This window comes from Novosphingobium aeonii (genome assembly GCF_052279045.1).
Lineage (GTDB): Bacteria > Pseudomonadota > Alphaproteobacteria > Sphingomonadales > Sphingomonadaceae > Novosphingobium.
Map to the genome: position 1 here is coordinate 295,857 of NZ_CP176833.1, position 57,671 is coordinate 353,527.

General features: G+C 66.5%; 43 protein-coding genes (2 of these 43 cut by a window edge). 25 read left to right on the plus strand and 18 right to left on the minus strand.

The features are described from left to right. Positions 1–291: the beginning of a TetR/AcrR family transcriptional regulator gene (locus tag ACLIMP_RS17090; RefSeq protein ID WP_185999093.1), read on the minus strand. 426 nt of this gene lie to the left of the window's left edge; the window shows 291 of its 717 coding nt (coding positions 1–291); it begins with the start codon at positions 289–291; the stop codon falls past the left edge of the window. A 92-nt stretch (positions 292–383) separates the two neighbouring features. After that, entirely contained in the window at positions 384–917 is a 534-nt protein-coding gene (locus ACLIMP_RS17095) for a hypothetical protein (protein WP_443478628.1), read from the minus strand. Positions 918–1,089: 172 nt separating this feature from the next. On the opposite strand from ACLIMP_RS17095, the gene ACLIMP_RS17100 reads away from it, so the two are divergent. From ACLIMP_RS17100 to ACLIMP_RS17125, 6 genes are read left to right on the plus strand one after another with little or no spacing between them, the layout of a single operon-like run. Continuing rightward, positions 1,090–2,262 (plus strand): hypothetical protein, encoded by a 1,173-nt coding sequence (locus ACLIMP_RS17100; protein WP_054438624.1) that lies wholly within the window; start codon positions 1,090–1,092, stop codon positions 2,260–2,262. A gap of 30 nt (positions 2,263–2,292) precedes the next feature. Then, positions 2,293–3,483 (plus strand): sulfotransferase family protein, encoded by a 1,191-nt coding sequence (locus tag ACLIMP_RS17105; RefSeq protein ID WP_443478629.1) that lies wholly within the window; start codon positions 2,293–2,295, stop codon positions 3,481–3,483. Next, the gene (locus ACLIMP_RS17110) at positions 3,480–4,499 is read left to right on the plus strand and encodes an alcohol dehydrogenase catalytic domain-containing protein (RefSeq protein WP_132469669.1); all 1,020 of its coding nucleotides are present in this window, start codon (positions 3,480–3,482) and stop codon (positions 4,497–4,499) included. The genes ACLIMP_RS17105 and ACLIMP_RS17110 overlap by 4 nt, the downstream gene beginning before the upstream one ends. A gap of 11 nt (positions 4,500–4,510) precedes the next feature. Continuing rightward, the gene (locus ACLIMP_RS17115) at positions 4,511–5,590 is read left to right on the plus strand and encodes a Gfo/Idh/MocA family protein (protein ID WP_443478630.1); all 1,080 of its coding nucleotides are present in this window, start codon (positions 4,511–4,513) and stop codon (positions 5,588–5,590) included. Between the two features lie 50 nt (positions 5,591–5,640). Then, positions 5,641–7,263, plus strand: coding sequence for an inorganic phosphate transporter (locus ACLIMP_RS17120; RefSeq protein WP_443478631.1), 1,623 nt, complete (start codon positions 5,641–5,643; stop codon positions 7,261–7,263). A gap of 25 nt (positions 7,264–7,288) precedes the next feature. Next, a complete protein-coding gene (locus tag ACLIMP_RS17125; RefSeq protein ID WP_443478632.1) occupies positions 7,289–8,317 on the plus strand; it encodes a transporter in 1,029 nt (342 codons plus the stop codon). Here the strand turns inward: ACLIMP_RS17125 and ACLIMP_RS17130 are convergent. The 3 genes from ACLIMP_RS17130 to ACLIMP_RS17140 all read right to left on the minus strand — a co-directional run bounded on the left by ACLIMP_RS17130 (position 8,304) and on the right by ACLIMP_RS17140 (position 12,744). Then, on the minus strand, positions 8,304–9,659 hold the full coding sequence (locus tag ACLIMP_RS17130; RefSeq protein WP_054438622.1) for a dicarboxylate/amino acid:cation symporter: 1,356 nt from the start codon (positions 9,657–9,659) through the stop codon (positions 8,304–8,306). The genes ACLIMP_RS17125 and ACLIMP_RS17130 overlap by 14 nt on opposite strands. A gap of 115 nt (positions 9,660–9,774) precedes the next feature. Continuing rightward, positions 9,775–11,298, minus strand: coding sequence for an alginate export family protein (locus ACLIMP_RS17135; RefSeq protein ID WP_443478633.1), 1,524 nt, complete (start codon positions 11,296–11,298; stop codon positions 9,775–9,777). Positions 11,299–11,430: 132 nt separating this feature from the next. Then, a complete protein-coding gene (locus ACLIMP_RS17140; RefSeq protein WP_443478634.1) occupies positions 11,431–12,744 on the minus strand; it encodes an MFS transporter in 1,314 nt (437 codons plus the stop codon). Positions 12,745–13,091: 347 nt separating this feature from the next. Between ACLIMP_RS17140 and ACLIMP_RS17145 the strand changes: the two genes are divergently transcribed. Both ACLIMP_RS17145 and ACLIMP_RS17150 read left to right on the plus strand, forming a co-directional pair. After that, positions 13,092–14,015, plus strand: coding sequence for a helix-turn-helix domain-containing protein (locus tag ACLIMP_RS17145; RefSeq protein WP_185999085.1), 924 nt, complete (start codon positions 13,092–13,094; stop codon positions 14,013–14,015). A 193-nt stretch (positions 14,016–14,208) separates the two neighbouring features. Beyond that, positions 14,209–15,549: an MFS transporter gene (locus tag ACLIMP_RS17150; RefSeq protein WP_054438680.1), complete on the plus strand. Its 1,341-nt coding sequence runs from the start codon at positions 14,209–14,211 to the stop codon at positions 15,547–15,549. A gap of 7 nt (positions 15,550–15,556) precedes the next feature. Here the strand turns inward: ACLIMP_RS17150 and ACLIMP_RS17155 are convergent, their stop codons facing one another. After that, positions 15,557–16,480: a LysR family transcriptional regulator gene (locus ACLIMP_RS17155; protein ID WP_443478635.1), complete on the minus strand. Its 924-nt coding sequence runs from the start codon at positions 16,478–16,480 to the stop codon at positions 15,557–15,559. A gap of 26 nt (positions 16,481–16,506) precedes the next feature. After that, complete coding sequence (kdgD, locus tag ACLIMP_RS17160) at positions 16,507–17,436, minus strand: 5-dehydro-4-deoxyglucarate dehydratase (protein WP_185999084.1); 930 nt, start codon at positions 17,434–17,436, stop codon at positions 16,507–16,509. A gap of 344 nt (positions 17,437–17,780) precedes the next feature. Here kdgD and ACLIMP_RS17165 point away from each other — a divergent pair, with 344 nt between their 5' ends. The 6 genes from ACLIMP_RS17165 to ACLIMP_RS17190 all read left to right on the plus strand — a co-directional run bounded on the left by ACLIMP_RS17165 (position 17,781) and on the right by ACLIMP_RS17190 (position 28,590). Continuing rightward, positions 17,781–18,929, plus strand: coding sequence for a mannonate dehydratase (locus tag ACLIMP_RS17165; RefSeq protein ID WP_324699864.1), 1,149 nt, complete (start codon positions 17,781–17,783; stop codon positions 18,927–18,929). 63 nt (positions 18,930–18,992) lie between these two features. Continuing rightward, entirely contained in the window at positions 18,993–21,755 is a 2,763-nt protein-coding gene (locus ACLIMP_RS17170) for a TonB-dependent receptor plug domain-containing protein (RefSeq protein ID WP_443478636.1), read from the plus strand. Between the two features lie 21 nt (positions 21,756–21,776). Continuing rightward, positions 21,777–23,084, plus strand: a complete 1,308-nt coding sequence (locus tag ACLIMP_RS17175; RefSeq protein WP_054438612.1) for a sugar porter family MFS transporter — start codon at positions 21,777–21,779, stop codon at positions 23,082–23,084. 3 nt (positions 23,085–23,087) lie between these two features. Beyond that, a complete protein-coding gene (locus tag ACLIMP_RS17180) occupies positions 23,088–24,467 on the plus strand; it encodes a family 43 glycosylhydrolase (RefSeq protein ID WP_443478637.1) in 1,380 nt (459 codons plus the stop codon). Next, on the plus strand, positions 24,464–27,697 hold the full coding sequence (locus ACLIMP_RS17185; protein WP_443478638.1) for a glycoside hydrolase family 2 TIM barrel-domain containing protein: 3,234 nt from the start codon (positions 24,464–24,466) through the stop codon (positions 27,695–27,697). The genes ACLIMP_RS17180 and ACLIMP_RS17185 overlap by 4 nt, the downstream gene beginning before the upstream one ends. A 14-nt stretch (positions 27,698–27,711) precedes the next feature. Continuing rightward, positions 27,712–28,590, plus strand: coding sequence for an ROK family protein (locus ACLIMP_RS17190; protein ID WP_054438608.1), 879 nt, complete (start codon positions 27,712–27,714; stop codon positions 28,588–28,590). 12 nt (positions 28,591–28,602) lie between these two features. Here ACLIMP_RS17190 and ACLIMP_RS17195 read toward each other — a convergent pair whose 3' ends face one another. Together ACLIMP_RS17195 and ACLIMP_RS17200 are read right to left on the minus strand one after the other, a co-directional pair. After that, complete coding sequence (locus tag ACLIMP_RS17195) at positions 28,603–29,643, minus strand: DUF1254 domain-containing protein (RefSeq protein ID WP_443478639.1); 1,041 nt, start codon at positions 29,641–29,643, stop codon at positions 28,603–28,605. Then, positions 29,640–30,818 carry a sulfotransferase family protein gene (locus ACLIMP_RS17200; RefSeq protein ID WP_443478640.1) on the minus strand — a complete coding sequence of 393 codons (1,179 nt, stop codon included), beginning with the start codon at positions 30,816–30,818 and terminating at the stop codon, positions 29,640–29,642. Before ACLIMP_RS17200 ends, ACLIMP_RS17195 begins: the two co-directional genes overlap by 4 nt. 239 nt (positions 30,819–31,057) lie before the next feature. Here ACLIMP_RS17200 and ACLIMP_RS17205 point away from each other — a divergent pair, with 239 nt between their 5' ends. Then, on the plus strand, positions 31,058–31,645 hold the full coding sequence (locus ACLIMP_RS17205) for a hypothetical protein (protein ID WP_185999080.1): 588 nt from the start codon (positions 31,058–31,060) through the stop codon (positions 31,643–31,645). A gap of 51 nt (positions 31,646–31,696) precedes the next feature. Here ACLIMP_RS17205 and ACLIMP_RS17210 read toward each other — a convergent pair whose 3' ends face one another. After that, entirely contained in the window at positions 31,697–33,967 is a 2,271-nt protein-coding gene (locus ACLIMP_RS17210) for a S9 family peptidase (protein WP_443478641.1), read from the minus strand. 104 nt (positions 33,968–34,071) lie between these two features. Next, positions 34,072–34,533 carry a c-type cytochrome gene (locus tag ACLIMP_RS17215; RefSeq protein ID WP_324699852.1) on the minus strand — a complete coding sequence of 154 codons (462 nt, stop codon included), beginning with the start codon at positions 34,531–34,533 and terminating at the stop codon, positions 34,072–34,074. A 291-nt stretch (positions 34,534–34,824) separates the two neighbouring features. Here ACLIMP_RS17215 and ACLIMP_RS17220 point away from each other — a divergent pair, with 291 nt between their 5' ends. The 9 genes from ACLIMP_RS17220 to qhpE all read left to right on the plus strand — a co-directional run bounded on the left by ACLIMP_RS17220 (position 34,825) and on the right by qhpE (position 45,243). Beyond that, the gene (locus ACLIMP_RS17220; RefSeq protein WP_324699850.1) at positions 34,825–35,490 is read left to right on the plus strand and encodes a TetR/AcrR family transcriptional regulator; all 666 of its coding nucleotides are present in this window, start codon (positions 34,825–34,827) and stop codon (positions 35,488–35,490) included. A 72-nt stretch (positions 35,491–35,562) separates the two neighbouring features. Further along, a complete protein-coding gene (locus tag ACLIMP_RS17225) occupies positions 35,563–36,801 on the plus strand; it encodes an MFS transporter (protein ID WP_443478642.1) in 1,239 nt (412 codons plus the stop codon). Between the two features lie 238 nt (positions 36,802–37,039). Continuing rightward, entirely contained in the window at positions 37,040–38,857 is a 1,818-nt protein-coding gene (gene peaA, locus ACLIMP_RS17230) for a quinohemoprotein amine dehydrogenase subunit alpha (RefSeq protein ID WP_443478897.1), read from the plus strand. Further along, positions 38,854–40,320 (plus strand): quinohemoprotein amine dehydrogenase maturation protein, encoded by a 1,467-nt coding sequence (peaB, locus tag ACLIMP_RS17235; protein WP_443478643.1) that lies wholly within the window; start codon positions 38,854–38,856, stop codon positions 40,318–40,320. The genes peaA and peaB overlap by 4 nt, the downstream gene beginning before the upstream one ends. Further along, positions 40,317–40,661 carry a quinohemoprotein amine dehydrogenase subunit gamma gene (qhpC, locus tag ACLIMP_RS17240; protein WP_054438587.1) on the plus strand — a complete coding sequence of 115 codons (345 nt, stop codon included), beginning with the start codon at positions 40,317–40,319 and terminating at the stop codon, positions 40,659–40,661. The genes peaB and qhpC overlap by 4 nt, the downstream gene beginning before the upstream one ends. A 53-nt stretch (positions 40,662–40,714) precedes the next feature. Beyond that, positions 40,715–41,806, plus strand: coding sequence for a YncE family protein (locus tag ACLIMP_RS17245; RefSeq protein WP_132469660.1), 1,092 nt, complete (start codon positions 40,715–40,717; stop codon positions 41,804–41,806). A 16-nt stretch (positions 41,807–41,822) separates the two neighbouring features. Next, the gene (locus ACLIMP_RS17250) at positions 41,823–42,818 is read left to right on the plus strand and encodes a hypothetical protein (protein ID WP_443478644.1); all 996 of its coding nucleotides are present in this window, start codon (positions 41,823–41,825) and stop codon (positions 42,816–42,818) included. After that, the gene (locus ACLIMP_RS17255; protein WP_443478645.1) at positions 42,731–44,521 is read left to right on the plus strand and encodes an ABC transporter ATP-binding protein; all 1,791 of its coding nucleotides are present in this window, start codon (positions 42,731–42,733) and stop codon (positions 44,519–44,521) included. Before ACLIMP_RS17250 ends, ACLIMP_RS17255 begins: the two co-directional genes overlap by 88 nt. Beyond that, the gene (gene qhpE / locus ACLIMP_RS17260) at positions 44,518–45,243 is read left to right on the plus strand and encodes a subtilisin-like serine protease QhpE (protein WP_443478646.1); all 726 of its coding nucleotides are present in this window, start codon (positions 44,518–44,520) and stop codon (positions 45,241–45,243) included. Before ACLIMP_RS17255 ends, qhpE begins: the two co-directional genes overlap by 4 nt. 108 nt (positions 45,244–45,351) lie before the next feature. Here qhpE and ACLIMP_RS17265 read toward each other — a convergent pair whose 3' ends face one another. Further along, a complete protein-coding gene (locus ACLIMP_RS17265) occupies positions 45,352–47,814 on the minus strand; it encodes a TonB-dependent receptor (RefSeq protein ID WP_443478647.1) in 2,463 nt (820 codons plus the stop codon). A gap of 385 nt (positions 47,815–48,199) precedes the next feature. Between ACLIMP_RS17265 and ACLIMP_RS17270 the strand changes: the two genes are divergently transcribed. Continuing rightward, positions 48,200–50,275 (plus strand): tetratricopeptide repeat-containing sulfotransferase family protein, encoded by a 2,076-nt coding sequence (locus tag ACLIMP_RS17270; RefSeq protein ID WP_443478648.1) that lies wholly within the window; start codon positions 48,200–48,202, stop codon positions 50,273–50,275. A 45-nt stretch (positions 50,276–50,320) separates the two neighbouring features. Here the strand turns inward: ACLIMP_RS17270 and ACLIMP_RS17275 are convergent, their stop codons facing one another. The 6 genes from ACLIMP_RS17275 to ureC form a co-directional block, all read right to left on the minus strand. Continuing rightward, a complete protein-coding gene (locus ACLIMP_RS17275; RefSeq protein WP_443478649.1) occupies positions 50,321–51,235 on the minus strand; it encodes a response regulator in 915 nt (304 codons plus the stop codon). Between the two features lie 13 nt (positions 51,236–51,248). Beyond that, the gene (locus tag ACLIMP_RS17280; protein WP_443478650.1) at positions 51,249–54,608 is read right to left on the minus strand and encodes an ATP-binding protein; all 3,360 of its coding nucleotides are present in this window, start codon (positions 54,606–54,608) and stop codon (positions 51,249–51,251) included. After that, on the minus strand, positions 54,608–55,270 hold the full coding sequence (ureG, locus tag ACLIMP_RS17285; RefSeq protein WP_054438575.1) for an urease accessory protein UreG: 663 nt from the start codon (positions 55,268–55,270) through the stop codon (positions 54,608–54,610). The genes ACLIMP_RS17280 and ureG overlap by 1 nt, the downstream gene beginning before the upstream one ends. Next, positions 55,267–56,046, minus strand: coding sequence for an urease accessory protein UreF (locus tag ACLIMP_RS17290; protein ID WP_443478651.1), 780 nt, complete (start codon positions 56,044–56,046; stop codon positions 55,267–55,269). The genes ureG and ACLIMP_RS17290 overlap by 4 nt, the downstream gene beginning before the upstream one ends. Further along, positions 55,937–56,494, minus strand: a complete 558-nt coding sequence (gene ureE / locus ACLIMP_RS17295; RefSeq protein WP_054438570.1) for an urease accessory protein UreE — start codon at positions 56,492–56,494, stop codon at positions 55,937–55,939. The genes ACLIMP_RS17290 and ureE overlap by 110 nt, the downstream gene beginning before the upstream one ends. Before the next feature lie 85 nt (positions 56,495–56,579). Continuing rightward, positions 56,580–57,671, minus strand: the 3' portion of a protein-coding gene (ureC, locus tag ACLIMP_RS17300) for an urease subunit alpha (RefSeq protein ID WP_132469654.1). Its footprint extends 621 nt past the window's final position; only the last 1,092 of its 1,713 coding nucleotides appear in the window; the start codon falls outside the window, past its right edge — the gene reads right to left on this strand; its stop codon occupies positions 56,580–56,582.

Below are 57,671 nucleotides of genomic sequence, written 5' to 3' on the forward strand. Positions count from 1 at the left end.
GCCGGGCCCGCCTGCGTCGGGGCTGGAATCCGTGATCGAATGCTCGGCATTGAAGCGCTCCAGATGGCGGTCCAGCGGGGCGAACACGGCTTCCTGGAACAGCGCGGCCTTCGAGGGGAACGTGCGGAACAGCTGCGCCTCGGTGCTTTCGGCGCGTCGGGCGATCGCCGCCGTCGTCGCCCCGGCATAGCCGCAGCGGCGGAACTCCTCTTCCGCCGCTTCGAGCAGGCGGCGGGTCACTTCCTGCGAACTGCGCCGCTTGCGGCGCGCGGGTTTCGTCGCTTCGTCCACTTCCGCTCCATCGATGGCCGCGATATCCCGGCGCCGGCCCGTTTAGGGGACGGCGCGGGTTTGTCCAAACGGCCGGTAGCGCCGGTATGCTCTCAATTCCTCGGCACCGAGGCGAAAAACGCCAGCCCCGCTTCGCCCGGATAGAGATATTCGAGATAATGCCCCAGTTCCGGCACGTCCACGAAGCAGGCTTGGAGCAGCGGGTTGCGGCTTTCGTAAGGCATGGCCCAGCCATTGCCCTGCGCGCCATGCCGCACGCCCTGCCACTGGGCCTCGTCATGGATCAGGAAGCCGAGGTGGTGGTGCCAGAGGCGGGGGCCTTCGCCCGGCGGCTGGCGGCTCATGTAGATTTCGGAGCCGGGGCCGGAAGCCTCGATCAGTTCGTACATCACCGTCCCGTGCCAGGCGAGTTCGGCCCTGATCCAGCCCCCTGCCGCAAGCTGCCCTTCCAGCACGCAAAACTCCCGGATGCCGAGGCGGCGCGAGAACAGGTCCCGCGCGGCGGCGATGTCGTTGGTGGCATAGGCCATCTGGAAATGCTCGGCGAGGAGCAGCCCCGATCCGGGGGCAAGCGTTCCGGCAGGCCGCGCAAGCGAGAGCGTCATCGTGAACTCCGTGAAGGGCATTCGTGATAGTATCCGCTATCTACGTCGGACAAGTTCGCACTGACGACCCATCGCCCCGGCGTTGGCGGAGGCGTTGCCGCCCCGAATGTCTTGCGAGGCGGTCCTGCACGAATATAGATAGCAATCACTATCTAAATATGCCGGTCGCGAAACCGGCGGAGAGGCCAGCGTCATGGAGATCGAGCCGAGCATCCTTGCCTATCTGACCGGGCTGGAAAGCGCGGTCGCCAATCTCCAGGACACCTGGCGGCCCGACGATCCCGCCTATCGCGCCGACGTCTATCGCCAGACGATGACCAGCCTCTCCTACGCCTATTTCGCCTATTTCCACGCCACGCCGGAACACCCGGACTGGGCTCCGCTGTGGAACCCGGTCTACACGCTCCAGCCCAACCCGGACGACATCTACGTGCAGTCGCCGATCCGGGGCGACCTGACCTACCGCGTCTCGGGCAATCGCGGGACCTGCCGGATCCTCTCTTTCACCAGCCAGAAGGTGCAGTCCGGCTCGGTGGACGTGATGCCGCGCCCCAACGGGCACAACGAGGTGGACGACATCGACCTCGGCCTTGCGCCGGGCGAGGATTTCTCGGTGATCTTCAGCGCCGAACGTCCCGCCGGATATGAAGGCAAGTGGGCGCGGATCGATCCGGAGGCGGGGTATCTCTACTTGCGGTTCCGCAGCTACGACTGGCTGAACGAGATCGACCCGCACCTCTCCATCGAATGTCTCGACCCGGTTCCGCCCAAACCGCGCCTCTCGCCGGAGGAGATCCTGCACCGCATCGGCGAAATGGCGAAGTTTCCCGGCCGCAAGACCCGTCTCTACTATCCCATGCAGAACGGGGTGAAGGAGCGCGTGGGCTTCAACGTGTTCGAGCCGGTGCGCATGGCCGGGGCGCTGGCCAAGCAGGTCTACTGGCCCGCCTGCTTCCGGTTCGACCCGGACGAGGCGCTGGTGATCGAGACGGAGGTTCCCGCGCACGCGCCGTACTGGAACATCCAGCTCAACGATCCCTGCTTCAACGCGCTGGAATATGTCTACCGCATATCCAGTTCCAACGGCCACTACGCCCGCCTTTCCAGCGACGGCCGCTACCGCGCGGTGATCGCGCTGGAGGACCCCGGCGTGCCGAACTGGCTCGATCCGGCAGGCTATACCGAGGGCGGCATCTATGGCCGCTGGTACGACTGCGACAGCGCGCCGGTGCCGACGATCAGGCGGGTCAAGCTGGCAGAGCTGCGCGATCACCTGCCCGCCGATACGCCCGTGGTCACGCCGCAGGAACGGGCCGAGGAACTGCGGCAGCGCGTAAGAGCCTGCCAGCGGCGCCGGCGCTGGTGAACGATAAATCCAACAGGGAGAGTTTAGGCCATGGATCTCGGTTACGATCCGCCAGACCGGTTCCGCACCGCCTTCGACCGCGCGCACGAGATCGTCGCGGGGGAGCTGGGGCATGACGATTTCGGCCCGGACGATTATCTCCCCGGCCTTGGCGTGCTGCTGCATTCGATGGACTACGATCCGCAGTTCACCGAAACGGGGCGGCGCGCGGCCTGGGGGCAGGTGCTGGGCGTGCTGCGCAGCCGGGCGGGCGCGATCCGGGCAATGAAGGACAATCCCGGGTTCGATGCCGTGCCGGTGCCGGCGCCGGTGGTCATCACCGGGGTGCCGCGCACGGGGACCACGGCGCTGCACCGCCTGATGGCGGTGGACCCGCGCTTCCAGGGGCTGGAGACCTGGCTGCTCGACGCGCCGATGCCGCGACCTCCGGTGGATCGCTGGCAGGACTATCCCGAATATCGCAAGGCCATGGCGGTGATCGAGGCGCGCTATGCCGCCGCCCCGCAGCGCCGCGCCGCGCACCATGTGGCGGCCGAGGAAGTTCACGAATGCTGCATGTTGCTGCGCCAGTCGTTCGTCTCGAACCTGTGGACCTGCGGCTGGTCCGCGGCGAGCTACGACGCCTGGTGGCAGTGCCAGCGCGAGGATGCGGCCTATGCGCACTATCGCCGCTGCGTGCAGCTGATCGGCATGAACGATCCGGGCCGCCGCTGGCTGCTCAAGAACCCCGGCCATATCGACAACCTCGACCTGCTCTTCGCGGTGTTTCCCGATGCCAGGGTGATCCAGACGCACCGCGATCCGGCAAAGGCGGTGCCTTCGCTGGTTTCGCTGCTGATGGGTATGCACCCGGTGCTCGAACAGGGCCGCGCGGACCAACGCGGGCCGATCATGCTCGCGCGGGAGGTGGCGAAGTGGGCCGCCGCGCTGCGCAAGGCGGATGCCGTGAAGACGCGCCGTCCGGGGCAGGTGCTCGACATCGCGCATCTCGATTTCCACAATCGGCCGATGGCGGTGATGGAGCGGATCTACGGTTTCATCGGCATGGACATTCCCGATGAAACCCGCGCCGCCTTCGCCCGCCGTATCGCGCAGAAGCCCGAATTGCAGCACGGCGCCCATCGCTACGACATCGCCGACTACGGCATGACCGAGCAGCAGGCGCGCGCGCCTTTCGGCGACTATGTGACGCGTTACGACCTGCTGGAGAAGGCGGCATGAAGGCGGCGGTCTATCCGGGCGGCGGGCAGCCCGTGGTCATCGAGGACGTGCCCGAGCCGCGCCCCGCGCCGGGCGAGGTCTTGATCCGCGTCCACCGCTGCGGCATTTGCGGCACCGACCTGTCGATGACCAGGGGCGGCGCGTGGGACTATGGCCCGAACGCGCGCTTCGGCCACGAATATGCGGGCGAGATCGTCGAGCTGGGCCGCGATGTCGATGGCTGGCGGGTGGGAGACCGGATCGCGGTGCTGCCCTCGGTCGCCTGCGGATCGTGCGAGACCTGCCAGGCCCATGGCAACAATGTGCTGTGCCGGTCGGGCGAGGGCAATGCGATGATGGGCTTCGCGCAGTTCGCCAGCGTGCCCGCCGCCGTGGCGACGCGGTTGCCCGCCACCCTGTCGATGACGGACGGCGCCCTGATCGAGCCGCTGGCGATCAGCCTCTACGGCGCGCGGTTCGCGAATATCGAGCCGGGAGACACGGTGCTGGTGCTGGGTGGCGGCACGGTGGCGCTTTACGCGATCTACTGGGCGCGGCGGCTGGGGGCGGGGCGCATCGTTGCCATGTCGCGTTCGGCGCGGCGCCGGGAGCTTTCGCTGGCGATGGGAGCGGACGCTTTCGTGGCCTATGGCGCGGACGAGGTGGGCGAAGTCATCGAGGCGCTGGGCGGATCGCCGCGCGTGATATTCGAATGCGTGGGCGCGGAAGGAATGCTGGGCCGCGCGATCCGTCATGCAGGGCCGTTCGGGCGGGTGGTCTCGCTGGGGTTCTGCACCGCGCCCGATCCGGTGATTCCCGCCATTGCCGCGTACAAGTGCGTCTCGCTGCGGTTCGCGGTGGGCTATTCGATGAAGGAGTTCCTCTACATCGCCGACCGGATGGACAAGGGCCACGTCGATCCCGCCACGATCGTGACGCGCGATATCGCGCTGGCCGATCTCCCGGCGATGCTGGAGGCGCTGCGCGGGCCGAATGACGAAACCAAGGTCCACGTCCGCTGCAACGACGTCTTTTGAGGAGAAACGACATGGAGAAACCGACCGCGATCGTCGTGGGCACCGGCTTCGGCCGCCGGGTCCATGTTCCGGCTTTGCGCGCCGCCGGGTTCGCGGTGGCCGCGCTTGTCGGCACCCGGCCCGAACGGCTGGAGCGCAAGGCGGCGGAGGCGGGCGTCCCGGCCTTCTTCACCGATCTCGGCGCCGCCATCGAGCGGACCGGCGCGCACCTCGTCACGATCGCCGCGCCGCCCGCCAGCCATGCGCCGCTGGCCTTCGCGGCCATGGCGCGCGGCTGCCACGTGCTTTGCGAGAAGCCTTTCGCGATGGACGCGGCAGAGGGCGCGGCGCTGCTCGATGCGGCGGAGCGGGCGGGTATCGTTCACATGATCGCGCACGAATTCCGCTGGTTGCCCGAACGCGCGCTGCTGGGCCGCGCCATTGCCGAGGGGCTGATCGGCACCCCGCGCTTCCTGGCGATGGACCAGTTCATCCCCTTCTGCGCCGATCCCGGCGCGCGGCTGCCCGGATGGTGGTTCGACACGGCATCGGGCGGCGGCTGGCTGGGCGCGGGCGGTTCGCACCTGATAGACCAGGTGAGGACATGGCTGGGCGAGTTCGAGAGCGTGTCGGCCCGCCTGCTGACCGTATCGGACCGCGAGCACGGCGCCAACGACAGCTATTCGCTGCGCTTCCGTCTGGCGAGCGGGGCCGAGGGATCGATGCAGCAGAGCGCCGGGGCCTGGGGCGCGCCCGCCAGCCTGCTGCGCTGCGCGGGCACGCGGGGAACCGTGTGGATCGAAAGCGGCAAGGTCCTGCTGGCGGACCGCACGGGCACGCGCGAGCTGCCGGTTCCGGACGATCTCGTGCTGCCCGCAGCGCCCGGCTTCGAGCTGGCACCCTTCATCCGGCTCTGCGAGGCCCTGCGCGCCAGGATCGAGGGTGCGGGCGGCGAGGGGCCGGTGGCGATCCCGACATTCCGCGACGGGCTGGCGGCGATGCGGGTCATGGATGCCGTCCGCGCCGCATCCGCGGCAGGCGGCGCGCTGCGGCCAGTGGAGCCTGCTTCCGGCCTGGAGCCTGCTTCCGGCCCGGGCGGCGGCGCAGCATAAATGTCATGAAACCGACGTAAGGCTTTCGTCTCCCCATTCGAGGCGAAACGATGAACGCGACCCTTGCGCCCAGGCCGATCGACACGGCCGGAACCCGGCCCGACCTTGAAAAGGGCCTTGGCGCCGCCGGCCGGATCGGGTTCGGCGCGGCAATCGTGGCCGCGCTCGTCTATGTGGCCTTCAGCGTCTATTCCGATGCCGCCGCCGTGGGCGTGGAGCCCACCACCTACCTGCCGTTCATCCTGCTGTTCATCGCCCTGCTGATCGCGCTCGGCTTCGAATTCGTGAACGGTTTCCACGATACCGCCAATGCCGTGGCCACGGTGATCTACACCAATGCCATGCCCGCGAACGTCGCGGTGGTCTGGTCGGGCTTCTTCAACTTCCTCGGCGTGCTGGTTTCCACCGGCGCCGTGGCCTTCGGCATCGTTTCGCTGCTGCCGGTCGAACTGATCCTGCAAGTGGGATCGAGCGCGGGCTTCGCCATGGTCTTCGCGCTGCTGCTGGCGGCGATCCTGTGGAACCTCGCCACCTGGTGGCTGGGCATTCCCTCGTCCAGTTCGCACACCCTGATCGGCTCGATCATCGGCGTGGGCGTGGCCAATGCGCTGATGCACGGCAAGAGCGGCACCGCGGGCGTGGACTGGGGCAAGGCGGCCGAGATCGGCCAGGCCCTGCTGTTCTCGCCGCTGATCGGCTTCGGCCTTGCCGCGCTGCTGTTCGCCGCGATGAAAGTGCTGGTCCGCAAGAAGGAACTCTACGAGGAGCCGAAGGACGGCCTGCCGCCGCCGTGGTGGATCAGGGCGCTGCTGATCTTCACCTGCACCGGCGTCAGCTTCGCGCATGGTTCGAACGACGGGCAGAAGGGCATGGGGCTCATCATGCTGATCCTGATCGGCACGGTGCCCACCGCCTATGCGCTGAACCGCGCCGTGCCCGAACGCTACACCGCGGAATTCCACGCCGGCTCGCTGGCCGCCGGAGCCGCGCTGGACGAGGCTTCGCCCCCTCCCGGCGTCCCGCTCGATCCCGCGCAGGCGCGCAGCCGGGTCACGGCCTATATCGCCGACAAGACATTGGCCCCCGCCACGCTTCCCGCGCTTTCGGTGCTGGTGCACGACGTGGACCGGCAGGTCATCGACTATGGCTCGCTGGCGAAAGTGCCGGCGGCGGCGGTGAGCAATATCCGCAACGACATGTACCTCGCCTCGGAAGCGATCAAGCTGCTGGGCAAGCAGAAGCCCGCCGCGCTTTCCGGGCAGGCGCAAGAAAGCCTGGCGACCTACAAGGCCTCGCTCGATGCGGGCACGCGCTTCATTCCCACCTGGGTCAAGGTGGCGGTGGCCATCGCGCTGGGGCTGGGCACGATGGTCGGCTGGAAGCGCATCGTCGTCACCGTGGGGGAGAAGATCGGCAAGACCCACCTGACTTACGCGCAGGGCGCCGCCGCCGAACTGGTGGCGATGGGCACGATCTTCGGGGCGGACCATCTCGGCCTGCCGGTCTCCACCACCCATGTCCTCTCGTCCGGCGTGGCGGGGACGATGGCGGCGAACCGTTCGGGCCTCCAGATGAGCACGGTGCGCAACCTGCTCATGGCCTGGGTGCTGACGCTGCCGGTCTCCATCGTGATGGCGGGCGGGCTCTACATGCTGTTCTCGCAGGTTCTCTGACGGGTTCCGGGCGCGCGCTGCCGCCATGAGCCATGACCTGCCCCGTCTCCTTCCCGCCACACAGGGCGCCGGCGCGCCGCTGGCGGATGGCGGCATGGGGCCCGGCCTGATCTGGGGCATGGACCTGACGGACGAAGGCGCCTTCCCCGTTGCCGATTGCGAACGCCCGCCGGAAGGCCGCTTCCGCTGGCTTCATCTCAATCTTGCGCACCAGCGCACGCGAAGCTGGATAGAGCGGTTCGAAGCGGTTCCCCCGGCCGTGCGCGAACTGCTGCTCTCGCCAGACACGCACCAGCGCGCGCTGGTCGACGGCGGCACGGTGGCCTGCGTGCTTCACGATTTCGAACGGGATTTCGACGTGGCCGATACGGCGCGCGTGGGCGGGCTGCGCATGGCGCTGGCGCCGGGGCTGATGCTGACGGCGCGGCTTCATCCGATCCGTTCGGCCGATATCGTGCGGACCCGGCTCTCGCGCTGCGGCGCCGGCTTCGGGGCGGCGCAGGCGCTGGAACTGCTGGCGGGCGCGATCAGCGAGAATATCGCCGATATCGCCCGCTCGCTCAGCGCCGACGTGCAGCATGTGGAGGACATGTTCCTCGACGCGCGCGATCCGCCCAAGGCGCGCGACCTGATCGGCGTGCGGCGGCGGCTGGCGCAGATACAGCGCCTGCTTACGGGAATGCGCGGGGTGTTCCAGCGGCTGGAGAAGGACGAGGAACTGCCCGAGGCGCTGCTGCCCGGCGTGGAGAAGATCGCCCAGCGCATCCAGTCGCTCGACGGGGACGTGCAGGGCGTGCAGTCGCAGTTGCGGCTGCTGCGCGAGGAACTGGACATCCAGGAGGCGCAGCGGACCAACCAGAACCTCTACATCCTCTCGATCGTGACCGCGCTGATGCTGCCGGCCACGCTCGTGACGGGGATCTTCGGGATGAACACCGGCGGGTTGCCCTTCGCGCAGGGGCCTTACGGCACGATCCACGCCACCCTGTTCGCGGGCGGCGCGGCCATCGCGACTTATCTGCTGCTGCGCTGGATGGGCTTCATGCGGCGCTAGCGCGGGGCGCCTCGATGTCGCCGGTCTGCATCGGTCCGCGAATGCCGAGGCGCTGGGCGACGATGGTGGGCACCAGCGCCTGTCCCGCCACGTTGACGGCGGTGCGGCCCATGTCGAGGATCGGGTCGATCGCCAGCAGCAGCCCCACGCCCTCGAGCGGGAGCTTGAGCGTGGAGAGCGTCAGCGTCAGCATGACCACCGCGCCGGTCAGCCCCGCCGTGGCCGCAGAGCCGATCACCGAGACGAACACGATCAGCGCATAGTCCGAAAGCTGGAGCGGCACGCCGTAGAACTGCGCCACGAAGATCGCCGAGATCGCCGGATAGATCGCCGCGCAGCCGTCCATCTTGGTGGTCGAGCCGAGCGGCACCGCGAAGGCGGCGTAGGAACGCGGCACGCCGAGGCGCTCGGTCACTTCCTCGGTCACCGGCATGGTGCCGACGGACGAGCGCGAGAGGAAACCGATCTGGATCGCCGGCCAGGCCACCGAGAAGAAGCGCAGCGGGTTGATCCCGTGCAGCAGCAGCAGCAGCGGGTAGACCGCCAGCATGACCACCGCGAGCCCGATATAGACCGCGCCCGCAAAGGCGCCGAGCGCGGAAAGCGCGTCCCAGCCGTAGCTGACCACGGCATTGGCGATCAGCGCCGCCGAGCCGAGCGGGGTCAGCGCGATCAGCCAGCGCAGCAGCTGGCGCAGCACGAGGTTGGCCGAAGTCATGAAGGCCAGGAACGGCTCCGCCTTCGCGCCGATTTTCACGGCGGCCGCGCCCACGGCAACGGCGGCGATGATGATCTGCAGCACGTTGAAGGAGACGGCGGTAGTGGCCGCGCCGTCTTCCAGCGTGGTGGCGGCGGTAATGCCGAGGTAGTTGGCCGGAACCAGCCCCTTGAGGAAATCGAGCCAGCCGCCGACCGATGCGGGCGCATGGGCCGCGCCCGCATCGACATGGGCGTGAAGACCGGGCTGGATGGTCAGCCCCAGCGCGATGCCGATGAGCACGGCGATCAGCGCGGTGATCGCGAACCACAGCAGGGTCTGCCCCACCAGCTTCACCGCGTTGTCGAGCCCGCGCAGCGCGGCGACCGAGGCGATGATCGCGGTGAACACCAGCGGCGGAACCAGCGTGCGCAGGAGCTGGATGAAGATCTGCGCCACGGTGTGGAACGTCTCGCTCGCGCCCGAGGCCAGGGCGCTGTCAGGCCCGAGCTGGCGGACCAGCAGGCCCGCGGCAAGGCCCACGACCATGCCCAGCAGCACCTGCACGCCGAAGCCGGGCCACCTTGAACCGGACGATGGGACACCGGGGTGGCGCGAGGCGCTGGTTTCGGGGGTCTTCGCCATGCAGAATTGCCTTCAGGTCGTGAGAATTCGTTCCTTTCCAGCGGAAAAGGCCCCCGCGCGGGCGAGGGCCTCCCATTTCGTGACTTCTTGCACGCCGCGCAAGAGTGTTCGGATGTCAGAACCGATAGTTCGACATGACCCCGAAATAGTTGCCCTTCCTGGCCCCAGCCTCCTCGAAGGCGGAGCCGGGGGCGAAGTAGGTTTCGTAAAGGCGGAAGCTCAGACGCCGGGTGGCCTGCCACGACATTTCGAGGTTGAGCGCCGTGCCGACATAGCGGGTGCCGTCGTAAGGTGCGAACGAAGAGCCCGCCGGGCCGATGTAGACGCCGTCGGCCTTGCTCTGGCGCCAGAGGAAGTCCGGCCCGGCCATGACGGTCACGTTGTCCAGCGGCTTCAGGGTCAGCGAGGGGTAGAGGTCCATGAGGTTGGAGAAGTTGAAGAACGCCGCCTCGCTGAACAGCGGCAGGCGGGGGGCGGCGGCCACGAAAGTGCCGGCCTTGCCATCGCTCAGGTCATGGTCGCCGCTGAAGGCATTGGCGCGCAGGCCCAGGCGGGGCTTCATCGGCAGGCCGGGCCAGGTATAGCCGGCTTCGAACAGCACGCCCCAGGCGCGGATGTCCTGATCCGCGAACGTGCCGCGCTGGAGCGTCCCCTCAAGGTCGAAATCGAAGCGGGCGTTGCGTTTCCACAGGCGCGCGCCCCAGTTGGTGCGGTGGTCCGCGCCCACGCCTTCGCGCAGCGTCGCGTTGTCGCGCGTCATCTCGTACCAGTAGACGTCGGTGCCGAAGCCCGCCACGCGGTTGGGCGCGCTGACGTAGATCCCGTGGAACGCCTTGGAGGAATCCGCCCCGTCATCGAGGGTGCCCGGCTTGATTTCGACCGGGCGGGTGGCGAAGGCGTCGACCGAGATCTTGCCCGGCAGGATATAGGTCGCGCGCACGCCCTGATAGGTGAAGCGCATGTTGAGCCCTTCGCGCACGCCCGCCAGCTTGCCGTTGCCCAGCGGCATCTCGAAGCGGCCGGGGCGCAGCGTGATCTTGCCGGCATCGCCCAGCGGCACGGTCACGTCGACGAAGGCCTGGTAGACGTCCAGCTTGTCGCGGTTGGGGCCGGTGGCGAAGCTTTCGCCATATTCGCGGTTGTCGCCCAGTTCGAGATAGGCGCGCAGGTTCGGGCCGAGGTGGAGGTCTCCGATCAGCCGCAACCGGCTCTGTACCGGGTTGTTGCTGTCGTTCGCCCTGAGGCCCAGCGCGGAATGGTGCCAGTCGGTATAGTAGACCCGCGCCTCCCCGCCGAGCGAGAGGTAGACGTCGTCATTGTCGCCCAGCGGGATGTGGCGGATCCTGTCCATGATCGGGGCGTCGGCGGCGGGGCGCTTCGACCAGTCCTCGGTCCAGCGGATCGCCTGCGGCACGCCGGGAGGGCCCTTGCGGCCGCCGGGGACCGCTTCGGCAGGCGCGCCTTGCGACTTTGCCGGGCGGATGCCGGGCGGCGCGGCGGAGGATTGCGGGCCGCCGGCGGCGTCCTTCGTGTCGTTGTCGGGCGCGACGGACTGCGCCGAGGCGGGCGTGACATGCACCAGAGAAAGCGCTGCGGTGGCGGCGAGCAGACCGGCGCGACCCGGAAGATTGCAAAACATTTTCAGACTCATCCTCATGCGGGGGGGCGAGGTCGCGGCGGGAATTCCCGCCGCGCCTCCCGTTTTGGCCCGGTTTTTCCGTTCAGCCTGTTTTTGTGGGGCGCGGCCCGAAGTGCCGCACCCATGGCGCGATCAGGCGATCGCGTTTTCGCCGTAGCGCACCATGGCCAGCGCGATGCCGCCGACCAGCGTGCCGCAGGCCATCACGAAGGCCACCAGCGCCAGCGACGAACCGCCCGCGAACAGCAGCCCGGCGGTGATCGGGCCCAGCGCCGCGCCGGCGCGGCCGACGCCGATCACCAGGCCGGTGCCGCCCGCCCGCAGCGAGGCGGGGAAGGACTGGGCGATCACCGCGTAGAGACCCGCCGTTGCGGCATTGGTGAAGAAGCCGCCGATGCAGGCCATGATCGAAAGGCTGGCCAGCGTGGTGAAGCCTTGGCCGAACATCGTCACGGCCGCCGCGCCGCAGATCATCGCGCCGATCACCAGCGGGCGCACGCCGATCTTCTGGGTCAGCAGGCTGAGCACGATCGAGCCGCTGGCGCCGCCGACATTGGCCCAGACCAGCACGCCGCCGGCGGAGGCGGGCGGGAAGCCCATGTCGACCACGATCTTGGGAATCCACTTCACCAGGAAGTAGAAGGTCATCATGTGCGCGAAATAGGCGACGATCAGCAGCACGGTGACGCTGGCGATGCCGGGGGCGAAGAATTCGCCGAAGCTGAAGCGGCGGGGTTCCTCGTCGCGCGGGGGCAGTTCCGACAGCGCCGCGCGGCCCTGGCGCACCATCGTGCGGTTGATCTTCTCCAGCGCGCCGGCCGGGCGCTTGTGCAGCAGGAAGGCGATGGTTTCGGGCACCAGCCAGAGCACCAGCGGGATGAAGGCGGCGGTGATGATCGCGCCGAATTCGAAGACCGACTGCCAGCGCCCGGTGGTGCCGAGCAGGAAGGCCGCGATGGAGCCGCCGACGATGGCGCCCATCGGATAACCGCCGGCCATGATCGCCACCGAGAGGTTGCGGCGGCGTGCGTTCGAACATTCCGCGACGATGGCGTTGGTGGCCGCGAGCATTCCGCCGATGCCGAGCCCGGTGAACAGGCGGAAGGCGGAAAGCACGGTGAGGTTCTGCGCGGTGGAGGCCAGGAACATGCCGCTTGCCATGACCACGAGGCAGGCCAGGATGGTGGGACGGCGGCCGATGCGATCGGCCATGGCGCCCAGGATCAGCGCGCCGATGCCCATGCCGATCAGTTCCATCGACAGCACCAGGCCCAGCGCGGCCCGGTCTATGCCCCATTCCTTCGAGATGCCCGGCGCGGCGAAGCTGATCGACAGCACGTCGAAACCGTCCAGCGCATTGAGCGCGGTGGCCACGGCAATGGCGATGATCTGCCGGCGATGCATGGGCTCGCGGGCGATAAGTGCCCGCGGATCAGTGTTACTCATATCCTCTCGACCTGCTTTCCGTATTCGAAGTTCGGTGGTGTCGGTTGTGCCGGGGCTCTGTCGGCCGGCTTGTCGCCGGCTCGGTTGTTGGCGGGCTGGGCCGCGGGGGCTGGACGGCACCCGCTTCGCACGGGCGCCGATCCGCGGCGGGCAGGAAGACGGCGCGGGAACGAAAGGCTTGTCGAAGGAGGGGCCGGGCTCGCGGCCGGGCGACCGGGGCGGGGGTATCCTCTCCAAAGGCATCGTCTCCGCGCAGTCCGGCCTTCGTTGATACGACTTGACCGCTGCGGATTGCCTATTTTTCCCGCAGCGCTTAACCGGAGTCCATGGTGGAATCTGAAAATCGGATGGACTTTTCGCCAAACTTATTGCCGAACGGTAACGAACGTGACGATCCCGGCGGTGCTGCGGTCCCGCGCTACATCCTGTATGGCGATGCCAGCGAACGGCCGGACTGGTTCGTCAATATCGAACCGCTGGACAAGCGCTGCCGTGAACGGGGCTGGCTGATAAAGCCGCATACGCACCCGCGCATGACCCAGGTCGTGTTCTGCGCGGCGGGCAGCGGCACCATGACGATCGAAGGCGATACCGCGCCTTTCGCGCCGGGCTGCGTCATGGTCGTGCCGCCGCACCGGATCCACGGATTCCACTACGCCGAAGCCGCGAACGGCTGGGTGATCACGATCGAGACGCACTATCTCGACGACCTTCTCGTCCGTGCGCCGGAACTGCGGCGCGTGCTGAAGGAGCCGGGCGTCTTCGCGCTGTCGCAGGACGGCCTTGCCGAAGTTTCGCCGACGATGGAGCGCATGGCCAACGAACTCCAGAGCGCGCGCAAGGGCGGGGCGATCGGCGCGGAAATACAGCTCATGTCGGTACTGCTGCTGTTCCTGCGGCTATGGCCGTCGGACGACCGCGCCGCGCCCGTGCTCGGCAGCCGCGCCGATCTGGTCCGGCGCTTCCGCGAACTGGTGGAGCGCAGCTACCGCGCCCAGCCGCTCCTGCCCGATCTTGCCGGCGAACTCGGCGTCAGCGTTTCGCAGCTCAGGCTGGCGTGCAAGACGGTGGCGGGCATCTCCCCCATCGAGATCGTCCACGACCGCCTGCTGTCGGAAGCCAAGCGCTGCCTCAGCTACACCCCGATGAGCGTGACCGAGATTGCCGACTGGCTGGGCTTCAGCGACGTCGGTTATTTTTCGCGTTTCTTCACCAAACTGGCCTCGGTTCCGCCCACGGCGTTTCGCCGGCAGCACGGTGCCGCTTTCTGAGCCTTCGATACCGTTCTGTACCCTCCAGGTGTCGTTCAGTCGTGGCCGAACGGCGCGCCCGCGGCCTATTCAGCCAATTTCTGGATCGATCTCTGCCGCATTCAAGATGGACTTGAAGCGGCCGCGACCCTAGCGCTTCAATCTAGCCGGGAAACGATTGCATAGCCGGCGGGAGAGGGGTCGCGTGAAGGAAATGCAGAGCATCGGCGTGCCCGGCGCAGGGGCGCCGGAAAAGGGCGAAAAGCCGACCTGGGTACGCCAGCGGATCATCGCGCTGATCTTCCTCATAACGACCATAAACTACGCGGATCGCTCGACTTTTTCGATAGCGGGCAGCGAGGCGTCGCGGGAGCTGGGGCTCGATGCGGTGCAGACCGGATTCATCCTTTCCGCCTTCGCCTGGGCTTATGTCGCGGCGCAGATTCCGGCGGGGCTGCTGCTCGACCGCTTCGGCACGCGGCGGGTCTACACGATCGCCATCGCCTCCTGGTCGCTGCTGACGATGCTCCAGGGCTTTGCGGGGCTTTTCGCACTCCACGTCTTCGCGATGCTCTTTGTCATGCGGCTGCTGGTGGGGGCGGCGGAAGCGCCGTCTTTCCCCGGAAATGCGCGGCTCGTGATCGCCTGGTTCCCCGGTAGCGAGCGCGGAACGGCCTCGGCGATCTTCAATTCCGCGCAGTATTTCTCGCTGGTCGCCTTTGCCCCGCTGATGGGCTGGCTGGTCCATTCCTTTGGCTGGCGCAGCGTATTCTGGGTGATGGGCGCGATCGGCCTTGCCGGTGCGGCCACCTTCTGGCGCTACATCCGCAGTCCGATGCGGCATCCGGCGGTAAACCGCGCCGAACTCGACCTTATCGAGCAGGGCGGCGGCCTCATCCACATGGACGAAGGCGGCCGTGCTTCCCGCGCGCCGAGCCTTTCGGACATGCGCCGCCTGCTGGCCAACCGCATGCTCGCCGGTATCTATCTCGGCCAGTACTGCATCAACGTGCTGACCTATTTCTTCGTGACATGGTTCCCGATCTACCTCGTGCGAGAGCGGGGCATGAACATCATGGAAGCCGGTTTCGCCGCGGCACTTCCGGCGCTCTGCGGCTTCGTCGGCGGACTGATCGGCGGCTATGTGTCGGACATGCTGCTGAAGCGGACCGGGTCGCTCGATATCGCGCGCAAGGTGCCCCTCACCGTGGGGATGGTCCTGGCGACCGCGATCATCGCCTGTGCCTTCGTGGAGGCGCAGTGGCTGGTCATCTCGTTGATGGCGCTGGCTTTCTTTGGAAAGGGCGTGGCATCGCTGGGTTGGGCGGTGATGTCCGACGTGGCCCCGCGCGAACAGTCGGGCGTGGCCAATGGACTGTTCAACATGTTCGGAAACATGGCCGGGATCGTGACCCCGATCGTGATCGGCTACATCGTTGCCACGACGGGCTCGTTCGACTGGGCCCTCGGGTTCGTCGGCCTGCACTGCCTGCTGACGATCGTCGCCTTCCTGGTCATCGCAGGACCGATCCGCCGGGTTACACTGGCGGATTGAGGGCGCTTCAGAGCAGCGTCTCGAAGCAGAGCTGGCGCATCACGTCGAGCGCGGGGTTCTCGTTCTCGCGGTGCCAGGCGAGCAGCAGTTCCGCAGGCGCCTCCGGCGTCGTGCGGATCGTGCGCAAGTGCACATCGGTCATGTGCAGGCTCTTGGCGGCTTCCGGCACGATGGCGGCGGCCAGGCCCGAGCGGACGAGGCCCAGCATCGAGTGAATCTGCGTGACATGCTGCACGTAGCTGGGCGTAACGGCGGCATCGGCGAACAGCTTCACCAGCATTTCGTGGAAATATCCGGCGCCCTGGCGACTGTACATGATGAGCGGCTTGTCGTCGAAGTCCGACAGGTCCAGCACGGCCTTGGCCTGGCGGGGATCGCCGGAGGGCAGCGCGGCCATCATCGGTTCGCGGTGAATCAGCACATGATCGAAGTCGGTGCGGTCGATCGGCGGGCGCACGAAGGCGAGGTCGATCAGGCCGGTGAGCAGGGCGTCGAGCTGTTCCGACGTCACCATTTCGCGCAATTCGAGTTCGATGTTGGGCAGCTTTGCCAGCGCCTGCGCGACGATGCGCGGCAGCAGGTCGTAGCCCGAGGCGGCCGTGAAGCCGATCACCACGCGTCCGGCGTCGCCCTTGGCGATGCGCCGGGCGGCAAGCGCCGCGCCTTCGGCAAGGCGCAGGATACGGCGGGATTCGATGAGGAAGGCGCTGCCGGCAGGCGTGAGTTGCACCTGCCGGCTCGTCCTTTCGAGCAGGGTGACGCCGAGTATCCGCTCAAGCAGCTGGATCTGGCGGCTGAGCGGCGACTGGGTCATGTTCAGTCGCCGCGCGGCGCGGCCGAAATGAAGCTCTTCGGCCGCGGCAACGAAGCAGCGCAGTTGGCTGAGATCGAACATCGCCAACCGAGTAGGCCATCCCTTCGGCGCTGTCACCCTGTCAGGCCCTGGTGGTCCCGGCCTTATGCCCTGACGAGCGAGACGTCGGAAACGCGGGCGATCAGCGCGGCCAGTTCCTCGTGCTCGGCGGCGGTCAGGTCTGCCAGCGGGGTGCGGACCGGGCCCGCATCCCGGCCCACCGCGCGCATCCCGGCCTTGACGATCGAGACCGCGTAGCCGCGTCCGCGATTGCGCAGGGCGATATAGGGCAGGACGAAGGCATTGAGCTGTTCGACGACGAAGGCCTGGTCGCCCGCGCGCACCGCTGCATAGAAGCGCAGCGCCCACTCGGGCAGGAAGTTGAAGATCGCCGATGAGTAAGTCGTAACGCCCATGGCGAGATAGGGCGTGGCGAAGGTTTCGGCCGTGGGCAGGCCGCCGATGTAGGTCAGGCGGTCGCCCATGCGGGCCTGGATGCGCGCCATCAGCTCGATGTCGCCGACGCCGTCCTTGAAGCCGACAAGATTGGCGTTGCGTTCGCAAAGGCGCGCCAGCGTCTCGTCGTTCACGATGCCGTTGTCGCGGTTGTAGACGATCACGGCGAGACCGGTCGCACGGCAGACCGCTTCGATATGGGCGGCAAGGCCGTCCTGGTTCGAACCGATGAGATAGGGCGGCAGCAGCAGCAGGCCGTCGGCGCCGGCCTTTTCGGCCTTGCGGGCGATGTCGGTGGCGATCGCGGTGCCATATCCGCAGCCCGAGATCACCGGGATGCGGCCTGCGGTTTCGGCCACGGCGGCGGCAACGACGGTGGCGACTTCATCGGGCGTGAGCGAGAAGAATTCGCCGGTGCCGCCCGCGGCGAACAGACCGGCAAGGTCGTGTTCCAGCATCCAGCCGCAATGGTCGCGGTAGTCCGCTTCCACGAACCGGCCCTCGGCGTCGAAATGGGTGACGGGAAACGAAAGCAGGCCCGTTCCCAGCTTCGATCCGACTTCCACGGGGCTAAACATTATGAACTGACCTCTCCAAACAGATGCACCCTTCGTGCTTGCCGGGCGTTATTGCAGCGGTCGGAGTGGGTCCAACCCAATTAGGCAATCGATCAATGCCCTGCTTAGCTGGATCGACCCAGCGTAGTTCGGAAAATGACCCGAATTCCGCCAAATTTCGCATATTCTGCTATAAGGTCACGACACCGGTTACCGCCCGTCAGTGCCGAGTTTGCATGGATTGAGCCAGAATTGGCATTGGTATTTGCCCGACAAATCCCGCAATGAGCCGTCCTCCGCCGGGGATGGCGGTCGCAAATCAGGAACGGGCCGGACAACCGGCCGCCGCAGCGGGGGAGTGACGAATGGACCGCAGGAACTTCATTCTGGCAGCAGGCGCCGGTGCATCGCTGACGCTGGCCGGTGGGGCTCAGGCAGCCACGCGCCGCTCCGGTAATCGCGCAGCAGGCGCTTCGGGTCGCAAACCTTATCTGATGAAGCTCGGCTGCCAGAGCATGCCGTCGAGCGAGGCGCATTTCGCCGATTTCGCGCGCTTCGGCGTCACCAACATATGCGCCCGCGCCGCCGTTGCGGATGGGCGGCTCTACCCCACCGTGGACGAGCTTTCGCGCCTTCGCGAGATGGCCGAGCGCCACGGCCTCAGCCTCGACATGCTGGAGCCCGACCTGCTGGGCTCCACGCATATCGACCGCGAGAAGCACCCCGCGATCATGCTGGGCGACGGCGCGGCGCGCGACCGCGACATCGAGGCCTTCGCCACGACCCTGCGCAATTGCGCGGCGGCGGGTATTCCTGCGGTGAAGTACAACATGAGCCTGCTGGGCGTCCTGCGCACGGGCCCGGCCGAAGGGCGCGGCGGGTCGCACTATTTCGCCTGGGACCTTTCGAAAGCGAAGCCGGCCACGCCGCTCACCCGTGCAGGCGTGGTCGATGCCGACCTGTTCTGGGAACGCATCACCTATTTCCTCGACCGCATCGTGCCGGTCGCCAACGAGACGAAAGTGCGGATCGCCTGCCATCCGCAGGACCCGGGCACCCCGCCCGGCGGCTATCAGGGCATTACCAATGTGCTCGGCACCGTCGAGGGGCTTCAGCGGCTCGTCCAGATCAACGAGAGCCCATACCACGGGCTCAACTTCTGCCAGGGTTCGATCTGCGAGAACCTGACGGACCCGGCCAACCAGATCTTCGACGTGATCCGCTGGTTCGGCAGCCGGAAGAAGATCTTCAACGTCCATTTCCGCAACATCCAGGGCCACCGCGACCGCTTCAACGAGAGCTTCCCGGACGAGGGCGACATCGACATGGTTCGCGCGCTCCAGACCTATGCGGAAGTCGGCTACGACGGCATGATAATGCCCGACCACGTTCCCGGCATGGACGATCCGCAAGTGGTGGACGGCAAGCCGGTCTGGACGCCGCGGGCCGAGAATTTCGCCTTTTGCTACGGCTACATTCGCGGGCTTCTGCAATCGGCGCAGCGGCTTACCTGATTTCGCAAGATCGACGCCCGGCGGGCGAAACAATCAAGATCCTTTGGAGGGGAGTTTTCACAAATGATGCAGCGGTTTACCGTCCTTGGCGGAGTGTCGGCGCTTGCCCTGTTCACGCATACGGCAGCCCTGGCGCAGGACGCGTCGGCTTCCACCGATGAACAGCCTGCGATTTCGACCGAGGATATCGTCGTCACCGGCAGCCGTATTCCCCTGAGCGGCTTCAACCGCCCGACGCCGGTCACGGTAACGAGCGCGGAGCAGCTCAATGCGGCCGTTCCGACCACGCTGGGCGATGCGCTGAAGCAGCTTCCGGCGTTGTCGTCCTCGGCGGGGCCGCGCGGTGCGCAGACCTCCAGCGGGCAGGGCGGCGCCTACCTCAACTTGCGCAACCTCGGTACGACCCGCACGCTCACGCTGTTCGACGGCCGGCGCTTCATTCCCAGCGACGGCAGCGGCCAGGTGGACACCAACATGTTCCCGCAGGCTCTGGTGGAGCGCGTGGAAGTGGTAACCGGCGGCGCTTCGGCGGCCTATGGTTCTGACGCCGTGGGCGGCGTGGTGAACTTCATCATCAACAAGAAGTTCACCGGCCTCACCGGCAGCATCCAGGGCGGCGTCACCACTTACGGCGACAATGACGAGCAGAAGGTCGAACTGGCCTACGGCACCCGCTTCGCCGACGACCGCGCGCATTTCCTCATCAGCGGCGAATATTACCGCAACGCGGGCGTGGACGATCGCCTGGAACGCCCGTTCTCGCGCAAGAGCTGCCAGCCGATCTCGTTGCCGGCAGGGTCGGCCACCCGGCGCGACTTCGCCTGCGACGTTCGCGTGGCCAATGCCAATTTCGGCGGGCTCATCACCTCGGGGCCGCTCAAGGGCACGACTTTCGACGCGAACGGCAATCCGGTCGCGTTCAACTACGGCAGCAGCCTGACCGGTTCCACCATGATCGGCGGCGACGGCCCGCGCCCGCAGTTCGCACCCCTGATCGCAGGGCTGGAGAAGAAGGTCGTCTATTCGCGTCTCGCCTATGACGTGAGCGACAGCTTCACCGTCTTTGCGGAAGGCAACTACGGCAAGACCAAGAACGATTATCAGGTCGGTTCCTACTCCAACCAGCTTGGCACCACCGCGCTGACGCTGAGGCGCGAGAACGCCTATCTTCCGGCCGAACTGGCCGCGATGATGGACGACGCGGGCGTGACCACGCTCACCATGGGCCGCTACGATGGCGACCTGCCGCGCACCCGCGTCAAGGTGGCGAACGAGACCCTGCGCGGGGTGCTCGGTGCGGAAGGCAGCGTGCTGGGCGGCCTCAAGTGGAACGTCTATGCGGAGGCGGCGCGCAATACCCGCAACCTTGCGCTGCATCACGATCTCATCCAGGCGAATTACGTCAATGCCGCCGATGCCGTGGTCGATCCGTCCAGCGGCAGCATCGTCTGCCGTTCGACACTGGCCAATCCCGGCAACGGCTGCGTTCCCGTCAATGTCTTCGGCACCAATGCCGTGTCCGACGCGGCGCTGAACTACGTGACCGGCACCAATACCGCGGATCAGAAGTTCCACGAATTCGTCACCGCGGCCTCCATCGCGGGTTCGCCCTTCGCGCTCTGGGCCGGTGACGTGGGCTTCGCGGCCGGCGTCGAATATCGCCGCCAGAGCTTCAACCAGGTCGTCGATCCGCTCTCGGAAGCCTATAACCCGATCACCAATGCCGAGGGCGCCTACCGTGTCGGCAATGCCAAGGCGCAGAGCGGCAAGTACAACGTCAAGGAAGCCTTCCTCGAACTCGACCTGCCGTTGCTCAAGGACCTGCCGCTGATCCAGTCGCTGGACTTCAACGGCGCGGTCCGCCGCACCGACTACAGCACCAGCGGCGCGGTGACGACGTGGAAGGCCGGCCTGACCTGGGAACTCTACGACGATCTGCGCCTGCGCGCCACGCGTTCGCGCGATATCCGGGCGCCCAGCCTCTACGAACTGTTCCAGCGCGGCACCACCAGCTATCAGCCGCAGGTCTACGATCCGTTCACCAACACGACCGCCACCAATGTGCGCTCGGTCGTGCGGGGCAACCCGGATCTTCGCCCGGAAGTGGCCAATACGCTAACGTTCGGCGGCGTCTATTCGCCGTCGTTCCTGCCGGGCTTCAACCTCTCGGTGGACTATTACGACATCAAGATCCGTGATGCGATCGCCTCGCTTTCGTACCAGCAGGAGATCGACGATTGCTATAACGGCAGCGCTTCGGCCTGCGCGCTCATCAGCCGCGATGCGAACGGCGTGTTGACGCAGATCGATATCGTGACCCAGAACCTCGCCTCGTTCGATACGCGCGGCATCGATTTCGAAGCCAGCTACCGTTCGAACCTGCCCTGGCTCTCGGGCGACGCCGTGCTCTCGACCCGCCTTCTGGGCAACTACATCGACAAGTACGAGCAGAGCTCGCCGGGCGTGGCCGCGATCGACCGTGCCGGCCAGATCGGCACCGCGCCGCATTGGCGCCTGACGGGGCAGGCCGACTTGCACCTGGGCCCGGTCTCATTCTTCAACCAGGCCCGCTTCATCGGCGGGGGTGCCTATGACAAGGGAACGGCGGCCGAGGACCTGCCGCAGCGCCACTTTGCCGGGCAAGTGCTGTTCGATACCCGCATCGGCTACAAGCTGCCGGTCGGCGGCGACTGGGAGGCGTATCTCAGCGTCACCAACGTCTTCAACAAGCTGATTAATCCCTATGTGTCGAACGGACCCTCGGGTATTTCCGATTTCGATGCGATCGGACGTACGTTCCGTGTCGGCGTGCGGTTCACGCTCTGACGGTCGAATGAAGGGGACGGGATGATGAATGCGACGCTTTTCCGAGGCGTGCTGGTTGGCGCGCTGGCCGGGCTCTTGTTCGGTTTCGACACGGCGGTCATCGCCGGCACCACGGAAGGCATCCGCACCGCCTTCGGCCTCGACGCCACCGGCGTCGGGGTCACCGTCTCCAGCGCGCTCTGGGGCACGCTGGCGGGCGCTCTGCTGGCGGGCATCCCGGGAGACCGTTACGGCGCGCGTTCCTCGCTGACGGTGATCGCGCTGCTCTACCTTGTGTCGGGCATCGGCTGCCTCCTGGCGATGAACTGGCCGATGCTCCTTGTCATGCGCGTGCTGGCAGGCTTCGCGGTGGGGGCATCTTCGGTGCTGGCGCCGGTCTACATTGCCGAGATCGCACCCGCGGAACGGCGCGGCATGATGGTGGGGGCGTTCCAGCTCAATGTCGTGCTGGGCATTCTCGTCGCTTATCTGAGCAACTACTTCGTATCCAGCCTCCAGCTTGGCGCACTGGACTGGCACGTCAAGTTCGGCGTCACCGCGGTTCCGGCGGTGGTGCTGCTGGTGATGATGCGCACCATTCCCGACAGCCCGCGCTGGCTCTTCGCCAAGGGGCGGGAGGCAGAGGCCGCCGCCGTGCTAAGCAAGCTGGGCAATGCCGACGTTGCTGGCGAGATGGCCTCCTGGCGCCGTGCCGAAAGCCAGACGCACGCCCCGCGCCTCAGCTGGGTGCGTCACCACCGGCCGATCCTCCTGGCCATTGCGATCGCCGCGTTCAACCAGCTCTCCGGTATCAACGCGATCCTCTACTACCTCAACGACATCTTCGCCGCCGCCGGGTTTACGGGGGTTTCGGCAGACCGCCAGGCCATCGTCATCGGTGCCTGCAACCTGGTGTTCACCGCACTTGCCCTGACCGTGATCGACCGGATCGGCCGCAAGACGTTGCTGCTGATCGGTTCCGTCGGCCTGACGGCAGCGCTGGCGGGTGTTGCCCTGATCTTCGGCAGCGGCACGCATCAGGGCTGGCTGCTTTACCTCCTCATCGGCTTCATCGCCTTCTTCGCCTTCTCGCAAGGCGCGGTGATCTGGGTCTATATCAGCGAGATATTCCCCACCGACGTGCGCGCACGCGGGCAGAGCCTCGGTTCCTCGGTCCACTGGTTCATGGACGCGATCATCGCTTTCGGCTTCCCGCTCGCCGCCGCCCATGCCCGCGCCCTGCCGTTCTGGCTGTTCGCGGTGATGATGGCGCTTCAGTTCGTGGTCGTGCTGGCCTTCTTCCCGGAGACCAAGCGCCGCTCGCTCGAAGCCATCGGCGAGGCCATGTAAGGGATGATCCGGCTTGCAGCGGCAATTCTCCTGACAGGCGCGGCTTTCCTTGCGAATGCCTCGCCTGTCATGGCGGACCGGAAGGAAACGGCGGCGCTCGATCCTGGGGCGCGCAATCCGCTCCTGCCCGGCTACTTCGCCGACCCGTCGATCGTGGAGCACGAGGGCGAGTGGTTCGTCTTCGCCACCGAAGACCCCTGGGGCGGCGACAGGCTGGGCCTCTGGCGCTCCCGCAATTTCCGCGACTGGACCTTCTCCGAGCCGAACTGGCCTACGAAACAGGCCGCCACCAGCGCCACCTCCAACAAGAGCAAGGTCTGGGCTCCCTCGGTGGTGCGCGGGCGCGACGGGCGGTTCTGGATGTATGTCTCGGTCGGCAGCGAGGTCTGGGTGGGCGTGGCCGATCATCCGGCCGGGCCATGGCGCGACGCCAATGGCGGCCGCCCGCTTATCCCCGGCAACTACCGCCCCGGCTATCACATGATCGATGCCGAGGCCTTCATCGACGATGACGGCACCGCCTATCTCTACTGGGGCTCCGGCCTCAACTGGGTGAACGGTCGCTGCTTCGTGGTGCGCCTCAAGCCCGACATGGTGACTTTCGACGGCGAGCCGCAGGACGTGACCCCGGCGCACTATTTCGAAGGTCCGTTCCTGTTCAAGCGTGGCGGGCGTTATTTCCTGACCTACAGCTGGGGCAACACCACGAAGGACACCTATCAGGTGCGTTACGCCGTGGGCTCTTCGCCGCTGGGGCCGTTCACCGAGCCCGAGGACGCCCCGATCCTCGCCACGGACGCGGCGCGGGACGTTGTAAGCCCCGGGCATCATGCGGTGTTCTCGGCGGCCGGGCGGGATTACATCTTCTATCACCGGCAGGCGCTGCCGTTCCCCGCAGCGGACGGCAAAGTGCGCAGGCAGGTCGCGGTGGACCGGCTGCTGGTCGAGGGGGACCGGCTGCGCGCGGTCCGTCCCACGCACAGCGGGCCTGACATTCCGGGCACTGCCGCGCATCGGCGCACCGGGAGATTCATGCAGATCAGTGCTTCCGGCATGCTGGACGCGGCCCATGCCGCGGCCCTCGCGGGAGACGACAACTACGCCACCGGCTGGGTCTCTCCGGCGGAAGACGGCGCATGGCTGCAGGCCGACGCCGGACGCAGGCGCCGGATCGGCGCAAGCGAACTGCGCCCTGCCGATCCGGTCACGCCGTTCTCCTTCCGCCTCCTCGCCTCGGACGACGGCAGGCAATGGCGGACCGTTCACGAGGGGCACGACCGGTCCGGTTCGCCCGTGGTCCTGCCCTCGCCGGGTTCTGCCCGATACTTGCGGATCGTCTTCGACGGTCCCGCCGCCATCCTTGAATGGAGTTTCCCCCGATGATGCCGCCGAGACACTTCCTGCTGGCAACCGCCGGCCTCGCGATCGGCATCGCCACGTCGGCATCGGCGGCCTCCCCGGTGCCCAGGCCGATCCAGCCCCAGATCTCCGATGAGCGGCCAGACTGGGAGAATCCGGCCGTCTTTGCCCGGAACAAGCTGCCCGCCCGCGCCACCGGTTTCCCTTTCGAGGACCGCGAGCGCGCCATTGCCGGCGACCGTACACACTCCCGGCGTTTCCTATCGCTCGACGGAACGTGGAAGTTCGATTTCACGCCCGGCGCCGATGCCGCGCCGGAACACTTCTTCCGTCCGGACTACGATGTCTCGGGCTGGAAGCCGATCCAGGTTCCGGCCGACTGGCAGACGCAGGGTTTCGACCGCCCTCTCTACAACAACGTCCAGTATCCGTTCCCGCCCAACCGCCCGCTGATTCCGCACGATGCCAATCCGGTCGGCTCCTATCGCCGCGATTTCGACGTTCCGGCCGATTGGAAGGGTAGCGACGTGATCCTGCATATCGGTGCGGCGGGTTCGGCCTACCGCGTCTGGGTGAACGGGCAGGAAGTGGGCTACAGCGAGGATTCCAAGCTCCCTTCCGAATTCGATCTGACGCGCCTGGTGAAACCGGGGCGCAATTCGTTGTCGATCCGGGTCTGGCGCTGGTCGGACGGCAGCTATCTGGAAGACCAGGACTTCTGGCGAGTTTCCGGGATCGAGCGTTCGGTCTATCTCATCGCCGCGCCGCGCGCGCGGGTGGACGATGTCTTCGCCCGGGCCGGGCTTGCCAATGACTACCGCGACGGGACGCTCGATCTTGCGCTCAAGACTTCATCCGCCGCGCGCGGGCTTACCGTGCGGGCCACGGTGCTGGACGGCGACAAGGCGCTGCTTGCCCGCAGCGTGAAAGTCTCAGGTGAAAACGTCACGCTGGACGGCGTGATCCCCGGCGTGCGTCCCTGGACGGCGGAAACGCCCGACCTTTACACCCTGCTTGTGGAACTGGTGGACCGCAAGGGACGCACCCTGCAGGCCACCGCCCGGCGGATCGGTTTCCGTAACGTGGCCATGAAAAACGGCCTCGTCACCGTCAACGGACGCCCGATCACCATTCGCGGCGTCAACCGGCATGAGCATGACCCGGAGCACTTCCATGTGATCTCGGAGGAATCCATGCGCCGCGACATCGAACTGATGAAGCGCAACAACGTCAATGCGCTGCGCACCTCGCACTATCCCAACGATGAGCGGCTCTACGATCTGGCCGACGAATATGGCCTCTACGTCATGGACGAGGCGAATATCGAGAGCCACGAATACCTCTCGGCCGCGAACCGCGCCAAGGACGACAAGACCTATCTGCTCGGTTACGACCCGGCCTGGGAAGCCGCGCATGTCAGCCGCGTCACCAACATGGTGGAGCGCGACAAGAACCATGCCTCGGTGATCTTCTGGTCGCTCGGTAACGAGACGGGCGTGGGCCCCACGTTCGAGAAGGCGGCGGCCGCCGCCCGCGCGCTCGATCCCACGCGCCTGATTTCGTTCCTCGGCCATTCGCAGATCAGCGACCACCGCCCGAACGCCTATGCCGACATCTACGCACCGATGTACGACGGCATCGACAAGATGGTGGACTATGCCGCGCACCGCGAGCAGTTCCCGCAGCCGATGATCCAGTGCGAATATGCCCATATGCAGGGCAATTCCGGCGGCAATTTCAAGGAGATCTGGGACACGATCCATGCCCATGAGGACCGCTTGCAGGGGGGCTTCATCTGGGACTGGGTGGACCAGTCGATCTACCGCTACGCTGCCGATGGCCGCCGCTACTGGGGAGACGGCAGTTCGTTCGGCCCCAATCCGCGCGGCGAGATCGAGTTCGGCGATGGGCTCAACCAGTCGGACCGCACCCCGAACCCGCAGCTTTTCGAAGTGCAGAAGGTCTATTCGCCGATCCAGTTCGCTGCGCTGGATGCCAAGGCGGGGCGGATCGAGGTGCTCAACCGCCACGATTTCCGCGATCTTTCGGGCTTCGACTTCGATTGGGAGCTCGACGAGGACGGCGTGGCGATTGCCCGCGGCGCGCTTGCTGCGCTGGCCACGCCGGCACGCAGCAAGGAAGCCTTCTCGGTGCCGCTCCCTGCTTTCGCGCGCAAGCCGGGTTCGGAATACATGCTGACCTTGCGCGCCACCGCGAAGTATGCGGCGGTGCCGCTGGTCAAGGCCGGTCAAGTGGTCGGCTGGGAGCAGTTCTCGCTCGGTTCGAGTCCGCTGGCGGACGTGGCGCGACCGGTCAAGGTTGCACTGGTGCAGGATGCGGGCAGCTTCCGCCTCTCCGCCGGCGGTGCGACGCTGACGGTGGACCGCAAAACCGGTCTCGTTTCCGGCTATGCCGTGAAGGGCAGGGCCCTGCTGACGGGCGGCGCACCCAGCTTCACCCGGGCGCTGACGGACAACGACATCGGCACGCGGCCCAAGGGCGCCGACGCGCGCTGGGAGGCGATCGAGGCGGCGCGCAAGGTCGCCGCGATCAGCGCCGTAAAGACCGCCTCCGGCGCGGAAGTGACCGTGCGCTATGCCTTCGCGGATGGGGGGAACAAGGCCGATGCCGTCCGTTTCGAGACGCGTTACCGCATGGCAGGGGACGGCAGCGTCGAGGTGGAAGGCGCGTTCACGCCGATGGCGAAAGACCTGCCCGATCCGCTGCGCATCGGCTTCGCCTTTACCACCGTCGGCGGGTTCAAGACGGTGGAATGGTATGGCCGGGGGCCGCACGAAAGCTATGCCGATCGGAAGACCAGCGCGATGATCGCGCTCTGGCGCGGGGCGATTGCCGATCAGAACCATGATTACCAGCGCCCGCAGGAAACCGGCACGAAAACCGATGTGCGCTGGATGCTGCTCTCCCCCGAGCAGGGACCGTCCCTGCGCATCGCCGGGGATCGGCCGCTGACGATGAACGCGCTGGCCTTCCCCTATGCGGACCTGGCGCGCCGGGAACCGGGCACGCGCAGGAGCACTGACATCGTTCCGCAGGAAAACGGTTCGTTGATGGTCGATGCGATCCAGTCCGGCGTGGGCGGAGATACGACCTGGAACGCGGTGGGTCGCCCACTGCCGCAATATCGCGTACCCGTGGAGCCGCGCCGCTTCTCGTTCCGTCTCCAGCCACTTGCGGATGGCGCCGGCGAGAGCGAAAGCGCCAGGCCCGCGCAAGCGACCATTGTTCAGTGACTGGAGACCCGAGAATGCTTTTCGCCGCCATCGAGGCCGGAGGAACCAAATTCGTCTGCGGCATCGGCAGCAGCAAGGGATCGCTGCGCACCGAAGTGATCCCGACCACCGATCCCGCTGAAACGCTGTCTCGCGTGGAAGCCTTCCTTGACGCAGCGATTGCCGAATTCGGGCCGATCGCGGCGATCGGCATCGGTTCGTTCGGCCCGCTCGATCTTGATCCGGCTTCGCCGGGACACGGCCGCATACTCGCCACGCCCAAGCCGGGCTGGGAAGGCACGGACATGCCGGCCCGCCTGCGCGCCCGTTTCGGAGTGCCGGTCGGCATCGATACCGATGTCAATGCGGCTGCCTTCGCCGAAATGCGCCTGCACGGGGTGGACAACCTGGCCTATGTCACGGTGGGGACCGGAATCGGCGCTGGGATCGTGGTGCAGGGGCGCACGATGCGCGGCCTGGGGCATCCGGAGTGCGGCCATATCGCGGTAGCGCGACATCCCGCTCATGCCGATTTCGCCGGAATCTGCCCCTATCATGGCGACTGTCTGGAAGGCATGGCCAGCGGCCCGGCATTGCAGGCGGCCTGGGGTGCTTCCGCCAGCCATCTGCCGGAAGACCACCCCGCCTGGGATGCGCAGGCCGATTATCTCGGCCAGCTTTGCGTCACGCTGATTCTCACCGTTGCCCCGCAGCGGATCGTGCTCGGCGGCGGAGTGATGAACCGGCCTTTCCTGCTCGAACGCGTTCGCGCCGCCACCTTGCGGCGTTTGAACGGGTACTGCGTCCAGTGGGACGCGGCGAAGGCGAACGAGGCGCTCCTCCCGCCTCGTTCGCCGGAGGCCCCCGGACTTGTCGGCTCCTACCTGATCGCCGAAGCGGCTTCGGAGCAGTAGCCCGGCGGCGACTTAGGGCGCCGACCGGTTTCTGATCTTCGGCTTGCGATGCAGCCCGGTCTGCGGGCAAGCCTGAGGCTGGTCCTTGCCGACGATCCGGCAGATGAAGGCGCCCTTCCGCCGCCCGGCGGTGTCAATCCGGTTGCGGGCATCGGCGGGCCATCCCGGGCCAACCGCAATGCGCACCCGGCCGTCAGGATCGACCACGGCATTGCGGTCATGAACGCCGGGTCGCTGGAGGTGCTCGTACCAATAGCTGTAGACGTGAAGCGACCAGTAGCCCCTGAGGCCCGGCGGCATCGTCACTTCCAGCCATTCATGTTCCGCAAGGTCGAAGCCGCCCAGGAAATAGCGGGTATCGCCGTCCCCCTGGACCGTCTCGGCCAGTTCGCGCGGCGCGGTGTCCAGCCGGTTTTGCAGTTCCAGCGCAGCGGCTGTCCATTGCAGGTATTCGGCAAGGTTCGCGCGCAGCATCCCCGCCGCGCGGACGAGGGCCTCGTCACCATTTCCGGGAGCAAGGGCGGGCGCCGGGGCGGGATTGTCGCTGGCGAGCTCGAGGGCGGCGGGCAGGGACGTGTCGCGGTGGAGGATACGGCACATCACGATGCGCGCCTCTGGCGGTATCGCCAGCCCGTGCGGACCCGCGGCATCGGGTGCAAGGTCGATCGCAAACGTGCCGTCCGGGCAGGTCGCAGGGGCGAACGCGGCATGACCCACTAGCAGCGGCGCACCGTTGCGGCCCAGTGCAAACAGGCTCACGGAGACGCGTTCCGAGCCATTCAGTATGCCGGAAAGGCGGTAGCGCCCTGCAGGATCGATCGCCGCATGATACAGCAGGTAATCGGGGTTGGGGCCGCCGTGGACGGGAAGGGCGCGTGTCAGGCCGCCTGCGCGGAAGTGATGGCCCAGCAGCCCGCCGCCCAGCGCGGCGGCCACCATCCGGTTGACGTAGGCCTGCCCTTCGGCGGCGGTGTCCGGGTCGGGTGCGGTGGCGGCAACGAGGCCCCGGGCATCACCGATGGCGGCGTTCAGCGCTTCCCAGCCACTGCTCATGCCGTCGCCCCGGCGCGGGCAGTGCCTTCGGCTTCGGAGGGGATGGCGAAGCGGCCGATGTAGTCGGCGAACTCTGCGCGCAGGTCATCCGCGTCGAGCCCGTATTGCTCCAGCGAATAGTCGTTGCGGCCGCGCGCATGCCTTGGGTTGGCCTCATGCCAGTCCGCCACGGCGCGCGATACGCTTTCCGGCGTGTCGATGCCGATACCCGCATGGATGCGTCGCAGTTCTCCCACGGGACTTGCGACGAGCGCGTAATAGTCCACGTGGACAACCCGGCCGCCCTGTGGCCCCTTGTCGAATTCCAGGATGCGGTCGACATGCCGGCGGATGAAGGCGCGCATATCCCTGCCCACTTCGTGCCTGTCTACCGGACCGGCGGCGCGGGACGAGCGCAGGTTCCACGTCATCTTGGCGATCGAGGCCACGACCTGGGCCGGATCGCGATGGGTCATGACCATGCGCGCGTCGGGATGGACGGCGAGGATCGCATCCATGGCAAGGACGTGGTTGGGGTACTTGAGCGCCCAGGGCTTTCGCGGACCGCGCCACTGCAGGCACTGGAGCTGCCGCTTGTGGATGCGGTAACTGGCTTCCAGGTCGAGCCCCTGCGTCAACCAATCGAAATAGGAGGGTACGCGGTAGAGGTTGTGCAATCCCGCCGCGCCCCAGCTCTGTTCGAGGAAGGCGTGGCATTCGTCGGACCCATCCTCGTCATAGAGGTGCAGCGCCTCGAAGCCTTCGAAATGGCCGCGGCGCTTCTGCATTTCCGTCCAGGCCGCGCGGCGCGGTGCGATCGAGGCGGGGTCGAAGCCCGGCGGCGGCGAGGGCAGGGTCGATTCCCAGGTGCGGATCAGGCGGAAGCGTGGGTCCCGGTCGAACAGGTACTGGAAATAGGTTGTGCCGGAGCGCGGCAGGCCCATCAGGAAGACCGGAGCCTCGATCCGCTCCTCGCCGATTTCCGGCTGGTCGCGCAGCCATTTGAGGCTTTCGAGGCGGTTCACCGCATCCATCGTCAACATGGCGCGCGTTCCCGCTTCGCCTTCGGCCGACATCGGAAAGCTTTCCCGCAGAGAAGCCAGCAGGTGTTCGAGATTCTGGCGGGCGCCGGGATCGATGTCGGCAATGCCGACCTTCGCCTCTGCCTCGCCGATGATCGTCGCCGCGTCGAGCATCCCTGTTCTCCCCCGTTTTGCAGCCGGCTTTCTGTTCTTTGCCCAGCCGTTTCCCGAACATGACGCAAAGCGCCGTGGCCGTCGATTGGCGTGCCGGCGGCATCGCCGGCGGGGTAGCGGGATCGGCAGGGCGATGAAGGCCGGGTAAACCCGGATGGCCGTGCGGCTTGGCGCGCCGCGCCTGCTGGTCTATGGGCCCGCCCCGGCGTTCGCGGTGAGCGTACCACCTGGGAATCGTAATGGCAGCAGCAAAAGACCTCATGCAACTCGGCACTCTCGTGGCGGCGCGCCATGGCTGGCCGGAAGCGAAGGCGTTCAAGGCCTACGAACTGGGCGATGCCGATCGGATGAAGCTTGCGGGTACGGCGGTCGAACTCCTGAAGGTCTTCCCCAAGACGCCTGGCGGCAATGCCGCTTATCTTACCGCTGCCTTCGCGGTGCAGCTCGATCGCCATCTGGCCGCGCCGGTCCATGTCGTTGCGGGAACCCTCGCGGTGGATGGCAAGCCCGTCTACGGGGATCGCCTGCCGTTTGACGGACCCGCCGTTTTCGGCGACGACGAGCCACAGTGGAACGGACACTTGTGGGTGATGGTCGGACCCTACATCGCCGATATCGCGATCTTCCGAGCAGCCAACTCCAGCGATTGCCCGCCCGAACTCGCCCGCCATGTCCATTCGGTGTTCGGACAGGACAAGGGGCTCTACGTGGATCACTGGCGCCGTTCGCGGCAGGTCGGCCTGAGCTACGAACCGCAATATGTGCTGAGCCGCGACGAGGTGACGCAGCTCATGGGCGGGGCCTATCGCCTGCTGCAGGGTTCCTGACGGCAAGGCGGGGCACGTTTCCTGCCCCGCCCGGCTTAACGGTTCCGGCGATTACTGCGGCGGAGTCACGCCGTGGCGGCCGAGAAACGCGAAGATCGTTTCCCAGACGTGCTTGCTGATCTTCGGCCCCTTCACCGCATGGGTATAGCCGGGATAGAGCATCATCTCGAAGGGCACCGCTTCGGCCTGCAGCCGGGAGATGAGCACGGTGCTGTTTTCGAACACCACGTTGTCGTCCGACATGCCGTGGATCAGCAGCAGCGGATCGCTGATCTTCGCCGCGTTCTCGATCGCGTCGGAGGCCTTGTAGGCTTCCGGCACAAGACGCGGGTCACCCATGTACCGTTCGGTGTAATGGGTGTCGTAAAGCTCCCACTTCGTGACTGGGGCGCCGGAGATGCCTGCCGCGTAAAGGCCGTGATCGGCCTGAAGCATCTTCAACGTCATGTAGCCGCCGTAGGACCAGCCATAGGTCGCGATCTTCTTCGGGTCGACGAAGTCCAGGGACTTGAGATACGCCGCTCCCGAACGCTGGTCGGCCACTTCCACGGTGCCCATCTTGTGGCGAATCTGGCTTTCGAACGCCACGCCGCGATTCGGGCTGCCGCGATTGTCGATGCGGAAATAGATGTAGCCCTTGTCGACGATGGCCTGCGGAAGGGCGCCCAGCCACTGGCGCGCAACCTGCTGGCTATGCGGGCCGCCGTAGTGTTCGAAGAACACCGGGTAGCGCTTGCCGGGCTCCATCTTGGGCGTGATCATCAGCCAGTGCAGGTCGCTGCCGTCCTCGGCCTTGATGGTGCCGAAGGTGGGCGTGCGGTGCGCGGCAAGATAGGGCGCATAGGGATGCGCGCCGTCCAGCCGGTTTTCCTCCACCCAGGCGAGCCGTTTGCCATCGGCGTCGGCCACATAGCTTTGCGAAGGCTGGGTGGGCGAGGAGCGGGTGACGACCAGCGTGCGTCCGTCCTTGTTGGCAACGGCGGCGTTGAACCAGCCTTTCTCCGTCAGCCGCATCGGCGCGCCCGGCTTGGCAAGGTCGATGGCGTAGAGCTGCGGGGCCAGCACGTCGTCCTTCGTGCCGGTGAAGAGGATGCGTCCGCGGTCTTCATCGACCGATACGAGCCGGGTCACGGCCCAGTGTCCGGAGGTCAACTGGCGCCATTTGCCGCCGGCGAAGTGGTAGAGGTGGCCGTAACCGTCCCGCTCCGACCACCAGACAAGGCTGCCGTCCTTGAGGAAGCGGTAATTGCTCGACAGGTTGATCCAGCTTTCCGGTGCCGCCGTTTCGGTGAAGAGCACGCGGCTCTTGCCGGTATCGGGATCGACCGCGAGCATGTCGATCCGGCTCTGCGCGCGGTCCTGCCGCTGGACATAAAGCGTCTTGCCGTCACGCGCCCAGTTGACGCGGGCAACGTAGATGTCGGTTTCCTTGCCGAGATCGACCTGCACCTTGCCGCTGCCGTCGGGCTTCATCACGAAGAGCGAGACGAGCACGTTGGGTGTTCCGGCGGCCGGGTAGCGCTGCTCGTAAGTGCGGGTGCCCTCGGCGCCGATCGCGGCGCGGGTTACGATCTTGACCGGCGCTTCGTCGTAGCGTTCCACGGCGATACGGCTGTCGTCGGGCGACCACCAGTAGCCCGCCATGCGGTCCATCTCTTCCTGGGCGACGAATTCCGCCTCGCCCCAGTGGACGGTCTTTGCGCCTTCTTCCGGCGTGACGGGCTTCTGCGCGCCCTGTTCGAGCGAACCGACCCAGAGCCGCTGGTCCCGCACGAAGGAAAGGTACTTGCCGCCGGGGCTGAGCGCGGAATTCAGTTCGTCTTCGGGGGAATCGGTGAGGCGCCGCACCGAACCGTCCAGCCCGGCAAGATAGAGATCGCCGTCCAGCGGGACGATGATCGAGCGGCCGTCATCACTCCAGCCATAGGCGACGATGCCCTTGAGGTCTCCCACGCGCTTGCGTTCGCGCTGCATCTTCTCCGCTTCGGAAAGCGCGCGGTTGGAGCCGAGCTTGAGCGAATCCACCAGCATCCGCCATTCGCCGCTTTCGCGGTCGTAGCCCCAAAGGTCGTAGCGCTGGCGGTCCTCGGTGCGGTTGCGCAGCAGGGTGAGATATCGTCCGTCGGGCGAGATCTTCACCTCGCGCGGCTGCGGGCCGTCAAGCGAGGGGCTGGCGAAGACGCGCTCGAAATCGAGTTGCGGAGCGGCCGGAGCCGGGGGCTGCCCTGAAGATTTTTGGGTCACGGAAGCGGCCTCGGCGGGGATGGAAGCGACGGGGACTGTGGCACACAGGGCGGCGATCAGCATGGAGATTCTGGACATCGCCACTGTGCCTAATCGCTCCGCGCGGGACAGACCAGACGGGCGGCACAGATTTCGACAGTGCCGCCGTGCCAGCGCTGCGAGCCGGACGCCGCTTTTCGGGTTCAGGGAATCACGCCCCTGGCGGCGAGGTCCACATGTTCCTTGCCGACAGCCGCAGGCGGCACCTTGCCCCCATCGCGCACGGCCTTGACCTCGGCTGGCGTGAACGGTTTCACCGGCTTGCCGCCCTTGCCCAGCGACACGAGGTGGTTGAGCACGTCTGCCACATCCTGGTCCTTCATCATGCTCATCGCCGGCATCATTCCGCCGATCTTCCGGCCGTCCACGGTGATCGGGCCGGTCACGCCGAACAGCACGGCCTTGACGAGATAGGCACGGCCCGCCGGCGATCCGGCGATCTGCGCGGCGCGGCCGTTGAGGCGCGGAAACTGGCCGGGAGCGCCGGCCCCATCGGCCTTGTGGCACATCGCGCAGCGTGCGCCGTAGACCTGCGGCCCTGCCGACAGTGCGGGCGCGGCGAGGACAAGCGCCGGAACGAGCGACGCGGCGAGCATTCTTTTCATGGAGCGGATCATTCCCGTCATGGTGGGAGAGATTTCAATACTTGACGATTATCCAGTATTCGTCAAGCGGCCAAATCGATGGCCGATATGGAAAAAACCTGAGTGCCTATCGGTCGTCGCTGCCTTCGTGTATGCGTCATTTACCCCATGCGGGCGTTCATGGCGCAAGGCCTCGGCAACGCCCCGTCTCATCAGCGTGGGGCCGGCCGATGCGGTGTCCTTGCAACTGCGTCGTTCGTGCTGCCGCCAGTGCCCTGGCTGCGGCCTCGATTGTGATTCAAGAGGTAGTCCGTGGCCCAGATCGACAGTGATTCCGTCTCCCGTCCCGGCGTCTATGCACGCGGCACCGAGACGGTAGACGCGATTCTCAAGGCGGCGCTCAGCGTCCTGATCGAAGAGGGGGCAACGGCTTTCACGATCCGCCGCGTCGCCGCCGCCTGCGGATTGCGGGTGGGCAACGTCAGCTATCATTTCCCGCGCAAGGAAATGCTGGTTCAGGTCCTGCTGGACGACATCATGGCGCATTACGATGCCAAGCTGGAAGTGAACGTCCGTCAGGCCGAAATCCCGGACGAAGATCGTCTGCGACTGGTCATCACCATGTGTCTAGACGACATTTCGACCAAGCGCACCACGCGCCTGTTCACCGAGCTCTGGGCCCTGGCCAATCACAATGACTTCATCGCCGAGCGGATCCACGCATTCTATGGCAAGGTCCACGACGTTCTGAGCGAGCATATCCGTCCGCTCAATCCGAACCTGAGCGAGGATGAGGTTCGCACCCTGGCGCTGTTCATAAGCGCTTCGATGGAAGGCACCACGCCGTTCCTCGGCTTCGACAAGCCGTGGAAGGCCCGGATGCCCGCAATCACCGCGATCTCGCTCGAATGGTTCGTGCACCTTGTCAAAAATGTGAAACCCGGTGAAATTGCCAGCCTGACAAGCGCCCTGACGTGATCGACTCGGACGCGATCGGGAAGCGCGGGGCGGAAAGGTAACCTGAGGGGCCAAGGCACGGACAATCGTGCCATGGTACAGGGGGTTATCGTGGGTTCGCACAGCTTTCGTGATCGTCTCGTCCTGCCTGCCGTCGCCGTTGCGTCGCTGGCTCTGCTTCAGCCGGGTATCGACCCGGTCTTTCTCACCCTGTTGACCGCGGCCCATCATGTGTCGCCGGAATCGCATGGCTGGATCGTCGGCGCGACGCAGGGCGGCATGGCGCTCGGCTCGGTAACGGCATGGGTGTTCGGGCGCGATATGCCGGGCCGCCTCTTCGTGCTCGCTGCGCTTGGGGCCTTCGTTGCGGGGCTGGCTACCGTAAACGTCGGCGCGGCCATGCCGCTCATGGCGATCCGCGCGGGCTACGGCATGGCAATGGGCCTCCTTTACACGCATGCCATGGCAAGTGCCGCGCAGAACCGTCCCTCAGGCGCCTATGGCGCGGTGTTCCTGGTGCAGCTTGTCATTTCCACCGTCGTGGCGGTGCTTCTCCCAATAGTGTCTGACATGCTCGGGCCGAGGATGGCGCTGATGACACTTTGCCTCGCGCCGCTCGCGGTGCTTGCGGCGTTTCTGCTGTTCCCGGCGGCACTGGGCGGGGCGGCGGTACCCGGCTCTTCCCCGGCCAGATGCCCTGCCGCACCGGCGGGTGAGGAGCGTCAACCCGTTGGAATGCAGGGCTGGCTCTACGCGGCGTCGGCGCTCGCATTCATTTGCGCGACGATGATGGTCTGGTCCTTTACCGGCGCATTGGCGATCGAGTGGCGGATCAGCGAGGACGTGGTGGGCCGGGCCGTGGCAATGGGCTCTATCGCGGGCGCGGCGACGGCACTCGCCGTCATGCGCGAGAAGCCGGTAGTTCCGCCCGTCGTCAGCGGCCTTGTGGCGGGGGCGATGCTGCTGGCGCCGATCGCCGGTGCTCGCGGCGGAGACATGGCCTTCGTGCTGGCGATCGTGCTGTTCAATCTCGGCTCCACCGCAATCATCGTGCGCACGTCCGGCCTCGCTTCGGGGGCGAGCGAGGACCGGCTGTTTCGCCGCTTCGTTACCTGCACGCACAGCCTCGGCATGATCGCGGGTCCGGTCCTGGGAGGCATCGCCACATGGCTTATGGGCGCGCTCGGATTGCCGGTCATGGCGGCCCTCGCCATTGTCGCCGGTTGCCTCGCGCTGGGGATCGCGGGGTTCCGGGCGGGGTTTTCGCGCGATGACGCGGTACAGCATGACGAGCCGCAGAATGACCTCGCACTCGCCGTCTCGTTCGGCTGACGGGCGGGGTAAATGACGTATTCCCGCTCCACCGGCGCCGATCCTAACAGGGGTGCCGGAAGATTTTGCAACTGCACAAAATTGACGCTTGACCAAAATTTGAAGGTCGTCCAGTTTTCTTCCGACAGATAAGGGGAATCGGGCATTTCCCCAAACAACAGGGGGCTGACGAGAGATGAGCGCGTCGCGTATCCATGGCGGCCGGGCTGGTCCCAGCGATAGAGATTCCGTGCGGACCATGACGCCGCATGTCACGCAGGAAAGCTTATCCCGCCGCGCATCGGCGGCGTGGCGCGGTCTCGGCGCGCGGCGCATTCCGTTTGCGGTGATGTTGCTCGCGGGGGCCTGCACCGTGCCGATGGTGGTCGGCGCCCAGGTCGGCGGCGAGGTCGAGGCGGACAAGGATCCGGCGGACTGGGTGGAGCGCGAGGCGGGCATTCCCGTCACCGACCAGCTCACCATGGAGAAGTGCGGCACTTGCCACACGCCGGACGCCAAGGGCAATCTTTCCCGCATTTCCTGGATCCGCGCGACGCCAGAGGGCTGGTCTCAGGCCATCAAGCGCATGGTCAAGCTCAACGGCCTGTCGATCGAGCCTGAAGAGGCGCGGCAGGTGGTGAAGTATCTCTCCACCCAGCACGGCCTCGCGCCCGAGGAGGCCCGCTCGGTCATGTACCTCGCCGAACGCCGCATCCTTGACGAGACGAACATCCCCAACGAGGCGGTGCGGCAGGCCTGTGCAAGCTGCCATGCCTTTGCGCAGCCGATGTCCTCCCGCCGCAGCAAGCGCGAATGGGCGCTGCTGCAGAACATGCACATGTCGCTCTATCCAACCGCGCAGATGGCTTACGAGCGGCCCGACCCGGCCCATGCCGGGGACGATGATGGCGAAGACGGCAAGAAGCCCGAAAAAGTCGCGAAGATCGCGCTGGAATATCTCGCCAAGGCGGCGCCGCTGCATACGCCGGAATGGGCGGCCTGGCAGCCGCGTATCCGCACCCCGATGCTGGGCGGCAAATGGGCGGTCAGCGCCTCTCTGCGCGGGCAGGGCCGCTTCGTGGGCGAAATGACGATCCAGCCCAAGCCCGGCTCGAACGAGTTCACCACCGTCACGACCCTGCGCTCGCTCGATACCGGGAAGACCTTCACCCGCAAGGGTTCGGCGCTGGCCTATACCGGCTTTTCGTGGCGCGGCACCTCCACCGGCGGTTCCGCCGCTCTGGCGCGGCCGGACGACATGACCGGCACCCTGCGCGAGACGATGTGGTTCTCTCCCGACCAGACTTTCGCCGAAGGGCGCTGGTACTGGGGCGAATATCACGAGTTCGGGCTCGACGTGAAACTGACCCGCGCCCTGGGCGCACCGGTGCTTGCCGCTGCGGCTCCAGAGGCACTCAAGACGGGTACAAAGGGGGCAGAAGTGCACCTGTACGGTGCCGACCTGCCTTCGGGCCTCACCCCGGGTGAAGTCGATTTCGGTGCCGGCGTGACGGTGCGCAAGGTCGCCTCGGCAAGCCCGAACGAACTGGTGGTGACAGTGGATGCCGATGCCGATGCGATGCCGGGGCTGCGCGACGTTTCGCTGCGCGGCGCGGTGCTCCAGAAGGCGCTGCCGGTCTACAGGACGATCGATTACCTGAAGGTCACGCCGGAAACCTCGCTCTCCCATCTTGGCGGCATCAAGTACGGCAAGGGCTACGAGCAGTTCGCGGCGCAAGGCTGGTCTTCCGGTGCCGACGGCAAGCCGGGCACGGCGGACGACTTCGTGGTCCGCACCGTCGATGCCGACTGGAAGCTCGATGAGTTCCGCACCGTCACTTACGACGACGATGTCAGCTACGTCGGCAAGATCGACAATGCCGGGTTCTTCACCCCCGGCGAGGAGGGGCCCAATCCGGCCCGCCGCTTCATGCGCAACAATTACGGCGAAGTCTGGGTGGTCGCCACCGCCCGGTCCGAAAAGGACAAGTTCGGCAAGCCGCTCGCCGCGCGCGCTTATCTCGTCACCACCGTCCCCGCGTACAAGCGCTGGGACCAGCCGGAGGTCTCGCAATGAACACGATGACATCGCTGAAGGCCGGACGCTACAGCATCGGCGAACTGCACGAGTTCGAGGCCGAAGGGCAGGGCTTCGCCTATCTCGTCGGCGCGGGCGCGATCTTCGCGCTGGACGAAGGCGCGCGGGCGGTGATCGCCCGGTTGCGCCGCGAGGAACTCTCGCACGCAGAGCTGGTTTCCGCGCTCACCGCGCATGGCCATTCGGCGGCCGATGCGGAGGATCTGATCCGCGAACTGCTCTATGTGCGCGGGATCGTCTCCGACCGGATCGCTCCCGCTGAAGCGCCGGTGCCGACCAGCCCGCCGGCCGATTTTCCGCTTCAGGCGCTGGTGCTCAACGTCACCAACCAGTGCAACCTCGCCTGCACCTACTGCTACGAATTCGGCGCGGACAAGATCGCCACGCCTGCGGGCAAGCCGAAGTTCATGACGCTGGATACGGCCAGGTCGTCGGTCGATTTCCTGCTGGCCGAATCTGGCGGTCGCAAGGCCGTGCACATCACCTTCTTCGGCGGCGAGACGCTGATGAACTTCAAGCTGCTGCGCGACGTGGTGCTCTACGCCAACGAGCGCGCCGCGGTGCAGGGCAGGGCGATCACCTATAGCTTGACCACCAATGCCACCCTGCTGACGGATGAGATCATCCAGTTCCTGTCGGACCAGCAGGTCGGCGTCACCGTTTCAATGGACGGTCCGCCCGAATTGCAGGATCGCCACCGCGTCTACAAGAACGGCAAGGGCAGCTACGCGGTGATGGAGCCGCGCCTGCGCAAGCTGATCGCCACGCACAAGACCCGCGCGATCACCGCGCGCGTGACGCTGACCGAAGGCGTCACCGACGTGATCCGCATCTTCCGCCACCTGAAGGACGATATCGGCTTCCACGAGGTTGGCTTCGCGCCGGTCACCAATTCCGGCGATCAGGCCTACGGTCTTGACGACGGCGGCATGCGCAAGGTGCTGGCGGGCTTCCACGCCCTGGCGGACGAATGGCTGGAACATGCCCTGCGCGGGCAGATGCACGGCTTTTCGAATGTATCGGAAACGATCGGCGAACTGATCCAGGGCGTCAACAAGTCGCACCCCTGCGGCGCCGGGATCGGCCTGCTGGGCGTCAGCCCTTCGGGCGACCTGTCTCCCTGCCACCGCTTCACCGATGCCGATACCCACACGCTGGGCCACATCTCCAGCGGCATCGACAGCGAGAAGCGCGAGGACTTCCTGTCGCGCGGACATGTCGGCGCGAAGTACGAATGCCAGAGCTGCTGGGCGCGTCCGCTCTGTGCGGGTGGCTGCCATCACGAGGCTTTCGTGCGCTACGGCGATACCGGCCACGCCAACCTGCACTATTGCGACTGGATCCGCGAATGGACCGATCGCTGCCTGAAGATCTACGGCGCGGTAGCCGCGCGAAACCCTGAATTCCTGAAACTTTTCGCGGCACGAAAGGCCCTGTCATGAAGCACTTGAAGCCGATCAACCGCAAGGCGCAGCGGATCGACGACATGGTGGCCCCGGCACTCGAAGCCTCCACCGAGGAAGACGTGGTGGCTCTTCAGCAGGCGCCGCGCCCGCACGTGCCGATGGGCTGCACGCTGTCGTTCTCGCCCGGCTGGGAAGTCGATGCCGGAGGCGGCACGGCGGGCCTGTGCCAGCCTGTGGAGCGCGACATCTACGATTGCTATGTCACCTGCTTCTGGCCGGTTCAGGTGCCCGATCACGTCAACTATTCGCCGGACTGGGCCAGCAACTGCGCCGTGGCGACCAAGGACTGGCGCAATCTCGACCTGGTGTTCCCATGAACTGCGCGCCTCCCCCTCACCCGGCCCGTCGCTCATATTCTGGGAACGCCCGCATGAAGACCCTTCGCCTCGGCCTTGCCGGGCTTGCCTCGGCTCTCGCATTCGCCGCAATACCTTCGCAGGCCGGCACCATCGTGCTGGGCGGCTATCCCGACCAGATCCAGTTCGTTGACGATGCCAGCGGCAAGGTCGTCCAGAAGGTCACGCTGGAAACCGGGCTGCCGGACAACATCCAGCTTTCGGCGGATCGTTCGAAGATCTACGTCACCACGCTGACGACATCGGGGATCGAGGTTCTGGATGCCGCCTCGCGCAAGGTGGTGAACAAGTTCAGCCTCAACACGCCGACCACGCGCTATCGTTTCACCGGCGGCGTGGCCGATCCCACGGGGCGCTGGTTCTACACGGTGGCCCAGCACTACGACAAGGAGATCGATCTCTACCGCGTCAGCAAGCCGCAATACGTGGTGATCGACCTCAAGACCCAGAAGATCGCCCGCGCCGTCGATATCGACAAGGAAGACGAAGGGCCGGGCTATCGCACGCGCCTTGCCATCGCGCCTGACGGCAAGACGCTCTACGTCTTCGACAAGAAGATCCGGGTGATCGACACCGCCACGCTCAAGGTGGCGGACCGCATCGACCTCGCCAAGCCGGAAGATCCCGGCATGCGCGATGTCAGCATGGGCGGCACGCTGGAAACGCTGCACGATCCCAATGCCTATGTCTCGGTGTTCAACGCCGCCGATCCCTACATCCACAACAAGGTCTTCGGCATCGCCCGCTTCGACCTGACCTCGCGCGAGTTCAAGTTCACGCCGATCGGTCCGGCGCCGGATTCGATGTCGGGCCTGCAGGTCACGCCGGATGGCAAGCAGGGCTATACCGTGGCCGAAACCGGCAAGCTGGGGGCCAAGCGCTGCGAGTTCTGGCACTTCGACCTCACCACCAACACCGCACTGGAAAAGTCGGAGTTTCCCTGCCGTTCGCGCTATTACTTCGGCATGTCGCGCGATGGGAAGAAGCTCTACATCTATGGCGCGGGCTTCGAGATTTCGGTCTTCGACGCGGCGACGCTCAAGCATGAACAGGACTGGGCGCTTGGCAACGACATCACCATGGCGGGCATCCTCACCACACCGTGAGGAGCCGGCCCGCAGCATGACGGCCGCGATCCGGGGGCGCGGGATCGCGGCGCGCTGCACGGCGCGCCTGCTCGGCGCGCAAGGGCTGGACTGGACGCTGGACGATGCGCCGCGTCCTTCCGGCCCGGCGGTGATGCTGAGCGATCCGGCGCTGTCCCTGATGCGCGACTGTCTTGGCGATCCGGAACTGCTGGCCGGCAAGCGCCGCGTGCAGCGCCGCGTAGTGGCATGGGGCGGGCAGGAGCCCGCCACGCTCGATCACGGCGCAATCGTGCTGGACGAAGGTGATCTGGATCAGTGTCTTGAGATAGATAATATCTATAAATCAAATATATACAGTGATTTTTCCATTCACGCGGCCATGCCGTTTCCCTCGGGAAACATGCGCCGGTTCGGTTCGCGGCCATCCGGCGCGGCGCAAGTGCGGTTGCTGCGCGAGGAAGACGGCGATGCCTGCCGGGTGGAATCGCTCGATACCGGGTGGCTGTTCCTGATCCCGGTCAGCGACACGACCGGCTGGCTGCTTGCCATCGGCGGATCGCCCGACGAACTGCTGCCGCAAAGCCGCCATCTGGGTGCGCGGGTCGAACTGTCGCGGCTGTCCGGCGCCAGCTTCGAAACCGCGCCCGGCATGCTGGAATGCCTTGCCGCCCCGGGCTGGCTCGCTTGCGGTACGGCGGCCATCGCCTTCGACCCGATCTGCGGAGATGGCACCGCGCAGGCCGTGCGCGAGGCCGTTCTTGCCGCCGCCGTGGTGCAGGCCCTGGCCGAGGGCGAGGATGCACAGGCGCTTGCCACGCATTATCACTCCATGCTGCTGGCCGCGATGCGGCGCCACCTCAAGCTCTGCGCGCAGTTTTACGCCACGGGCGGGAAGGGGGCCTGGTGGCAGGCCCAGCTCGCCGCGTTGGCGGAAGGCTTCGAATGGTGCACCGCCGCGCTCTCCCGCCTGCCGGAGCCGCGCTACGAATTGCGGGGCCTCCGCCTCGTCCCCCGGGAGACCGTGACCTGAACGCCCCCATTCCAACAGAGCCGCCCAAGATCGCGGACTGGAGCACCTACCGGCGCTTGCGCCCCTTCCTGGCGCCATACTGGCGGCCCTTGCTCACCGTGCTGGTCATCAGTCTCGTGGCGACGGCGATGAACCTTGCGCAGCCCTATCTTTCCAAGCTGATGATCGACCAGGCCCTGCTCAAGAGCGACATGCGCGCGCTGCTGACCATCGCGGCGGTCATGGTGGCGGTTTCGATGGCGGGTTTCGCGCTCAATATCCTTGCCAGCTACCGCTATGTCGGCACTTCGGCGGCGATGCTGTTCGATATCCGCGCCGCGCTGCTGCGCCATCTGCAGACGCTGTCGCCGCGCTTCTACGGATCGTTCCGGCTGGGCGACCTGATGTCGCGCCTCAACAGCGATGTCAGCGATATCCAGCGCGTCACCGCCGACACCATGCTTTCGGTGCTGAGCAATGCGCTGATGCTGGCGGGCAGCGTGGCTATCATGCTGTGGCTGGACTGGAAGCTGTTCCTGGTCAGCGTGGTACTGATCCCGGCCTGCGTCCTGACCTTCCGCCACTATCAGCGCCGCCTCAACGATCTCACCCGCGACATGCGCGAGCGCGGAGCGGATCTGGGCAGCCTGCTGGTGGACACGGTGATGGGCATGCGCGTGATCGCCTCGCTCGGCGCCGGCGAGCATGAGGTCGGCCGCTTCGCCACGCGCAACAACGCCTTCGTGCGCGCCATGCTGCGGATGCAGGTCGCCTCGTTCATGACCGGCGCGGTGCCCGGCACGCTGCTGACGATGACGACATCGGCCGTCATCATCTACGGCGGCGCGCGGATCATCGACGGCACGATGACGATCGGCACGCTGGTGGCCTTCATGACGTACCAGATGCGCCTTTTCGCGCCGATCCAGGTGATGATGGGGCTGGTTTCCGGCCTCAGTTCGGCGCGCGTCTCGCTGGCGCGCATCTTCGAGCTGTTCGACACGCCGCCCGAAGTGGCCGAGCGCGCCGACCCGCTGCCGCTGGCACGCGTGCGGGAGGGCATCCGCTTCGAGAACGTCTCCTTCGCCCATGCCGGGCGCCCGGTGCTGGCGGGCGTGGACGTGACTTTCCCGCGCGGCGCCTTCTGCGCGATCCTCGGGCCGAGCGGTGTCGGCAAGTCGACCATGGCGGACCTCATGGTGCGCTATCTCGATCCCGATTCCGGCCGCGTCACCGTGGACGGGCACGACATGCGCGATCTGGCGCTGGCCGACTTGCGGCGGGAGGTGATCCTGGTCGACCAGTCTCCCACCATGTTCAACGACACCATCGCCGCCAATGTCGCTTTCGCGCGGCCGCAGGCGAGCGCGGGCGAGATTGCGGAAGCGGTGCGACTGGCCGGTCTCGACGCGCTTGTCGCGCGGCTGCCGCTGGGCCTCGAAACCCGCACCGGGGAGCGCGGCCTTGCCCTTTCGGCGGGCGAGCGCCAGCGCGTGGCCATCGCCCGCGCCTTGCTGCGCAAGCCCGACGTGCTGATCCTCGACGAGCCGACTTCGGCGCTGGACAGCGAGACCGAGCGGCAGGTCGCGGCGCTGCTGCGGGAGGCTTTGCCCGAAGCGACGATCATCGCCATCACGCACAAGCCGCTGCTCGCCGAAATGGCGGACGTGGTGGTGACGATCGCGGAGGGCCGGGTGAGCACGCACCAGCGCGAGGCGGCATGACCGCACCCGATCCCGACCGGGCGATGCCACCGCTGTTTCCGGGCCGCACCGGCAGGGGCGTACGCATCGCGGTGATCGACAGCGGGGTCCATCCGGGGCACGACCATATCGACGCCGCCCGTATCGCGCCGGGCGTGGCCGTGCTTGCCGACGGCAGCCTCGACACCGGCCCGGACGCCGTGCTTGACCGTCTCGGCCACGGCACCGCCGTCGCGGCCGCGATCCTCGAAAAGGCGCCCGAGGCCATGTGCCTGCCGGTACGCGTCTTTCGCGAGGGGTTGAAAACCAGCGCCGCAGCGCTCGTCGCCGCGATCCGCTGGTCGGCTGCGCAGCGGGTCGATCTCATCAACCTCAGCCTCGGCTCGACCAATCCCGTGCATGAGCCGGTGTTCGCCGCCGCCGTGGCCGAGGCCCGCGCTGCGGGAGCATTGGTGATCGCCGCGCGCGAAGCCGGCGGCGTGCCGTGCCTGCCGGGAATGCTTCAGGGCGTGATCGGCGTGGAACTGGACTGGGACTGCCCGCGCGCACGGCTTGGTCTGGCGCGGCGCGGGGATCGCCCGGTGCTGCTCGCCTCGGGCTACCCCCGGGGGATTCCCGGAGTGCCGCATCGGCGCAACCTTTACGGCATCAGCTTCGCCGTTGCCCAGGTCACCGGCTTTGCCGCGCTGGCCTGTGAGGAAGGCGGGGCCGAAATGCTGTTCGAACTGGCGCAGGCCACATAGAGCGGTCTGGCGCATCGCCGCATTTTCCCCTGACCCGCGTTCTTCCCCAAAAAAAGGCCCGCCACGGATGAACCGTGGCGGGCGACAAGGTGGGTTGGTGAGAGACCGTCAGAACCGCTGGCCGAACTTCAGCCCGAAGAACCTCGGCTTGATCGGGTAGGTTCGCGACGAGTCCGAGCAGTAGGCGATCGAGCAGAAGGTGTTCTTGCTCAGCGCCCCGCGCTTGTCGAAGGCGTTCTGGATGAAGGCTTCCACCGACCAGTTGTCCTTCTTGAAGCCTGCCGAGAAATCGAAGCTTTCGAACCCCTTGGTGTTGCCGAGCAGGCTGTTGTTGTACGTGTCGAGGTCCGAGGTGCTGGAGGTCTGGTAGAAGGCTGCGGCCTGCACGAACGCGTCGAAATCCGAGACCATGAAGCTGTAGCGCGCGGTGGCGTTGGTCTTGAACTTGGGCTGGCGCGGCAGGCGGGTGCCCTTGGCGGCGGCCTGCTGGCCGACATCGGGGCAGGAGGCGAGCTGGTAATAGTCCGAGGTGGGAGAATCGCGGGTGATCTTGCAGAAATTCTCCGCCAGCGCCGCATCGTTGTAAGCGCCGGCGGCGCTCAGCATGAGATCGCCGATCTTCCATTCGGCGTCCATTTCCACGCCGTAGACCCGGGCATCGCCGGCATTGAGGCGAAGGCCCGCGCCCTGGAAGCCGAACGGCACGACCAGGTACTGCACGCCCTTCCACTGTTCGTAGTAGACCGCGCCGTTGAGGCGGAAGTTGTTGCCCCAGGTGGTCTTGAAGCCCATTTCCCAGTTGGTCAGGGTATCGGCCTTGTAGGGCTGGGTCGGGGCGATGCGGTTGCCGCCGCCGGGGCGGAACCCGGTGGAGTAGGTCGCGTAGAGCATCTTGTCCGGCGTTGCCTGCCAGGCGAGGCTGAGCTTGTGAGTCTCGCCTTTTTCCGAATACTTGATGTCGGTGTTGATGCAGGTCAGCCGTTCGTCGGGCAGCGGCACGTCGCAGCCCTGTTCGCCGGTAAGCGTATTGTAGGCGCGGCTGGACCGCGCGCTGGCTTCGACGCCGCCGAAGCCGTAGTTGCTGTTCTTGGTGTCGAAGTAGCGGATGCCGCCCGTCACCTTGAGATTGGGCACGATCTCGTAAGTGCCTTCGGCGAAGAGGGCGAAGTCCTTGTACACCGTGTTGGTTTCCACGAGGTAGAAGGCATCGCGCTTCACCGCGTGGCTGGACCCGGCGTTGATCGGCAAGGTCGAGAGATAGCCCAGATCCCTGATGTAGTAATCGCTGTCGGTCTTCTGCTTCTGGTACTGGTAGAAGGCGCCCGCAGTCAGGGTGAAGGGCCAGGACTTCGGCACGGAAAGCCGCAGTTCCTGCGTGAACTTGCTCTGGCGCTGATTGCCGAAATAGGCCTGCGCCGGGTTCTGGAAGTTCCCGTCGGCATCCTTGAACTGAAGGTAGGATTCGTAGCCCGGCCCGAAGTTGTCGTAAGTGACCGAGTAGTAGGTGTAGTCGTTGGCGTTCTTGATCCGGCGCTTGAAGTAGCCGGTCGACGATACGAGGTCGAAGTCGCCCAGATGGCCCTGGATGGTCAGCGCGGCCTGGTACCACTTGTCCTTGTTGTAGGTTTCCGAATAATCGTGGACCTTGAGGTCGCCGACGTCGGGATCGTAGTTGAACGAGCCCTTGGCGTTGAGGTTCTGGTACGTGATCGACGGCATGATCAGCCAGTCGTCACCCAGATCCACCGAAACGGTGGCGCGGCCGCCCCAGTCGGTTACGGGGTTGTAGTTCTTCTTGACCAGATCGTCGTTGGTCAGGAGGTAATTGGTGTCGGGATCGTCGTCGCCCAGCTTGAAATTGTAGGAGCCGGGCGTGTTGTCGATGTAGCCGCCATCGTGGCGGTAGTAGCCCATCAGGCGGATCGCGATGTTTTCGGACACCGGCAGGTTCATGAAACCTTCGAGCTGCGCGCCCGGATCGCCTGCGCCGTACTTGTTGATCTGCGCATCGTAACCGGCCTCGAACTCGCCGAGCTTGGGTTTCTGGGTGATGATGCGCAAGGTGCCGGCCAGCGAACTGGCGCCGAACAGCGTGCCTTGCGGACCGGAAAGCGCCTCGATGCGCTCGATATCGTAGATGTGCAGGTCCGGCATGCGGCCTGCGGTGGTCAGCGGGATTTCATCGAGATAGACGCCCACTGTCGGCAGTGCCCCACCCGAGACCGAAATGCCGCGGAAGAACGGTTCGCTGCGGCCGGGGCCCAATGTCGCGAAGCTGACGGAAGGCAGGATATTGGCATAGTCGGCGAAGTTGGCGACCTGCCGCTGGTCGAGCTTTTCGGGCGCGAGCGCCTGTATGCTGATCGGTACGCGCTGGACGCTTTCCGAGGTGCGCGTGGCGGTGACGACGATATCGGTGAGGCCCGACGACGGCGCCGTGGTTTGTTCCGAGGCTTGAGGCGCGCCGGCCTCTTGCGCCATGGCCGTGGCCGGAAGCGCGAAGGGTGTGAGTATCGTCGTCGCCAGCAGGCATAGTTCACCGGCGCGACGATGCCGCGTAGTCAAGTGCATGTCATGGACCCCCAAATTGTCGTTTCGTGCCCTCTCCCGGCCCGAAAGCTCCCGCCTTGCCGGCGGGTCGCCGTGCACCGCCTTCGCGCCCTTTGGGTCTGGCGAAGGCAACCTCCTCCTGTCCCGGAAGCAACGCCTTCCGGGTTCGCCGACAAGACTTCGCCGACGCCGAATTACCAGAGATAAAAGGGAATGCTTCGCAATCGCAGCATTCCGAACACCCGTCCTAAATTGGATAGTGACAGTCATTTTTCTGCTGTCAAGGCGCTAAAATGTGATCTTATCTTTCAGGTTCCTGCGCGAACTTTCCAGTTTGCGCGTTGCGGGACTCGACGAGCCTGAACATATGTCCTAGATCTGTTTCGCAGTTGCACATAGGAGTTTCATGGCTCACTCCCCCGTCGCTCCCGCCCGCGTTCCGGCCACCGGAACGCTTGAAACGGCCTTGTCCCATGCGGCCGGATTGCTGGCCGAAAGGCCCGACATCGCGCATGCCCAGGCGCTGGAAATCCTGCGCGCGCTGCCCGGTCATCCGCAGGCGCGGCTGGTGGAGGCGCGGGCCTTGCGGCGGATGGGGAAGGGGCGCGCGGCAAGGGCGATTCTCGGCGATCTCGCGGCGACCCAGCCGCGCGCGGCGCTGGTGTTCCTGGAACTGGGGCAGGTATGCTGCGAACTTGGCGAACCGGTTCAGGCCGAAGCCGCGTTCCGCCGTGCCGGTGACCTGCGTCCCGATCTCTGCCCGGCATGGAGCGGACTGGCGGCGGCGCTTCGCGATCAGGGAACCGGGCGGACGCGCGAGGCGGAGGCCGGCCAGGCGGACCTTGCTGCGGTCAGGGCGGCAACGCGCGACCCCGATCTGGTCAAGGCCGCGCTGGCGCTGGGCGAAGGGCATTTCGAAGCGGCGCAGAAGCTGCTGCACGATTTCCTGCGCCGCGATCCCGAAAATGCTGCCGCGATTCGCATGATGGGCGAACTGGCATGGCGGATCGGGCGGCTGGATGATGCGGTAGCCTTGCTGGAGCGGGCGATATCGCTGGCCCCGGGTTTCGAGGCCGCGCGCGACCTTCTGGCCCGCGTGTTAGGCCAGGCGAACCGCCTTCCCGAAGCGCTTGCCCAGGCTGACGAACTGATCGCGCGCAATCCCCTCAGCCCTGCCCATGCCATGCTCAAGGCCTCGTTCCTCGTGCGGACGGGGGAGCAGCATGGGGCCAAGGCGATCTACGAAGCGCTGCTCGAACGGCGCGAAGACCAGCCGCGGATCTGGATGAACCTCGGCCATGTCTGCAAGACGATCGGCCGGCGCGACGATGCCATTGCCGCTTATCGCCGCGCGGGCCGACTGGCGCCGTCGCTGGGCGAGGCGTGGTGGAGCCTGGCCAACCTCAAGACCGTGCGCCTCGGCGCCGAGGACCTGGCGGCGATGCGCGCGGCGCTGGCCGGTCTCGAAGGCGAACAGGCGCAGGGCGAGGATGCGGTGCACCTGCACTTCGCGCTCGGCAAGGCGCTGGAGGATGCGGGCGCCGATGCCGAGGCTTTCGGCCACTACGAGACGGGCAACCGCCTGCGCGCCGCGCGCGAGCCGTTCGGCGCTGCGGAGGCGCATCGCCATGCCCGCGATCATGCGGCGACCTTCACCGCGCCGTTTCTGGCGGGGCGCGGCGAAGGCGGCTGCCTTGCTGCCGATCCGATCTTCGTGGTGGGCCTGCCGCGCGCCGGATCGACGCTGGTGGAGCAGATTCTCGCCAGTCATTCGATGGTCGAGGGGACGATGGAACTGCCCGATCTGATGATGATCGCCGCGCGCCTCGAATCGCGGATCGAGGAAGGCGAATTCGCCGACTACGGCGCGCTGATGGCCTCGCTCTCCCCGGCCGACCGAACGCGGCTGGGCGAGGAGTATATCGAGCGCACCCGCGCGCACCGGCAGAGCGGCAAGCCGCATTTCATCGACAAGATGCCCAACAACTGGCAGCACCTTGGCCTGATCCGCCTGATCCTGCCGAATGCCCGGATCGTGGATGCGCGGCGCCATCCGCTGGGCTGCTGCTTCTCCGGCTGGAAGCAGCATTTCGCGCGCGGGCAGGACTTCACGTACGATCTCGCCGGGATTGGCGCTTATTACCGAGACTACACGGCGCAGATGGCGGCATTCGAACAGGCGGCGCCGGGGGCGGTGCACCGCGTGATCTATGAGCGCATGGTGGCCGATACGCCGGGCGAGGTGGCGCGGCTGCTCGGCCATCTCGGCCTGCCGTTCGAGGACGCCTGCCTTGCCTTCTGGCAGACCGAGCGAGCGGTCCGCACCGCGAGTTCGGAACAGGTGCGCCAGCCGATCTTCACCGATGCGGTGGAGCACTGGAAGCGCTTCGAACCGTGGCTGGGCGATCTCGTTTCCGCGCTGGGGCCGGTCCTGGCGGCTTATCCCGATGCGCCTGACGAGTGGCGGGAACGGCTGGCCTGAGGAAAACCGGTCCGCGCAGGTTGGCCTAACCTGCGCGGGCCGCCGTTACTGCGAAATCACCCGCACCGCGAAAGCCGCGGCGGCGGCGCGGGTTTCCACGCCCAGTTTCTCGAAGACCTGTTCGAGGTGCTTGTTCACCGTGCGCGGGCTGATCGCCAGGATTTCGCTGATGACGCGGTTGGGCTTGCCGTAGCTGATCCACAGCAGCACTTCGGCCTCGCGCTGGGTGAGGCGGAAGTGTTCCTGCAAACAGGTGATATCGGCCTGCGGGTCGATCAGGTTGACGCGCACCAGCAGTTCGCCGGGGCGCGAGCGGCCGACCACTACGGCTTCGAGCGAGCGTCCGCCTTCGAGGTCGAGCTTGGTGGTGGTGCCCGGCGCCGCACCGTCCTGGAACAGGCGCATGAATGGGGGCAGCAGCAGCGGCGGCAGTTCCCCGCCATGGCGCGACCAGTCGGGCGCGAACGTCTGGAGCAGCTTTTCGGCCGTGGGGGTGCACCAGCCCATCCGGCCTTCGGCCTGCACCGCGATGAGGCTGCGCCCGGTGGCGTCGAGCGCGAAATGGCTGCCGTGCGCGATGCGGGCATTGGCCATGTGGACGCGCACCCGCGCCAGCAGCTCGTCCACGACGATGGGCTTGCGCAAGTAATCGACCCCGCCTGAATCGAGCGCGTGGACGACGTGCTCGCTTTCGGTGAGCCCGGTCATGAAGATCACCGGCACATGCGCGCGTGCCGGCAGCGCCTTGATCGCGCGGGTGGTCTCGAAGCCGTCCAGTCCGGGCATCACCGCGTCCATCAGCACGAGGTCGGGCACGACATGGCCGAGCAATTGCAGCGCCGCCTCGCCGCTCGTCGCCACCAGCACCGATATCCCGGAGGATTCCAGCGTGTCGGTCAGGAAACGGAGCGATTCCTGCGTGTCGTCGACGACGAGCACGGTGTCGGTATGGACGGTCATGGCTTGCGGGTCATCATGTGTGGGCTCTGGCGGTCTTGAGGAGCATCTGTATGTCGAAGCGGTCGAGGTGATCCACCAGTTGCGCGACGAGCGGGGCGGCTTCGGGAACTTCGCGTTCCAGCGTGCGGATGGCGGCTTCGATCCCGCGAACGTGGCCGATCAGCGCCTTCTGTTCGATCTCGGCCAGGAGCGGCGCGGCGGCGGCGGGCAGCGGCGCAATGCCCGGATCGATGGCGGGCGGGCGCATGGCTTCGGGCTTCTCGCCGATCCAGCGGATCGAGAGCTGTTCCGCCACGACATCCAGCATGGCGTCGAGTTCGACCGGCTTCTTGAGGAACATGTCGTGGCTGGCCAGTCCATCGCCGCCGCGGCTGAATTCGTGGGCATTGGCCGAGACCATCACGATCTTCACGTCCTTGCCGAGCGTTTCGCGCAGGCGTGCGCAGATATCCCAGCCGGATTCGCCGGGCATCGAGATGTCGAGCAGGACGATGTCGGGCCGCTCGGCCAGCGCGAGGGCATGGCCCCCTGTGCCGTTCGATGCATCGAGCACGGTGAAGTCCAGCGGTTCCAGCAGGCTGCGGACCATGCCGATCTGGGCGGGATCGTCGTCGATCACCAGCACCTTGCGGCGTTCGCCCTCGTAGCCGGCGACCCGGTCCACTTCCTCGACATCCTGCTTTGGCCCGGCGACCTGACCCAGCATCAGCCGGACGGTGAAGCGCGTTCCCTGCCCCGGCTCGCTCACCACCGCAAGGTCGCCGCCGAGGATGCGAACCAGCGCCTGCGTGATCGCAAGGCCAAGGCCCACTCCCTTCTGGCGCTGGGCATCGGGATTGCCGCCGCGCTCGAACGGTTCGAAGACCTTGGCGAGGTCTTCGGGCGAGATGCCGATGCCGGTGTCGACCACCTCGAACGTCGCCATTTCGCTGCGGTACTGGACGCGGAACGTAACCGAGCCTGCCGGCGTGAACTTGATCGCGTTGGACAGCAGGTTGATGAGGATCTGGCGCAGGCGTTTCTGGTCGGTCCGCACGAAGCCGGGCAGGCGTTCGGGGCGCTCGAAATGGAAGGCGATCCCCTTGGCCTGCGCCTGCGGGCGGAACATGTTGGCGATCTGGTCCACGAAGGAGGGGAAGCGCACCGTCTCGCTGGAAATGCGCAGCACACCGCTTTCGACCTGCGATATGTCCAGCAGGCCCTCTACGAGGTTGGTGAGGTGTTCGGAGCTGCGGCGGATCACCTTGGCCGCTTCCACCGGGGTCACGTCATGCCCGCGCTCCAGGAGCTGCGAGTAGCCGTAGATGGAGTTGAGCGGCGAGCGGATTTCGTGGCTGACGCTGACGAGGTAGCGGCTTTTTGCCGAATTCGCGGCCTCGGCCGCTTCCTTGGCGGCCTGGAGTTCCTTCTCGGTGCGGTTGTGCGCCTCGATCTCGTTCATCAGCAGGGTCACGTGGTGTTCGCTTTCCTGCATCGCCGAGCGGCGCGAGTGGTGGACCAGCACGATGATCCACGCGATCACCCCGCCGCACAGCGAAAGCAGCAGGAACAGGCCGATCAGCACCGAGGAGAAACGGGCGGCGGCATTGGGCGAGGTCAGCTCGATCTGCCAGGAAAGCGTGCCGACGATCACCCCGATCACCGAGACGATCGCCGCCATCACGAATACGAAGTGCCCCACCGGCGTATGCACGAAGCGGGCCGCGCGGCGCGGGACCAGCCGCTCCAGCCAGCGGGCGAGCTGCTGTGTCGCGCGGCTGTCGCGCTTGCAGCGGTCGTGGCAGCGCGCTTCGAGGGTGCAGCACAGCGAACAGATCGGAGCCGCATACATGGGGCAGTGCGCCATGTCGTTGAGCTCGAAGCGGTTCTCGCAGATCACGCAAGTGGCGTCGGTCTGGTCGGGCGACCAGCGGGTGCGGCGGGCGATGTAGTAGCGGCCTTGCGTGGCAAGCGCGATCACCGGTGCGGCGGTGAAAGCCACGGCCAGCCCGATCACCGGCGCGAACGCCTGTGCCAGCGGGCCGAGCAGGTCGAAATGCGCGCATGTCGCCACCGCGATCGACAGGGCCATGGCGCCGAGGCCCACCGGGTTCAGGTCGTTCAGGTGGGCGCGCTTGAACTCGATCCCGCGCGGCGAGAGGCGCAGCGGCTTGGAGATCATGAGATCCGCCGCCAGCGCGCCGATCCACGCGGCGGCTACCGTGGCGTAAAGGATCAGGATCTGCTCGATCACGGTGAAGATGCCGATTTCCATCAGCAGCAGCGCCAGCAGCACGTTGAACACCATCCAGACGATGCGGCCGGGGTGGCTGTGCGTGAGGCGCGAGAAGAAGTTCGACCACGCGATCGAGCCGGCATAGGCATTGGTCACGTTGATCTTGAGCTGGCACACCACCACGAACAGGCCCGTCAGCACCAGCGAGAGCGCGGGCCAGCCGGTCATCTGCGTGAAGATCGCATGGAACATCGCAGTGGGGCTGGACGGATCGTCCGCCATGAGGTGGCGGCTGGTGACGAACCAGGCGAGGTAGGAGCCCAGCAATAGCTTGGTGCCGCCGAACAGGGTCCAGCCGGGCCCGCCGATCAGCATCGCGGTCCACCAGCGGGTGCGGCCGATCTTCGCTTCCGGCGGAAGGAAGCGCAGGTAGTCCGCCTGTTCGCCGATCTGCGGCAGCAGCGAAAGCAGGGTGGAAAGTGCGAGCCCGAAGTGAAGCAGGGTTACGCTGCCGTCCGCCAGCCCGAACCTGCCGGAATAGTGAGACCATTCGGCCAGCGCCGCAGGACCAGACCACACGATGTAGACGATCGGCGCGACTTGCAGGACGATCCAGACGTATTGCGTCCAGGCCTGGAACCGGGTGATCGCGCTCATCCCGTAGAAGGCGATGGGGATCACCACGAGCGCGCAGATCAGGTAGGCCACGCTCATCGGCATCCCGGTCATCGCGCGCAGGGCGACCGCCATGATTGTCGCCTCCACCGAGAACAGCAGGAAGGTGAAGGAGGCATAGACCAGCGAGGTGATCGTCGAGCCGAGATAGCCGAAGCCCGCGCCGCGCGTCAGCAGGTCGATGTCCAGCCCGCGCCGGGCGGACTGGTAGGCGATGGGCAGGCCCAGCACGAACATCAGCGCCATGCCCGCCGCGATGGCGGCCACGCTGTTGGCGAAACCGTAAGTCAGCGTGATCGAGGCGCCGATCGCCTCGCAGGCGAGGAAGGCGGTGGCGCCGATGGCGGTGCCCGCCACCGTGCGCGGCGCCCAGCGCCGCGCCGCATCGGCGGTGAAGCGCAGGGCATAGTCTTCAAGCGTCTGCGTCGCGACCCACTTGTTGTAGAGCCGCTTGTCTTTCAGGACGTAGTCGGGCTGCTTCATCACCCGATTTCGGTGACGGGAGCGGGCTCGCGCGGGCGCAGGCCGCCGCTGGCGACGATGAAGTCGACCACTTCGTCCAGCCCGACCATGTCCTTGAGGTTGGAGAACAGGAAGGGCCGCGTGCCCCGCATCTTCCTGGCGTCGCGGTCCATCACGCCCAGGTCGGCGCCGACCAGCGGGGCAAGGTCGATCTTGTTGATGACCAGCAGGTCCGAACGGGTGATGCCGGGGCCGCCCTTGCGCGGGATCTTGTCGCCCGCGGAAACGTCGATCACGTAGATGGTGATGTCGGCCAGTTCCGGGCTGAAGGTGGCGGCCAGGTTGTCTCCGCCGCTTTCGATGAAGATCACCTCGAGGCCGGGGAATTTCCTGGCCATCTCGTCCACGGCGACGAGGTTGATGCTGGCATCCTCGCGGATGGCGGTGTGCGGGCAACCGCCGGTTTCCACGCCCATGATCCGCTCCGGGGCGAGCGCGCCGGAGCGGGTGAGGAATTCGGCATCCTCGCGGGTGTAGATGTCGTTGGTGATGGCCGCGATGTTGTAACCCTCGCGCATGGCCTTGCAGAGGCGTTCCGTCAGCGCGGTCTTGCCGGAGCCGACCGGGCCGCCGATGCCGACGCGCAGGGGACCGTGACCTGAAGCGGTTGGGGCAGTGCTCATGAGCGGAAAAGCCTTGTGTAGAGGGTTTCGTGGGCGATCGACGCCAGTTCGAGGTCCGGCGCGGCGGTGCCGAGGTCTTCCAGCGGCGTGACGAGGGCGCGGGCGGCGATCCGTTCGATCAGCGGGGCAAGCGCGGCGATGGCATGTTGCCCGTCGGTCTGGCCGAGCGGAACCAGCCGCACGCCTGCCGAAACGAGGTTGGCGGCGGTGGAATGGAGCAGGGCGTGGAGCGCGCTTTCCAGCGGCACGCCGTGCGCCGCGCAGGCCAGCGCCATGACCGTACAGTGGGCGACGGGCCAGTCGCCGTTGCGCGCCGAGAAAGCGTCCAGCGCGGGGTGTGGCCAGGCCTTGCGGGTGACGGCAAGGAACGAGGCGCCCTGCTGGCGGGCCTCCAGCGCGGTTTCGCTGCTGCCCCGGAAGGCGGCGGCGAGTTCGGAGATGTCGTCGAAGGCGGCGTCATCGCCGGCGGCTTTCCAGGCGTGCACGAAAAGGACGGCATCCACCCAGCCGCCGCCGCGCGCCAGCACCGCTTCGACATAGGCGACCACGTCCATGGCGCTGCGCACCCGGCCATCCTCCACGGCGGTTTCGAGGCCGTGGCTGTAAGTGAAGCTGCCGACCGGATAGGACGGGGAAGTCCATGCGAGCAGCCGGTGCAGCGCCCCGTCAGTGAGCATGGGAGCAGGGGCCGTCATGATCGTGGTCATGGTCATGATGGTGGCCGTGGTCGTGATGCCCATGGCCTTGCGAATGGTCGTGCCCGTGCGAATGGTCATGTCCGTGGGCATGGCCGTGGCCGGAATAGGCGCCGCCCTCGGGCGTGAAGGCGGCTTCCAGCCTGGTCACCGTGGCGCCCAGCCCTTCGAGCATGGCGTTGATGACGTGATCGTCGCGCAGGCGGATGGCATGGGGGTGGAGTTCGGCGGGCAAGTGGCGGTTGCCGATATGCCAGGCGAGCCGGATCATCGTTGCCGCGCTGTCCGCCGTCACTTCCACCAGTGCCTCGGGCGCGGCGAGCACTTCCACCAGCCGCCCGTCCGAGAGCTGCAGCGCATCGCCGTGGCCCAGCACTTGCGCGCGCGGCAGGTCGAGCAGGAAGGCGGTGCCGTTGTCTGCGGTATAGTACCAGCGGCGGCGGTGGCGCGCGTCATGGTCCAGCGTGATGCGGTCGGCGGCCTCGCCGGTCCAGTGACCGTGGGGGATGACTTCGTGGACGGTCAGCATGGGAAGGGCCCTGTGTTGTTCCGAATCTTGCTCCGGGCCGACGGCATAATCAGCTTTTCCCCGCGATGACGAGAGGGGAGGCCCATCAGAACAGGAAATAGCGCTGGGCAAACGGCAGCACTTTCGCCGGTTCGCAGGTGAGCAGTTCGCCGTCGGCACGGACCTCGTAAGTTTCGGGGTCGACCTCGATATGCGGCATCGCGTCGTTGAGCACCATGGATGCCTTGGAAATGCCCCCGCGCGTGTTGCGCACGGCTTCCAGCGGGCGCTGGAGCTGCAGGCGCTCCGCCACGCCGCCCTCTATCCCCGCCGCCGAGACGAAGTGGAGCGAGGAGGCCACCCCCGCCGCGCCCAGCGCGCCGAACATCGGCCGGTAATGGACCGGCTGGGGCGTGGGAATGCTGGCATTGGCATCGCCCATCGGCGCGGCGGCGATGGCGCCGCCCTTGATGACCATGTCCGGTTTCACCGCGAAGAAGGCTGGCGACCACAGCACCAGATCGGCCAGCTTGCCGGGCGCGATCGAGCCGACGACATGGCTGATCCCGTGGGCGATGGCCGGGTTGATGGTGTACTTGGCGATGTAGCGTTTCGCGCGGAAATTGTCGGAATCGGCATCGTCCGGGCCAAGGCTGCCGCGCTGCTGCTTCATCTTGTCGGCGGTCTGCCAGCAGCGGATCACCGTTTCGCCCACGCGGCCCATCGCCTGGCTGTCGGACGACATCATCGAGAAGGCGCCCAGATCGTGAAGGATATCTTCCGCCGCGATGGTTTCCTTGCGGATGCGGCTGTCGGCGAAGGCCACGTCCTCGGCGATGCGGGGATCGAGGTGGTGGCACACCATCAGCATGTCGAGGTGCTCCTCGATGGTGTTGACGGTGTAGGGCCGGGTCGGGTTGGTGGAGGAGGGCAGCACGTTGGGCAGGCCTGCCACGCGGATGATGTCCGGCGCATGGCCGCCGCCCGCGCCTTCGGTGTGGAAGGCGTGGATGGTGCGGCCCGCGAAGGCGGCGATCGTGCTTTCCACGAAGCCGCCTTCGTTCAGGGTATCGGAATGGAGCGTGACCTGCACGTCGTACTCGTCCGCCACCTTGAGGCAGCAGTCGATCGTGGCGGGCGTGGTGCCCCAGTCCTCGTGCAGCTTGAGCCCGCATACGCCCGCGCGGACCATCTCCTC

Bases quoted from the DNA above. Each gene is read 5' to 3' on its own strand.
- ACLIMP_RS17095 (WP_443478628.1), bottom strand. From the start codon at position 917: ATGCCCTTCACGGAGTTCACGATGACGCTCTCGCTTGCGCGGCCTGCC.
- ACLIMP_RS17100 (WP_054438624.1), top strand. From the start codon at position 1,090: ATGGAGATCGAGCCGAGCATCCTTGCCTATCTGACCGGGCTGGAAAGC.
- ACLIMP_RS17105 (WP_443478629.1), top strand. From the start codon at position 2,293: ATGGATCTCGGTTACGATCCGCCAGACCGGTTCCGCACCGCCTTCGAC.
- ACLIMP_RS17110 (WP_132469669.1), top strand. From the start codon at position 3,480: ATGAAGGCGGCGGTCTATCCGGGCGGCGGGCAGCCCGTGGTCATCGAG.
- ACLIMP_RS17115 (WP_443478630.1), top strand. From the start codon at position 4,511: ATGGAGAAACCGACCGCGATCGTCGTGGGCACCGGCTTCGGCCGCCGG.
- ACLIMP_RS17120 (WP_443478631.1), top strand. From the start codon at position 5,641: ATGAACGCGACCCTTGCGCCCAGGCCGATCGACACGGCCGGAACCCGG.
- ACLIMP_RS17125 (WP_443478632.1), top strand. From the start codon at position 7,289: ATGAGCCATGACCTGCCCCGTCTCCTTCCCGCCACACAGGGCGCCGGC.
- ACLIMP_RS17130 (WP_054438622.1), bottom strand. From the start codon at position 9,659: ATGGCGAAGACCCCCGAAACCAGCGCCTCGCGCCACCCCGGTGTCCCA.
- ACLIMP_RS17135 (WP_443478633.1), bottom strand. From the start codon at position 11,298: ATGTTTTGCAATCTTCCGGGTCGCGCCGGTCTGCTCGCCGCCACCGCA.
- ACLIMP_RS17140 (WP_443478634.1), bottom strand. From the start codon at position 12,744: ATGAGTAACACTGATCCGCGGGCACTTATCGCCCGCGAGCCCATGCAT.
- ACLIMP_RS17145 (WP_185999085.1), top strand. From the start codon at position 13,092: ATGGACTTTTCGCCAAACTTATTGCCGAACGGTAACGAACGTGACGAT.
- ACLIMP_RS17150 (WP_054438680.1), top strand. From the start codon at position 14,209: ATGCAGAGCATCGGCGTGCCCGGCGCAGGGGCGCCGGAAAAGGGCGAA.
- kdgD (WP_185999084.1), bottom strand. From the start codon at position 17,436: ATGTTTAGCCCCGTGGAAGTCGGATCGAAGCTGGGAACGGGCCTGCTT.
- ACLIMP_RS17165 (WP_324699864.1), top strand. From the start codon at position 17,781: ATGGACCGCAGGAACTTCATTCTGGCAGCAGGCGCCGGTGCATCGCTG.
- ACLIMP_RS17170 (WP_443478636.1), top strand. From the start codon at position 18,993: ATGATGCAGCGGTTTACCGTCCTTGGCGGAGTGTCGGCGCTTGCCCTG.
- ACLIMP_RS17175 (WP_054438612.1), top strand. From the start codon at position 21,777: ATGATGAATGCGACGCTTTTCCGAGGCGTGCTGGTTGGCGCGCTGGCC.
- ACLIMP_RS17180 (WP_443478637.1), top strand. From the start codon at position 23,088: ATGATCCGGCTTGCAGCGGCAATTCTCCTGACAGGCGCGGCTTTCCTT.
- ACLIMP_RS17185 (WP_443478638.1), top strand. From the start codon at position 24,464: ATGATGCCGCCGAGACACTTCCTGCTGGCAACCGCCGGCCTCGCGATC.
- ACLIMP_RS17190 (WP_054438608.1), top strand. From the start codon at position 27,712: ATGCTTTTCGCCGCCATCGAGGCCGGAGGAACCAAATTCGTCTGCGGC.
- ACLIMP_RS17195 (WP_443478639.1), bottom strand. From the start codon at position 29,643: ATGAGCAGTGGCTGGGAAGCGCTGAACGCCGCCATCGGTGATGCCCGG.
- ACLIMP_RS17200 (WP_443478640.1), bottom strand. From the start codon at position 30,818: ATGCTCGACGCGGCGACGATCATCGGCGAGGCAGAGGCGAAGGTCGGC.
- ACLIMP_RS17205 (WP_185999080.1), top strand. From the start codon at position 31,058: ATGGCAGCAGCAAAAGACCTCATGCAACTCGGCACTCTCGTGGCGGCG.
- ACLIMP_RS17210 (WP_443478641.1), bottom strand. From the start codon at position 33,967: ATGTCCAGAATCTCCATGCTGATCGCCGCCCTGTGTGCCACAGTCCCC.
- ACLIMP_RS17215 (WP_324699852.1), bottom strand. From the start codon at position 34,533: ATGAAAAGAATGCTCGCCGCGTCGCTCGTTCCGGCGCTTGTCCTCGCC.
- ACLIMP_RS17225 (WP_443478642.1), top strand. From the start codon at position 35,563: ATGGTACAGGGGGTTATCGTGGGTTCGCACAGCTTTCGTGATCGTCTC.
- peaA (WP_443478897.1), top strand. From the start codon at position 37,040: ATGACGCCGCATGTCACGCAGGAAAGCTTATCCCGCCGCGCATCGGCG.
- peaB (WP_443478643.1), top strand. From the start codon at position 38,854: ATGAACACGATGACATCGCTGAAGGCCGGACGCTACAGCATCGGCGAA.
- qhpC (WP_054438587.1), top strand. From the start codon at position 40,317: ATGAAGCACTTGAAGCCGATCAACCGCAAGGCGCAGCGGATCGACGAC.
- ACLIMP_RS17245 (WP_132469660.1), top strand. From the start codon at position 40,715: ATGAAGACCCTTCGCCTCGGCCTTGCCGGGCTTGCCTCGGCTCTCGCA.
- ACLIMP_RS17250 (WP_443478644.1), top strand. From the start codon at position 41,823: ATGACGGCCGCGATCCGGGGGCGCGGGATCGCGGCGCGCTGCACGGCG.
- ACLIMP_RS17255 (WP_443478645.1), top strand. From the start codon at position 42,731: ATGGTGCACCGCCGCGCTCTCCCGCCTGCCGGAGCCGCGCTACGAATT.
- qhpE (WP_443478646.1), top strand. From the start codon at position 44,518: ATGACCGCACCCGATCCCGACCGGGCGATGCCACCGCTGTTTCCGGGC.
- ACLIMP_RS17265 (WP_443478647.1), bottom strand. From the start codon at position 47,814: ATGCACTTGACTACGCGGCATCGTCGCGCCGGTGAACTATGCCTGCTG.
- ACLIMP_RS17270 (WP_443478648.1), top strand. From the start codon at position 48,200: ATGGCTCACTCCCCCGTCGCTCCCGCCCGCGTTCCGGCCACCGGAACG.
- ACLIMP_RS17275 (WP_443478649.1), bottom strand. From the start codon at position 51,235: ATGACCGTCCATACCGACACCGTGCTCGTCGTCGACGACACGCAGGAA.
- ACLIMP_RS17280 (WP_443478650.1), bottom strand. From the start codon at position 54,608: ATGAAGCAGCCCGACTACGTCCTGAAAGACAAGCGGCTCTACAACAAG.
- ureG (WP_054438575.1), bottom strand. From the start codon at position 55,270: ATGAGCACTGCCCCAACCGCTTCAGGTCACGGTCCCCTGCGCGTCGGC.
- ACLIMP_RS17290 (WP_443478651.1), bottom strand. From the start codon at position 56,046: ATGACCATTCGCACGGGCACGACCATTCGCAAGGCCATGGGCATCACG.
- ureE (WP_054438570.1), bottom strand. From the start codon at position 56,494: ATGCTGACCGTCCACGAAGTCATCCCCCACGGTCACTGGACCGGCGAG.